Consider the following 57,671-nt stretch of genomic DNA (forward strand, 5'->3'; position numbering starts at 1 on the left):
ACGCCTTGGCGCTACAAGCTGCGACTGCGCCGGCACGACGGCCAGTACCGCTGGTTTATGAGCCAGGGGGTGCCCGAGCCGCTGGAAGATGCGCAGGCCGCCGGCCGCTCGCGGCAGTGGTTCGGCTCCGACCTCGACATTCACGACCTGCACGAAACCCAGCTCCAGCTCCAGGCCAAAGACCAGCAGCTCAGTCAGATTCTGAGCCAAAGCCCGGCCATGATTGCGACCGTGGCCGGCCCCGACCACCGCTTCACCTTTACCAACGCCGCCTACGATGCGCTGATGGGGCACCGGCCGCGCGTGGGCGCGCCCGCCGCCAGCTGCCTGCCCGAAGTGTCCGAACAGGGCTTTGTGAAGCTGCTCGACACGGTGTACCAGTCCGGCAAAACGTTTGAGGGCCGGGCCATGCCCCTGCAGGTGCTGGACACAGCCAGCGGCGAGCTCCGGCAGGTATACCTCGATTTCACGTACCAGCTTCTGCGCGATGGGCGCGGCGAGGCCACCGGCATCCTGGCCTTTGGGGTCGACGTGACCGAGCAGGTGCTGGCCCGCCAGGAGGCTGAGCGGCTGCAGGCCGACCTGCGCGCCGCCGACCGCCGCCTGCGCCGCCAGGCCGAAGTGCTGCCCATCATCACCTTCACCACCGACGCCACCGGCCGCACCACCTACATGAGCCCGCAGTGGTACGCCTTCACGGGCCAGAAGCCCGGCGGCGAATGGGACGAGGTGGACATGGTGTGGGCCGAACGCCTGCACCCCGACGACCAGGAAAAAACCCGGTTTGAGATTCGGCAGAGCATCAATTTTGCCCGGCTGGGCCGGATAGAAGTGCGCCTGCGCGGGGCCAACGGCCAGTACCGCTGGTTTATGACGGAGGCCGTGCCAGAGCTGGACGCCGCGGGCCGCCTCCGGCAGCGCTACGGCTACCTGCTCGACGTGCACGAGCTGCGCGACACCCAGCGCCGCCTAGAAGACAAAGACCGGCAATTGAGCCAGATTCTGGACCAGGCGCCCGCCATGCTGGCCACCACGGAAGGCCCCGAGCATCGCTTCACCTTCTTTAATTCAAGCTATGGCCAGCTGTTGGGCCACCGCATTCAGCTGGGCCTGCCCATGGCCGAGCTCCTTCCGGAACTGGCGACGCAGGGCTTCGTTGAGCTGCTCGACCGCGTGTACCGCACCGGCGAAACCTTCGTGGGCAAAGAGGTGCCGGTTTGGCTCCAGGCGGATAATACGCCGGGGGATTCGGCGCAGTATTTTGACTTCAGCTACATTGCCCTTCGCGATGGGCAAGGCCACATCACCGGCATTTTGACCTTTGCGCTGAACGTGACCGAACGGGTACGTACCCGCCAACAGGCCGAGGAGCTGGCCGCCGAAATAAACCGCCGCGACGAGCAGGTGCGCACCATCACGGCATCGGTGCCGGTGTTTATCTTCAACTTCAGCCCCGACGGCCAAATCACGTACACCAACCCGTATTTCTTCGAATACACGGGCCTGGACCCGGCCGCCTCGTCCGATGAGATATGGGGCGTGCTGCCCCCCGACGACCGGGCCACCGTAAGCGCCCTGGCCCAAACGGCCATGGCCGCGGGCGAGCCCTGGCAAGCCACCTTCCGGTGCCGGCGCAAGGACGGCGAGCTGCGCTGGTTTCAGACCAAGGCCCAGCCCTACACCGATGCCAACGGCCGGGTAGCGGGGTTTAGCGCCGCCACCGTAAAAATTCACGAGCTGCACGAGCGCACCGAGGAGCTGGCCCGCAGCCGCGCCGATTTTGCGGCACTGGCCGACAACATTGCCCAGCTGGCCTGGATGGCCGATGCGCAGGGCGCCATTTTCTGGTACAACCAGCAGTGGTACGACTACACCGGCACTACCTTCGACAGCATGCAGGGCTGGGGCTGGCAACAGGTGCACGACCCGGCGCTGGTAGACGGCATTCGGGACCGCTACGTCGCGAGCATTCAGGCCGGCGAGCCGTGGGAAGACACGTTCCCGCTGCGCCGGCACGACGGCGAGCACCGCTGGTTTCTGAGCCGGGCCCGGCCCATCCGCGACCCCGCCACCGGGGAGGTGGTGCGCTGGTTTGGCACCAACACCGACGTGACGGAGCTGCGCCAGCTCCAGGACCAGCTCAGCGACAGCGAGGAGGAATTGCGCATTCAGGCTGAGAGCATTCCGCAGCAGGTGTGGACGGCTCAGCCGGACGGTACCGTGGATTTTTTCAACCACCGCACGGCCGCGTACGTGGGCGAGTCGATGGAGCGCAGCGGGGCCGCCCACTGGCTCAACTTTGTGCACCCCGACGACCGCGCCCCCATGCAAAGCCGCTGGGACCAGGCCATTGCCAGCCAACGCTACTTCGAAGCTGAGTTCCGCCTGCGCCGCTACGATGGCCAGTACCGCTGGTTCTTGGGCCAGGCCCAGGCCCGCCGCGCCCCCGGCGGCCAGGTGCTGAAATGGTACGGCACCAACACCGACGTGCACCAACAGCGCGTGCTGCAGGAAGAGCTGGTGCGGCGCGAGGAGCAGTTCCGCTTCCTGGCCGAAAGCGTACCCCAGATTGTGTGGACCAGCACCGGCGTGGGCGGCAACGACTACATCAACCAGCGCTGGTACGACTACACGGGGGTGGAGCCGGCCGAAAGCGGCGACCGCGCCAACTGGCCTGCCGTGATTCATCCCGACGACCTGAACATGACCAACCTGCGCTGGAAGCGCTGCGTGGAAACCGGCGAGTTCTTCGAGATAGAGTACCGGTTCCGGCGCCACGACGGCGTTTATCGCTGGTTTTTGGGCCAGGGCCGGGCCCAGCGCGGCGCCGATGGCAGCATCATCAAGTGGTTTGGCACCTGCACCGACATCGACGACCAAAAGCAGGTGCAGCAGCAGCTCGAAGCCCAGAACGCCCGCCTGGTGCGCACCAACGAGGACCTGGACAACTTCGTGTACACCGCCTCCCACGACCTCAAGCAGCCCATCAACAACATGGCGGGCATCTTTGAGGAGCTGACCCGCACGGCGTATTTCCGCGACCCCGACGCCATCAAGCTCATCGCCTATTTTGAGCGGGCCCTGGCTCAGATTTTTGGCACCATCGACGACCTGAGCGCCATTGTTCGGGGCCAGCGCCAGCAGCAGGAAGTGCCCCCCGAACCGGTAATGCTGGCGCCGCTGGTCGATGAAGTCATCGGCAGCCTGCAAGACCTGGTGCGGCAGACCGGCGCCACGTTTGCCCTCGATTTTGCCACCTTCCCGGTGGTCACCTTCGTGCGGCCCAACCTGCAAAGCCTGCTCTTCAACCTCATCAGCAACTCGCTCAAGTACTCCGCGCCCGGCCGGCCGCCCCTCATCCGCCTTAGCAGCACCCCCGATGCCGTGACCGGCCGCCCCATCCTCACGGTGCAGGACAACGGCATCGGCATTGATATGGAGCGTTTTGGCCCGCAGCTCTTTCAGCTTTTCCGCCGCTTTCATACCCACATCGAAGGCACCGGCATGGGCCTGTACCTGGTCAACCGCATCGTGCAAAACCACGGCGGCCAGCTGGAAGTCACCAGCGCCGTTGACGAAGGCACGACGTTCCATATTTATTTGTAATTCAGCTCAATAATCAGACACAAATAATAAACTCCCCTCCTTTTTATAAGGAAGGGAGTTTTTGTTCTTTCGCCTTTTCATCTCACCCCTTCCCCGTGCTCCAATCCAAACTTCCGGACGTCGGCGTCAGCATTTTCACCCAAATGACTCTGCTGGCCCAGGAAACCGGTGCCATTAACCTTGCCCAGGGATTTCCGGACTACGACCCGCCCCAGGAGCTAATGGAAGCCCTGGCGCGCCATGCCCGCACGCCGGGCCACCACCAGTATGCCCCCATGCCGGGGCTGCTCCGGCTGCGCGAAGCCATTGCCGCCCAGGTAGCCCGCCTGCAGGCCGATGCGCCCGCGCCCGACCCGGCCACGGAAATCACCGTTACGGCCGGCGCCACGGAGGCCCTGTATGCGGTGCTGGCGGCCGTGGTGCGGCCCGGCGATGAGGTGCTGGTGTTTGAGCCGGCCTACGACCTCTACGGGCCGGCCATCCGGCTGCAGGGCGGAGTGCCGCGCTACGTGCGCCTGCCCGCTCCGCACTTCCGCCCCGATTGGGAGGCTGTGCGCCGGGTGGTGTCGCCGCGCACCCGGCTGGTGATGGTAAACACACCCCACAACCCCAGCGGCGCCATTTTCACGGCCGACGACTGGCACGAAATGGCCCGCCTGCTGGCCGGGACCGACGCCCTCGTGCTAAGCGACGAGGTGTACGAGCACCTCGTGTTCGACCGGGCCCCGCGCATGAGCGCCCGCCAGCACCCGGAGCTGCGCGAGCGCAGCTTTGTGCTCTCGTCTTTTGGCAAGACCTACCACGCCACCGGCTGGAAAGTGGGCTACTGCATTGCCCCGCCCGCCCTCACCGCCGAGGTGCGCCGGGTGCACCAGTTCGTCACGTTTGCCGTGAACACGCCCACCCAGCACGCCCTGGCCGACGTGCTCGCCGCCGATACCACGGACGCGCATGCCCGCGGCCTGGCCCATTTTTACCAGCAGAAGCGCGATGAGTTCCGCGCCCTGCTGGTGGGTGCCGGCTGGGACTTGCTGCCCGTGCCCGGCGGCTACTTCCAGCTGGCCCGCTACGGGGCGTTTTCTTCGGACAACGACCTGGCTTTTGCGCAGCACTTGGCCCGCGACAAAGGCGTGGCGGTGGTGCCGGTGTCCGCATTTTACCACGATGGCTTTGACAACGGGCTGATTCGCTTTTGCTTTGCCAAAGAGCGAAACACGCTGGATGCCGCGGCCACGCGCCTGCAACGCGACTAGCGCCCCAATCGGTTACCTGTTAATTGCCTGCCATGTCAGACCTCACCGTTTCCTTCGTCCAAACGAAGCTGCACTGGCACGATGCCATCGCCAACCGCGCCACGCTGGACATTGCCCTGGCCCGGCTGGCGGCGCCCACCGACCTCATCGTGCTGCCCGAGATGTTCACCACCGGCTTCAGCATGGAGGCCCCGGACCTGGCCGAGCCCATGGACGGCCCCACCGTGGCGTGGATGCGCGCCCACGCCGCCGCCCACAACACGGTAGTCACCGGCAGCGTCATCATCCAGGAAGACGGTGCTTACTTCAACCGCCTGCTTTGGGTGCGCCCCGACGGCAGCCTGAGCACCTACGACAAGCGCCACCTGTTTACGCTGGCCGGCGAGCAGCACGTGTACACCCCCGGCCGCGCCCGCCTGGTAGAGGAATGGCGCGGCTGGCGCATCTGCCCGCTCGTGTGCTACGACCTGCGCTTTCCGGTGTGGAGCCGCAACCAGCCCACCGAGCCCTACGACCTGCTGCTGTACGTGGCCAACTGGCCCGCCGTGCGCCGCATGGCCTGGATGACGCTGCTACGGGCCCGCGCCATCGAGAACGTGGCCTGCGCGCTGGGCGTGAATCGCATCGGGCACGATGGCCTGAACCACGAGTACGCCGGCGATTCGGCCCTAATCGATGCGCGCGGCAATTACCTAGTAGAAGCCAACGAGCAGGCCGGCGTTTTCACCCACACGCTACGCCGCGACGAGTTGGAAGATTTCCGCACCAAGTTCGCCGCCCTGAACGACGGCGATGCCTTTGAGCTGTGCGGCGAGTAGCGTGCTCAGCCCGCCAACGGGGTGAATGGCTTCTTACACGTTTTAATGGTCGTCGTTGTAGCATGTAAAGTGGTTTGCAATCTTACGTAAATCACCGTTTGGCTAAACTAGCGAACGTCAGTTGCCTTTAAACCGCTGGCGCTGGAAGGGACGCGTGCAACCCTGCAGCGGGGTTGCCGGTCATCGTTTCGCTGGGACCTGCACAGCACGCACGCGGCTCCCTATTCTTTTCCTTTACCTTGGCTGGATGAAACACAGTTACTTTTTCGCGGCCTTGCTCGGCTTGTGCATGGGCGAATCTATTTCAGCCGCTGGGCAAACCAGTGCCCCGGTACCGCTGCGGTCCCACGTGCTTACCGTCGGCTTTCGCGGAGGCAACTGCGGCGTCGGCCAGCCAGCGGAGTACACGCTTGGGTTCGAAACGGCGCTCTCGACGCGGTTTCGACTGCACACGGGGGTGGGATACAACCAGCAAACCATCCGAAGCCATGACCAATACATTGTCTACCATCCGGACAGCACCCCTCTGGAAGAGGCCTCTTACAACGACCATTCCAGGACGCGGCGGCGACACGTCTCCTTGACCACGCAAGTGCGCTACGTGTTGGAGCGCGGAAAGGCGCCGGGCGTGGGCCTCTACGTGGGCGGCGGGGTCGTCGGCACCTACGAAACCCGTAGCATGACGCACACCGACGTTAAACTGGGCAACGAGAACTTTCAAGCGTGGCGCGCGCAAGCCGCGTTGCACATCGGGCGGCAGTGGGCGCTGGGTTCCCGGTTGGCCCTCGACACGTTCATAGGCGGGGAGGCCATCGTTTTAGGGCTGCGCGACCGGGGCCAGTCCAGGTCAGTGGGCCATTTGCCCTTTGACACCTTGCTCACACCAACGGCGGGGGCTGCAGTCGGGTACAGGTTTTAAGCGCGGGGCTCGCGGTGCGGGAAAGAAACGCTCGTTTTGCTAGTCGGACACTTTCACTGAACCCCTCGTTACGTCCCGCTGCTGAGCCAGTCGACCAGCCACAAGCCGCCCGCTACGATGGCCGCGCCCACGGCGACCACCACGCTCGTCACCACGCCGATGGCCACCACCCAGACTACGCCCGGCACCTTTTCCATGCCATCACCAGCTTCAAACAAACGCATGGAGCAAAGCTAGCACACCCCGCCGCCTGGCAAGGGGTGGCGGAAGAGTTCCACCGTTTTCCTGAACGCAGCTCGTTCAGTATTATAATTTGTCATCAAAGCGGCCCTGCGTCACTTTAATCGTGTCACAGCCGGGCTTGGCGAGGGTATAATCGAAGGTGCCCGAAATGATGCCGGTCTGCAAGTTGAGTCGCGTGATGGTGAGCGTGCCCTTGCTGAAAGTGCCCGACCGACTGGCTTCAAATTCATTGCACGGGAGGGCCCGGTTGTCGTCGTCGAACGAGCCTTTGGCTTCCCCTTGTCTTGGCCCAAACGGATAGGAACCAGGGCTTGTAATGTTTATAGCATTGAACGCAAGTGCTTTCTTTTCACCAGCCAGGACCCGGTATGTTCGCACTACTAAGTCGCCGCCGTTGAATCCCGGGTCGTAACTCACGTCAAAATTAGGGCCTAGTCCCACCCGCCCTTGTGGGGTGTAGGGCTGACCGTTGACGAGGCAGCCGAAGGTGCCTGCTCCGGTCTGGGTAGCCGGCGGTAGCTGCGCGGCTGGGTCGAGAGGCCGAGGGTCGTTCTTGCACTTACTGCATTGAGTCAACAGCAACAAGGACAGGTAAAGGGGCAAGGAGCGGCGCATGGCGGAAAGGTAGCACGGGCGGGCTCGTCTTAGGTTGGATTTATTAGCTCCTTTGCGTGAACCACTGCCCATCGGCGTTTACCGGACTGGCAAAGTAGCCCTAAGGTTCAGATTGAGTTTAAGAAACTCGTTCACTAATCAAAGTTCACGAAACTCAAAATGAAGATGAGTTTCGTGAACTGCTATAACCGGGCGTTCGCAACCTCCCATAAATCAAAACGAGGGAATTTATCATAATCACCCCGCGCTAAATTCCATCGGGTTGATTGTTCTGACTGTTAGGACTCAATACCACTGTGAAGTAGCTGTGCGGGCTGCCCTTACTGCACCAGCAGCCGCTGCACGGCAGCCGCCCCGTCGGCTCCTTCGGCCCGCACCAGGTACACGCCCGCAGCCAGCCCAACCAGGCACAACGTGTGGCGGCGCTGGGCGGCGCCCACGGTTTGCACTACGCGGCCGGTGAGGTCGAGCAGCGTAATGCGGGTGGCAGTTGCCGTCTCGACGGTGGCCGAGGCCGTGGCGGGGTTTGGGTAAATGCTCAGGGCCAGGGCCTGCGCTGCGGCGGGCTTCGTAGCCGTGACCGTGCGGTTGCGGGTGCCGTAGCTGAGGATGCCGCCGGCTTCGGTGCCCACCAAGAGCTCGGGGGCGCCGTCGCCGTTCAGGTCGGCCGCTGCCAAGCCGTAGTGCGCGTAGATTTCCTGGCCCAGCCGGGTGGGCTCGTATTGGCTGGTGAGGGGGTTGTAGAGCACGTCGGTGCGCTCGGAGAAAAGGCCAGCCTGGGCGCGGTAGTTGGAGAAGAAGCGCAGCAGGCCCGTAGCATCGGCCGTGAGCAGGTCGGGCTGGCCGTCGCCGTCGAAGTCGGCTACCGTGGGGCTTAGGTTGAACGGCCGCGCGCCGGTGGCGTCACGAATGCGACCGAAGTCGTTGTCCACCAGCACAAAGGCATTTTCTAACGAGCCCTGGCCGCGGTTCCGGAAGTAGCGAAGGGCCATGCCCGGCTCCCGCACTTCGTTGGTACCGATGAGCAGGTCAACGAAGCCGTCGTTATCCACATCGGTGAAGCAGGGCATGTCGCCTTTGGAGTAGGGCAGCACACCAGTAGTAGCCGCGCCCTGGGGCTTTAAGCTGACGGCATTGGCCGCGCTGAAGGCCACCGGCTGGCCCGCCCGGGCGGTGTTCAGGATATAATAAATGAGGTTGGTGCCCCGGTCCCAGGCGCTGTAGGCCAGGTCGAGGGCGCCGTCGCGGTTCAGGTCCACCAGCACCGGCTTGAGGCCCTCGAGGTTCAGGGCCGAGAGGCCCAGGTAGTCGCGGCTGACGAGGCTGAACACCGGCTGGGTGCGCGTGCCCACGTTGCGGTAGTACGTGAGCGTGGCGCGGTACAAGTTGTTGACCCGGTCGGCGAGGTTGCCAATGAGCAGGTCGGGCAGCCCGTCGCCGTCGAGGTCGCCGAGGGTGGGCGCGGCGCCTTCGCTCACGTCTATCATCTCGTTTTGCAGGAAGCCGGCGGGGCGGTATGCGAAGGCCGGCGGGCCGCTGGCGGCGGTGTTTTCAAACAGCTGCACCGAGTTGCGAAAGCTTACCAGGTCGGCGAGGTTGTTGAGCATGTTGGGCGCCACCACCAGGTCGGGGCGGCCATCGAAGTTGGCATCGAAGGAATAGCCGGCCGGAAAAACCGGCACGTGCACCGGCGTGGCCGCCGAGGGAAAACTCGCGCTGATGCCGGCCTGTGTGAGCACGGGCGCCAGGGCCGTGCCCTGGTTGAGCAGCCGCACCAGCTCGGGGCAGTTGTCGCGGCCGTCGAGCAGGTCCTGGTCGCCGTCGCCGTCGAGGTCGAGCAGCAGCAGGCTGTGGCCGCCGGTGTGGTTGGGCCGCGCCAGGAAGCACTGCTGCCCGTTAAACATGTAGCTAGCGCAGCCCCCGCAGGCCTGGATGCCGCCCCAGTTGTCGGTTTGCAGGTTGAAGGTGAGGGCGCTGCCGCAGCTGCCCGGGCTGGTGTTGAGGTACAGCTCAATAAAGGAGGCGCTGATAAAATCGTAGCTCATGATGTCGAGCTTGCCATCGCCGTTCACGTCCTGGATGGCGGGCAGGTTGTAGCCGCCAATGGTGAGGTTGGCCGTGCCCGAAAACGTGCCCGAAAACCGAATCTGGTTGGTGGTGAGCTGAAAGCTGGGACGGCCGTTGGCCAGCACGTTGCGAAACACTCGGATTTCGCCGCCGTTGATGTAGGTAAACAGGTCGGGGCGGCCGTCGCAGTCGTAGTCGCGTAGCAGGGCCCAGCTTTGCAGGTCGGCGGGAAAGAGTGATTCGTATTCAGGAGCATAAAGCCAGCGGCGGCCGGCCGTGGTGCCAGGCGCGGCCACGCTCAAAAACGTGTAGCAGCGGTTGGTTTCGTGGTCGAAGGCAAACAGGTCGGGCTGGCCGTCGTTGTTCAGGTCGATGGTGCTGAACTGGGGGGTGTTGAAGCCGCCGGCCCAGGCATTGCGGAGGGTATCCGTTCCCTCTACCACCTTGGCCGCGGGCCGGTATTCAAACCCAAATCCGGCGCTGGCCTGTGCTTTTGCGGCGAAGGAAAACGCCAGCAGCGCCAGCAAAAAAACGGTAGAGCGAAGCATGGGCGCTGGTTGGCGTGACAGTTGAGGCGGCCGGATGGCATTGGGTACAAAAATCACGCCCACCTTTGCAGCAATTTACACCCGGTTTGCCCTTACAGTCCGCTCCCATGCTGCTTTACTCCCATTACCTGGCCGCCAGCGGCCACGTCAGCACCGATTCGCGTCAGCCTCAGCCCGGCACCTTGTTTTTTGCCCTGAACGGCCCCAGCTTCCGGGGCGCCGCGTTTGCGCCGCAAGCCCTGGAAAAGGGCGCCTGCCACGCCGTCGTCGACGATGCCGAACTGGCCGCCACCGACCCTTCCCGCTACACCTACGCGCCCGACCCGCTGGTGGCCCTACAGGAGCTGGCCCGGCACCACCGCCAGCAGTTCGATATTCCGGTGCTGGCCATCACGGGCTCCAACGGCAAAACCACCACCAAAGAACTCCTCACGGCCGTCTTGGCCCAGAAATTCCAGGTCCTTGCCACCATTGGCAACCTCAACAACCACATTGGAGTGCCGCTCACACTGCTGCGCCTGCGCTCCGGCGAGCACAACTTCGCCGTGATTGAGATGGGCGCCAACCACCGGGGCGAAATCGCCGAACTGTGCGAGCTGGCCCTCCCCACGTACGGCCTCATCACCAACATCGGAAAGGCCCACCTCGAAGGCTTTGGCGGGGCCGAAGGCGTGGCGCTGGGCAAAGGCGAATTGTTTGACTACCTGGCCCGCACCGGCGGCACAGCGTTCGTCAACACACTCGACGCCCGCCTTCCTTCCCTGGCCGCTGCCGTGCCCACACGCCTCACCTACCCCGGCCCCGCCGACACCTACCCCGCCACGCTGCTTTCGGCCGACCCCGCCGTGGCCCTGCGCCTGGCTGACGGCACCGACATAGCCGCCCAGCTCACCGGCGACTATAACTTCCCGAACTTGGCCGCCGCCGCCGCCGTGGGCCTGCATTTTGGCATCGCTCCAGAGAAAGTAGCTACCGCCCTGGCGCACTACAATCCGCAGAACAACCGTTCGCAGCTCCTGCGCACCGCCGCCGGCAACGACCTGATTCTGGATGCCTACAATGCGAACCCCAGCAGCATGGCAGCGGCGCTGCGCAGCTTCGCAGCGCGCCCGGCAGCGGCTGGGCAAACTAAGCTGGCGGTATTGGGCGACATGTTCGAACTAGGCGACGACAGTGCCGCTGAGCATCGCCAGCTCGGCCAGCTGCTCGCTGAGCTAAACCTACCCGCCGTGCTGTTGATTGGGCCAGAAATGAGCGCCGCGGCCACCGTGGCAGCCCAGACTCAGCATTTTGCAAACAAGGCCGATGCCGCCGAGTGGCTCAAGCAGCACCCGGTACGCGGCCAACAGGTGCTGGTGAAAGGCAGCCGCGGCATGGCCCTGGAGACCCTAGTGGAACTGCTTTGATTTCAATTAACAGTTAAATGACTAAAACGGGCTTTCCAGTTCAGCAAAAGTGGGCAGCACCGCGTCCTTCGGCGACACCAGGGCGTCGGCAATGCCCCACTCGATGCCCAGGTCTGGGTCATTCCAGTGCAAACCACCTTCAGCGGGCGGCGCGTAGTAGTCGGAGCATTTGTAGAGAAAAAGTGTGTCCTCTTCCAACGCCACAAAGCCGTGGGCAAACCCTACGGGCACGAAGAGGATGTTGCCTTTGGCTTCGCTTAGCTCAACTTTGGCGTGCTGACCGAAGGTGGGCGAGTCGCGGCGAATATCCACCACTACGTCGAGGGCGCGGCCCTTGGCCACGCGCACCAGCTTGGCCTGGGCGTGAGGAGGGCGCTGGAAGTGCAGGCCGCGCACCACGCCCGGCTGCGACTTGGACTGGTTGTCCTGCACCCAATTGAGGTCAGCGGGCAGGCCCATTTCCTGCATGAGGCGGGCGCTGAATGTTTCGTAGAACACGCCCCGGGGGTCGCCAAATAGGCGAGGAACGAATTCGATGAGGCCCGGCAGGGCGTGGGTTATTGCTTGCATCAGGACAAAGGTAGGACCGGACTTTTACTAGGGACGAGGTGAATGGCGGCTTTATTTTTCACCTCCGCGACGGCAGTGAGGTACTTGTCCAGCACCAGCTTCTCGTCGAATTTGGTTTCGGCGAGGTGGCGGCTGGCCTGGCCCATGCGCTGCAAATCGGCTTCTGGAAGCTGCAGTACCTGGAGCATTTTGGCGGCTAAGCTTTGGCCGTCGCGCACCTGGCAGAGGTAGCCGTTGAGGCCGTCGACCACGGTTTCGCGGCAGCCAGGCACGTCGGTGGTGACGAGGGGCTTGCCCACGGCCGCGGCTTCGAGCAGGGTTTTGGGGGTGCCTTCGCGGTAGCTGGGCAGCACCACACAGTCGGCCCGGTGCAGGTGGGCGGCCACGTCGTCGGACCGGCCCAGGTATTCGATGTCGCCGGTTTTCAGCCATTCTTCGAACGTGGCGCGGGGCACGCCCACACCACCGGCCTCGTCGAGGCCGCCGAGCAGTTGAATGCGGGTGCCGGGCACGGCCGCCCGAATGATTTTGGCGGCTTCAAAGTATTCTACCACGCCTTTTTCGTATAGCACCCGCGCGACCATCAGGAACACAAACGGGGTTTGGCGCTGGAACTGCGACGCGGGCCGGAACCGGTCGGTATCGACGCCGGAGCCAGGCAGCAGACCGGTGATTTCGGGGCGAATGAGGCCGTTGTCGAGGAATAGCTGCCGGTCGTCGCCGTTCTGGAAAAACACCTTGTGCGGGAAGCGGAACGCGAAGCGGTAGAGGCCCAGCGCCACCTTGCTCACGAAGTTCTTGATGATGAACACCGTGCCCAGCCCGCTCACGTTGTTGATGCTGGGCACGCCGGCCAGCTTGGCCGCGATGCTGCCGTAAATATTGGGCTTGATGGTGTAGTGAAGCACCACATCGGGTTTTTCGCGCTTGTAAATCTGGTAGAAGCGGCGGGTGAGGGCGGCGTCCTGCAGCGGGTTGGTGCCCTTGTTTTCCATGAGAATGGGCACAAAGCGGCAGCCCAACTCGGTTTCTAGCCGCTGCGAATAATCATCGGGCGGGGCAATGGCCAGCACCTCGTGGCCGGCGGCCTGCAAAGCCCGCACGAGGCTGGCCCGGAAATTCCAAATATTCCAGCTGGTATTGATAACGATAGCGACGCGCACGAACGATGACTTGGTAAGGGAGTGACGAGTTAATTGAAGGGCAAAGGTCGGGCCTACGGGGCTTTAGTTGCTTGGTTGTCTACGCTACCCCGTCGCGCTGCCACTCATTCGCTCGCTAAGCCGGTACTTTGTTGCCCATTTGTGTGTTGTGCTTGTTATGAACCTTCGTTTTGCGGCTTTGCTGATGTTGCCCCTGCTCCCCATCCGCCCGGTTCTGGCCACGCCGCCGACGCTGCCGGGCCAGCTTATTTTTCAAAAGAACTGCGTGCGCTGCCACGGGGCCAACGGCAAGAAGGGCGCCAACGGTGCCCACGACCTCACCAAAAGCAACCTCAACGCCTTTGGGCGCACGTATCTGGTGAGCAATGGCATGGGCAAGATGCCGGCCTTTGGCAAGGTGCTCACGCCGGCGCAGGTGCAGCAGGTGGTGGCCTACTCGCTTACCTTGCGCTAAGGCCGGCGCGATACCTGTTTCCTCCCCATTTGCGTAGGGGAATTGATTAGACAACCTCAACATGGCAAATAAATCTTCTGGCGGCCGCAAGCCCGCTGCCAGCACCCGGCATTTCACCACCGACAACGCCAAGACCGGCTACGTGGCCACCAAAACCGGCGGCGCCTACGACACGGCCAAAGAGCAGGAAACCGCCGTGCTGGTGAGCGTGCCCCCACGCCGCCAGTCCGAAGCCCAGACCAGCGAATACCTGGACGAGCTGGCGTTTCTCATCGAAACGGCCGGCGCCACCGCCACCAAGCGCTTTGTGCAGCGCCTCGAAAAGCCCGACATCCGGACCTATGTGGGCGAGGGCAAGCTGGCCGAAATCAAGGCCTGGGTGCAGCACGAAGGCACGAGCATGGTCGTGTTCGACGACGACCTCTCGCCCTCGCAGCTGCGCAACCTGGAAGCCGAGCTGCTGGTGAAAATCGTGGACCGCTCGCTGCTGATTCTGGACATTTTTGCCCTGCGGGCGAAATCGGCCACGTCGCGCACGCAGGTGGAGCTGGCTCAATACCAGTACCTCCTTCCCCGCCTCACCGGCCTCTGGACCCACTTGGACAAGCAGCGCGGCGGCGTGGGCATGAAAGGACCGGGTGAAACCGAAATTGAAACCGACCGCCGCATCGTGCGTGACCGGATTGCCTTTCTGAAGGAAAAGCTCGAAGACCTCGACAAGCAGAGCCACACCCAGCGCAAGGCCCGCGGCGGCCTGGTGCGCGTGGCCCTGGTGGGCTACACCAACGTAGGTAAAAGCACCCTGATGAACGTGTTGGGCAAAGCCGACGTGTTTGCCGAAAACAAGCTGTTTGCCACCGTGGACGCCACCACGCGCAAAATTGTGCTCGACCAAACGCCGTTTTTGCTTTCCGACACCGTTGGGTTTATCCGAAAGCTTCCCACCAAGCTGATTGAGAGTTTCAAGAGCACGCTTGATGAGATTCGCGAAGCCGACCTGCTGCTGCACGTGGTGGACATTTCGCACCCCGGCTTTGAGGAACAGATTCAGGTGGTGAACGACACGCTGTCGGACATTGGCGCGGCCGACAAACCGGTCTTACTGGTGTTCAACAAGATAGACCAGTACAAGCAGGACGACGCCCAGCACGACCCCTTCGGCGAAGTGCTGGATGCCGAGGACGACGGCACCGCCCCGCGCCCGCCGCTGGCACAGCTGCAAGCCACGTACATGGCCAAGCTGCACGACCCGGTGGTGTTCATCTCGGCCCAGGAGCGCACCAACCTGGAGGAGCTGCGCGAGCTGCTGGCCAAGCGCGTAGCCGCCCTACACCAGCAGCGGTACCCGTACCAGGCCGCGAATTACTAACGGCGCATCGGAGTATGAAAAACGGCGGGGCTGGCAGCCCCGCCGTTTTTCATGTATGCCCGGTCGGTTGTTACCCTATTGTTGCCGCAGCAGCCGTTGCGTAGCCATTAGATGAAGATTTGCGTAAGGGCATTAGTCGGACTAACAGGTGCGGCCCTCTTGCCTGATGCGTGATTTCTCCTTACTTCGTTTTGCGGTGTGTGCGTTATTGCTGGGCCTGACCCGGACTGCCGTGGCGCAGGACGCGCCCGTGTATCCGCCCCCCGCTCCGCTCGATACCACGGGGATGGGCGGCACCCCCGATTCCCAAGCGTTTGCCAATTCCCAAGTGGTGGGCATGGGCCCCAGCAAGGGCCTTATCGTGAAGTACGAGCGGATACCGGGCAGCTTTAGCCTGCGCAGCACCGGCGTAAACGGCGCACCCGACTACCGCACGGACGTGACCAAAAACGCCAACCTGGTGGTGAAGGCCTACGCCCCACTGCTCAACCACCCCCACCTAAAACTGGTGCTGGGCCTCAACTACGACCGGCAAGAGTTTCAATTCAGCGAGCCGGCGGCCAGCGACCTGTACGGGCTTTATGGCAACATCCAGAACAAGGGCCTCACCACCATTGGCACCCAGCTGGCCGTGATTCGGCCCGTCGATGCGGTGCACTGGTACCTGTTCCGGACCAAGGGCGAGCTCAACGGCGACTACAATTCCGACGAGCTCAGCATCAGCGACTACCTGAAGGTCACCACCGAGTTTATCTACGGCTGGAAGCGCAGCCCCACGTTTGCCTGGGGCGTTGGCGTGCAGTTGGGCTACACGCTAGGCCGGCAGAGCATCTACCCCGTGGTGGTGTACAACCGCACGTTCAACTCGCACTGGGGCATTGAGGCACTGGCCCCGGCCCGGGTGCTGGTGCGCCGCAACCTCTCGCCGCAGTCGCTGCTGTTTGCCGGCTACGAAGTGGCCAGCGCCAACTACAACCTGAAGCTGCGCAACGCCTTCGCCTCGCCCAACAACCCCGCGGTCACGTCGCTGGAACTGCGCAAGATTGACTTGAAATTCCGCCTGCGCTACGAGCACGAGCTGCTGTCTTTCCTCTGGGCGGGGGCGGAGGCGGGCTACCGTTACAATTACCAGCTCAACTCCTACGACCACAGCAACAACGGCCGCGACCAAATCATCGATAGCCAGCTTGGCAGCGCGCCCTACGTCAGCCTGGACTTGTTTATTGTGCCGCCCCGCAAGCTGCTGCAAAAAGCGCAGCGCCCTCGTAAGTAGCTATCTAGCAGCAAGTATCAGGTTAGCTCAATTTCTGACTGCGTTCAGGGCAGTAGGCGGATAATAAAGTTTTTGAGTGGGTTCTTTTTGATGATGGTGACCAGCTGGCCATTGGCGTACTGGTACTCGTCTTCGCGGCCGTCGCGCTGCGCCCGGCACGTGTGGGCAGCGGGGCTGCTCAGACTGAAATAGTCGCCAAAGTATTCCGCAAAGGCTTTGCGGTTCCCACCGGGCTCACCGAAGAAGAGGTTGGTCACAGCGTAGGTAATCGGCTGGGTTTCGGTGGCGCGGTAGTGGTGCTTGTATTGGTCGGCCACGATGTCGTAATGGTCGCCCTTCCACTCGGTGCGGGAGGAAAAATCCCCCTGATTAGTGTGAGCCTCCACCGTCGAGAGCAGGAGCTGCCCGTTGCGGAAGCGGTTGCTCACCTGGTAATAGATTTTCAGATGGTAGAGCAGGAAGTTGACCTTCACGTCGCTCACCAGGGTGTACAGCACGTCGGTACCCGCCTGGGGCCGGCGGGTGGCCGTCATGGTGCCCACCCGGAGCCCGGCTACTTCAATGGCGTACCGGCGGGTTTCCACCAGCGGCGCCGATTTCAGCGCCTGGGCCTGCCCGACCGAGGGCAACAAACACAGGCCGCCAAAAGCTAGCAGGCGCCGCAGGACAGCCGGCCGAGTATAGCGCAGCACGGGGCTTCCGTCCAGCTCAATTTGGCGTTTGGCTTCCGGTCCGGCGGCCTTACTGCTCATTCAGGCTCCAGTTGTAGTCCAGGTACGTGACCTTGGTGCCGTTGCTGATTTTGGCGGTGGAATACTTGTTCACCCAGCTCACCACCGACTGGCTGTTATTGCTCCAGTCGCCCTTGTACCAGTCGAAGTACTTGGAAAGTTGGGCGGCGTCTTTGCTGATTTTGTTTTTGGCCGGGTTGTTCAGGAAGTCGTGGCCCTGGTCGTCGAGCTGGCGCTCGAGCTTGTCGGCGGTGTAGGCCTCGTTGCGCAGCCGGGGGCAGGAAATGGACGCGCACACCAGCGCGAAGTGAATGCGGGGGTCGTTGTATTTCTTGCGCAGCGTGCCGTGCTCAATATTATCCAGGCTCATCTTAGTGCCGCCGATGCTGAAAAACTTGGCTGCCCAGGGCGTGGTCACAAAGGGAATCTTGATTTTTGAGCCAATGTCCTTGATGCTCTGCACCGGGTAGTGGTCCAGCACCAGGCGCATGGTGTAGGCATTGTAGGCGTTAATCCAGTAAGCCATCTGCTCGTGCTTGCTCCAGCTGGCCGCCGGCGGATTCTTGCTCAGCAGGTCGAGGTACTGGTTGAATTCCTTCTGGTCGGCCTTCAGGCCCTTGTAGTTGACCAGGCCCTTCTCGTTCACATACTTTTTCAGCAGCCGGTCGTAGGCGCTGTGGTCTACTGCGGTAGCGGCATTGCCGGCCAGCGCCTTGTGCTCAGGCAAATGCGAAGCGACAGCCGGCGTGCGGAAGGCGGTGAGCGCCGTCAGGCCGAGGGCCAGCAGGGCTACGGCCGGTAAGCAGGTTATTTTCATGGAATTGGTCATCAGGCCCATATACGTGCCGCCGGCCCAATAAAGATTTCTGCTGCTCCAAACTGCCCGGGCCTGCCATTGCGTAAGCTTCCTAAACACCTCTTTTCCGATGCTCTTTACCGCTGCGTTGCCGGCCTTGCGGTAGCTGCTATGCCTCCCCTTTCAGCGGTTCTACGCCTACAACGCCTACTAGCGAAGTCTTTTAGCCAGTGAAGCTCGTAAGTATGGCAAAATGTGAGGAATTTGCGCCTCCTACCAACTCAACCGTTATGGCTCTTAGCGTTATCATTCCCACCTACAATGAAGCCGCTAACATAGCCCAACTCGTAGCCGACCTGCGCCGGCATGCCCCAGCCCACCAGGTCGAAATACTGGTGGTGGACGCGCACAGCCCCGACGGCACCGCCGAAGCCGCCCGCCAGGCCGGGGCCACCGTGCTGCTGGCCCCCAAGCCCGGCCGCGCGGCCCAGATGAACTTCGGGGCCCAGCACGCCACCGGCGACATCCTCTACTTCGTGCACGCCGACGTGGGCATTCACCCCGACTACGTGGCCACCATTGAGGCAGCCGTGGCCGCGGGGCACGAGGCGGGCTGCTACCGGTTTCGGTTCGACTCCAAGCACCCGTTGCTGCGCATCAACAGCTACGGCACCCGCTTTCCGGGCATCATGAGCCGCGGCGGCGACCAGACCTTGTTCGTCACGCAGGACCTGTTTCAGCGGCTGGGCGGGTTCAACGAGCGGTTTGTCATCATGGAGGATTTTGAAATCATCCTCCGCATCCGCAAGGTGGCCTCCTTTTTTATCATCCCCCAAGACGTACGCGTGTCGGCCCGCAAGTACGAAACCAACAGCTGGCTGCGCGTGCAAATAGCCAACCTGACGGCGTTTTCGCTGTTTTTCCTGAAGGTGCCGCCAACCCGCATCGCGCGCACCTACAAAGCCATGCTCAACTACCGCTGATGCCGCCCACCGTTCTCGTTACCGGCGCCAACGGCTTCCTGGGGCGCCACATCGTAGCCGAACTACTGCGGCGCAACTACAACGTGCGGGCCCTGGTACGGCCCCAAAACCGCACGACCTCTTCGGCCCTGCCGCCGCTGCATAGCCTAGGCATCGAGTGCCGCGAGGGCGACATCAGCCAGCCCAACACGGTGGCGGGCGCGGCCGATGGCTGCATGGCCATTATCCACGCCGCCGCCCTGGCCCAGGTGAACCCGGCCCGCAACCCAGCCGTGTGGGCCACGAACGACACGGGCACCGAAACCGTGCTGCGGTTAGCTCAAGAAGCTAAAGTTGAACGATTTGTGTACGTGGGCACAGCCAACGTCTTTGGTTTTGGCACCCTCTCACAGCCCGGCGACGAAACCCGGCCATTCTCCGGCGCCCGCTACGGCCTAGACTACATGGACAGCAAGCGCGCCGCCACCGTCCGCGTGCAACGCGCCGTAGCCGAATGGAACCTGCCCGCCGTGCTGGTGCACCCCACCTTCATGCTGGGTCCTGGCGATGCAAAACCCACCTCCAATGCCCTGCTGCTGGAGCTGCACCGGGGCCGACTATTGGGCTACCCGCCCGGCGGCAAAAACTACGTGCACGTGCGGGACGTGGCCGTGGCCACCGTCAACGCCCTGAGCCAAGGCCGGATTGGGGAATCCTACATCTTGGGCAACCAGAACTTCAGCTACCGGGAAGCCTTCCGGTTGATGGCCCGCATCATGGGCGTGCCGCCACCCCGGTGGCCCATCCCGGCGGCCGTCGCCAGAGCTTACGGGGCGGCTTGCGACTTGAAAGCCCGCTGGAGCGGGCAGCCGGCTCAGCTCAATTCGGCTATGGTGGCAGTGGCCAACGATGGCCACTATTTCAGCGCCCAGAAAGCTATTGTCGAACTTAGCATGCCCCAAACCGCTTTAGAGCAAGCCGTTCAGGAAGCCTTCGACTGGTTTAAAACCAACCATTATGTTTGATACGAACCCCCTGGCGGGCACCCTGCGCACGGCCAGCCCCACGTTGTCGCGGCCACCCAAAGTGGTACGCACGGGGCCGTTTGCGGGCCAGGTGGCCATCGTCACCGGTTCCGAATCGGGCATTGGCCGCGAAACGGCCCGCGCACTCTGCGAAAACGGAGCCGCCGTGGTGCTCAACGGCCGCAACGCCGAGCGCCTGGAGCAGACCCGGCTGGCCTTTGCACAGGCCGGGCTGGCGGTGGCCAGCTGCCAAGCCGACGTGACGGACTATGCCGACTGTGAGCGCCTGGTCGATACTGCCATCCAGGAGTTTGGCCAGCTCAATATCCTCATCACCAACGCCAGCATTTCGATGCGGGCCTACTTTGCCGACATGCAGCCCGAGGTATTCCGGCAAGTGCTCGACAGCAACGTGTACGGCACCGTGTACCCGCTCAAGGCCGCGCTCCCGTACCTGACCAAAACGCGGGGCAGCGTCACGTTTATCTCCTCCATCTCGGCGCTGAACGGCATGCCCAGCGGGTCGGCGTACTGCGCCGGCAAAGCGGCCGTGGCCAACCTGGCGCACACGCTCCGGCTCGAGCTCGACCACACCGGCATTCACTTCGGCGTGGTGCACATCGGCTTCACCCAGAACGACCAAGACAAGCGTGTGCTGGACGCAGCCGGACTGCCCGTGCCCATTGCGCACCGCCCGCCGCGCTGGCAAAAATCGCAGGTGCAGGTGGCCGGCATTATCCTGAATCACATTCGGCGGCGGCGCCAACGCACCGTAATTTCGGCACTAGGCCGCCTGATTGTGTTGATTCATACGTACCTGCCCCGCCTGGGCGATTGGGTGGTGCTCACAACAATTCGGCGCCTGCGGCATTTCTACGAATAACCGCGGCCGTAAACCCAGACCCTCACTCTTTTTCGTACGTTCTCAACAACCCACCCAATGGATACTTACTACAACCCCGGAGACCTCAAGAAATTCGGCAACATCTCCGAATTCCAGCCGGAATTTGCCGAGAAGTTTTTCTCCTACTACGGCTCCGTATTCGCCGAAGGCGCCCTCACGGCCCGCGAGAAGTCGCTCATTGCCCTGGCCGTAGCGCACGCCGTGCAGTGCCCCTACTGCATCGACGCCTACACCTCGGACACCCTGGAAAAGGGCTGCACCGAGCCCGAAATGATGGAAGCCGTGCACGTAGCCGCCGCCATTCGGGGCGGGGCCACGCTGGTGCACAGCGTGCAGATGATGAACAAAGCCAAAGACTTGTCTATGTAATAGCCCTGGGCTGCGGCCCCGGTCGTTGTTTACTCCCTTGCAATCGATGAAATCCCTCAAGGCCACGGGCCACCAACTGGCTGACTCAGCGTTTCAGCTCACGGTGCTGCGCACCGAAGTAGCCGAAACGCTGCACCTGCCGCTGTTCCACGAAAAGATGCGCGGGGCAGACCTGTTCCCGCTGCAGTCGTTTGCGCCGGCCATTCTGCAAATCAACGTGGGCAAAATGTGCAACCAGGTGTGCAAGCACTGCCACGTGGACGCCGGTCCCGACCGCAAGGAAATCATGACCCGCGAGACCATGCAGCAGTGCCTGGACGCGCTGGCCCAAAGCGACATCCAGACCGTGGACTTGACCGGGGGCGCTCCCGAGATGAACCCCGACTTTCGCTGGTTTGTGGAGGAAATCAGCAAGCTGGGCCGCAAGGTGCTGGTGCGCTGCAACCTCACCATCATCGTGGCCAACAAGAAGTACTACGACCTGCCCGACTTCTTCAAGCTGCACGGCGTGGAAGTGGTCAGCTCCCTGCCCTTCTACAGCGCCGACAAAACCGACCGGCAGCGCGGCGACGGCGTCTTTGCCGATTCCATCAAGGCCCTGAAAATGCTCAACGCCGTGGGCTACGGCCAGGAAGGCACCGGCCTGGTGCTCAACCTGGTGTATAACCCCAGCGGCGCCTTCCTGCCCGGCTCGCAAAAGGCCCTGCAGGACCAGTTTAAGCGCGCCCTGGCCAAGGACTTCGGCATCGTGTTCAACGAGCTGTTTGCCATCACCAACATCCCGGTGAGCCGCTACCTCGACTACCTGATTGAGTCGAAAAACTACGCCGGCTACATGGAGAAGCTGGTGAATGCCTTCAACCCCGCGGCCGCCGCTGGCGTGATGTGCCGCAACACCATCTCGGTGGGCTGGGATGGCGGCCTATACGACTGCGACTTCAACCAGATGCTGGATTTGTACGTGGCCAGCCCCGGCAAGCACATCCGCGACTTCGATGCGGTAGCATTGGCCAAGCGGAGCATTGTGCTGAACCAGCACTGCTACGGCTGCACGGCCGGCAGCGGGTCGAGCTGCGGCGGGGCGGTGGCGTAGGCAAGAGGAAGCGCCTGAAGCGGTTCTGTCATTGCGAGCGCAGCGAAGCAATCCGTCCTGTCAACACCAGACACTTTCTTAAGCGACAAGCCCCGGCACTGCGCAGTGCCGGGGCTTGTCACATTATTGGGCTGGTCGCTGAGACCAGGACGGATTGCTTCGTCTTGCCTCCTCGCAATGACAGGCGCTGTTAGGCTTCCTTCTTCTTCGGAGCGGGGCCACGCTTGGCTACTGCCGGGGGCTGGGCAGCCACCCAGGCGCGTCGCTTCATTCCTTTCAGCCATGCGTACGTAGCCGTCTGCGCTTGCAACGGCTTCTTTCCTTCCTCGGGTAGCACGAAACAGTTTTCAAAATCCCGGGCCTTGACATTGTCCTGGCGTTGCAAATCGAGCAGGTAGCGCACCTCGGCCCGAAGGCCCGGGTCGAGAATGGGGAAGGCCACTTCCACGCGCCGGTCGAGGTTGCGGGTCATCCAGTCGGCAGAGGAAACGAAGACCTTTTCTTCGCCGCCGTGGGCGAAAACGTATACCCGGCTGTGCTCCAGGAATTGGTCCACGAGGCCGCGCTGGCTGATGTTTTCGCTGTAGCCCGACTGGCCCGGCACTAGGCAGCCAATGCCCCGCACGATTAGCTCAATCCGCACGCCGGCTTCGCTGGCGTGGTAGAGCTTGGCTATCATGCCGCGGTCTTCCAGGGCATTCATTTTGAGAATAATGTACGCCTCCTTGCCTTTTTTGGCTTGCTTGATTTCGTAGTCAATCAGGGCATTGAGGCCGGTGCGCAGGCCAAACGGCGCCACGAGCAGCAGCTCGAGCTGCGGCACGGCCTGCTGGTCGCGCAGGTAGCCGAATACGGCGGCGGCTTCGCGGGTCAGCCCTTCGTGGGCCGTAAACAGGCCGTGGTCGGTGTAGAGCTGGCTAGTGCTTTCGTTGAAGTTGCCGGTGCTGAAATAGGCGTACTGGCGGGTGGTTTCGTCGGCTTCGCGGCGGGCAATCAGCAGTAGCTTGCTGTGCACCTTCAACTCGGGCGGCGTGAAGATGACGTGCGCGCCTGCTCGCTTCAGCTTATCGGCCCAGAACAGGTTGGACTCTTCGTCGAAGCGGGCTTTCAGCTCCACTACCACCGTCACCTGCTTGCCGCGCCGGGCGGCTTTCATCAGGGCTTTTACCACGGCGCTTTTGCTGGCCACGCGGTAGAGCGTGATGCTGATGGCCGACACGCGCGGGTCGGCGGCGGCTTCGCGCAGCAGGCGCGTCACGTAGTCGAACGACTGGTAGGGCGGGTGCAGCAGGTGGTCGCGCGCGCCGATGGCGGCCAGCAGGCTGCCCGTGCGCGGCAGCGTGGGGTGCGGCAGCGCCGGCCGGGCCGGGTAGTGGAAACTGGGCTCGTCGAAGTTCGGAAAGCCAAAGAAGTCGCGGAAGTTGTGGTAGCGGCTGCCTTCTACCAGGGCATCGTCGGTGATGCCGGTTTTCTGCTTGATGGCCCGCAGGGTTTCTTTGGGCATCCGGGGGTCGTAGAGCAGGCGGGCGGGGAAGCCGGTGGCACGCTTGGCCAGGCTGCTGCGGATTTTCTCCATCAGGTCGCCCGATACTTCTTCCTCAATGTCCAGCTCGGCATCGCGCGAGAGCTTAATGGCGTTGACTTCCACCCGCTCGTAGGCCGGAAACAGCGCGGGGGCACCCACGCGAATCACGTCGTCCAGAAACAGCACGTAGCGCTCCTCGCCTTCGTCGGGCAGGCGCACAAAGCGGCCGCCATGGCGCTTGGTGGGCAGCTCCATCACCAGCACCCGCTCGGCGTGGGCGCCGGCCTGGGGCTCGCGGGGGTGGCTGAGAAAGAACGTGAGGTACACGGCCTGGTCCTTAAGAAAAAGATGGTGCAGGGTGTCGTCCAGCACCACCGGCGAGAGCAGGTCGCGCACCTTTTCCTCAAAGTAGCGGGCCGTCCAGGCGCGCTGCTGGTCGGTGAGGTCGGCCTCGTTCAGCAAGTGAATGTGGTGGCGGTTTAGCTCCGGCAGCAGCTGCTCCCGAAACGTGGCCCCGAACTCCTCCTGCTGCCGCGACACCTCGGCCAGCACCTCGCGCAGCTGGCGCTTGGGGCTGTCGCCGAGCTTGGCGCGCGTTTTCTTCTTCAGGTTGGTGAGCCGCCGCAGGGTGGCCACCCGCACCTTAAAAAACTCGTCGAGGTTGCTGCTGAAAATGGCCAGGAACTTGAGCCGCTCCAGCAGCGGCACGGCGGGGCTCTGCGCTTCCTGAAGCACGCGGGCATTGAAGCGAAGCCAGCTCAAGTCGCGGGAGAGGGTTTTCAAAGCAGTCAAAGAATAAGCTGGTAAACGCCCGGCGGTGAAATGCCCACCGGGCGCGGCCCCTTCTACGGCATCCCCGGCCGCATGGCCACGGCCGAGCTTTTTACTGCCTGGCTTTTAACCATTACTTAACATTCCGGGGGTAGTCGTAAAAGTAGAATTCGGCGTTGGCCTTGCTCACGTCGGCCCAATGGTCGCAGTCGAAGCGCAGGCACACCACGGCGGCGGTCGGCATCTCGTTTAGCGAGGAGGGCGACAAGGCGTTGGCGGTTTCGGTGATGGTGGGGTTGTGGCCCACCAGCAGCACCGACCCAGCCGTATCGGGCAGGTTGTGGATAACGTCGAGCAAGCCATCCACATCCGCCCCGTAAATCCCGGGCTCAACCACGATTTTATCGTGCGGGTACTCCATCTCACGGGCCACCAGCACGGCCGTGCTCATGGCACGCACCGCCGGCGAGCTCACCACCAGGTCGGGGCGAATGTGGCGCTTGGCCAGGGCCTTGCCCATGGCGGGGGCGTCGTCGCGGCCGCGGTCGTTGAGGGGGCGTTCCTGGTCGCTGAGTTCATTGAAGCTCCAGCTGGATTTGGCGTGGCGAAGGAGGTACAGGGTTTTCATAGGGCGAAGCTAACGGCGTTTTGCTTACCCCCGGTATTGTGAAAAGGTTATATGATTAAGCCGCTGACCCGGGATGCTAATGGCTCTTGGTGACGAGCGCAGGCAGCATAATGGCGCATATTCAGACCTAACAACTTTACCCAATACTAAAAACAAGAACGCCCTGCCGGAAGGGCAAGGCGTTCTTGTTTGGGCGGGCGCCGCGGGAGGCTATTGCTTCTCGAAGCGCTGGCGGGTGGTTTCGGTACCGTTGGCGATGGTCACGTAGTACAAGCCCTTGGGCAGGTTGCTCAGCTCCACCTGGCCGTGGCCGTCGTAGCGGGCGGCGGTCATTTCGTGGCCACGCATGTCGTACACCCGCACGGCATATTGAGCCGCATCGGCACCAGCGGGCATCGACAGCGTCAGCGACTCCAACGCGGGGTTGGGGTAAACCGATACGCTCGTAGCAGTAGCAGGAGCCTGACGCAAAGCGGCTGGCGAAGTGGTGAGGGAAAAACGCGCCCCACCGGCCGTGAACAAAGCATCCATGCGAGCCGACTGGCCCGCGGTGAACATGTACATGCACTGGTCATAGGTGTAGTCCATGTAGTTCATGCTCATATCGCCTTGGTTGGAGCAGGTAATGTGGGGAAAGGCCGGGCAGCCACCGTTGCTGGTTTGCTGGGTGGGGGTGTCGGCCACCAGGTCGTCGCCACAGGTGGCATCGCCCCAGATGTGGCGCAGGTTGAGCCAGTGGCCCACCTCGTGCGTGGCCGTACGGCCTTTGTTGTAGTTGTTGGCCGTGCCGCCGGTTACCGACGAATACAAACAAACGACGCCATCGGTAGCAGCCGGGCCGCCCGGAAACTGGGCGTAGCCGAGCAGACTCTGGCCCAGGTTGCAGAACCACAGGTTCAGGTATTTGTCACTGGGCCAGGCGTCGTCACCGCCCCTGCTCGTGTACTTCACGGCATCGTTGGAGCTGAAAGCATGGGTTTTGGTCGAGCGGCGAACGATGCCGCTGGTGGGATTGCCGGCCGGGTCTACCGTGGCCAGCACAAACCGCACGTTGGTAGCCGCCGCAACACCGGTAAAGGCACCGGGTACTAGTTTGGTATCCGAGTTCAGCTTGGCGTAATCATCGTTCAGGGTCTTAATCTGCGCCGTAATCAGGGCATTGGATATGTTCTGAGCAGTCGTGTTGTACACCACGTGCACTACCACCGGTATGGTCACCACCGTAGCGGCGGTGCTGCGTTGCATCATCTTGGGCTGGGCCAGGTACTGCCTGGTATGAGCCTCAATGGCTTCCATACTCCGGGCCAGGCCTGGGTTGGCGGCCAGTTGGGCTTCGAGCACCTCCATGGTAGCGCAGGCGCGGCTGTTGGGGGTGATGGCCTCGATGGTGGCCTCGGGGTTGAGGCGGTTTTGCGCTAGCAAAGGAGCAGCGCTGCCCAACAGGGCCAGCGCGGAGAGGTACAGTTTGTTCATGTAGTAGTGTGGAATAAGGTTGGGGAAGGAGGTTGAAAACGCCAGTAAGCGCATGACAATCTAAATAAATATTCACCAAGTTGTACCTACCCATGTCCTAATAATCAAATCATTGGCTCAATTTGCCTCGAATGCATTTGCACCTAAATCATATAATTTTTCACTACCGGGCGGTACCCGGCCGAATGGAATAAATGAGCGCACTTTAGCCCAACTTTCACCAACTGGTAAAAAGCCAAAATATTACACCAATCGCTGCTGCTAAACTAGTTGCGGTGGGTGAGCAAAAGCAGAACGTCCTGCGGGCATTGCCGGACCGGTGGTCGGCAATGCCCGCAGGACGTTCCAGGGGGTTGGCAGCAAATAGGAGCTGCCCTTCGCTTAAAACAGGAAGTCGAACCCGACAAACACCAGCTTCTCCTCCCCTACCGAATAGGTGGCATTGATGACGGCTTGCTTGAGGACATCGACGTAGACGCCGCCGCCAAAGCCGGAGTGAAAGGCCGAGATGCCATTGGTCTTGTCGTAGTCCGAATACACCCGTCCGAAGTCGGCCAGGCCCAGGACGCCGAGCTTGCCGGGAAACAGGTAGGCATTGAACGACAAGAGCTGCAGGCGGGCCTCGAAGTTGGCGTAGAGGCTGCTGCGGCCGGCGTAGCGCGTGCGCCGGTAGCCGCGCAGGTTGGTGGTGCCGCCCAAGGTATTGGCCTGGTAGAAGCGGTAGTCGCCGATGTTGCGCGTGGCGCCGAGGCGGCCGGCGTAGGTAATCTGAAACGGCAGGTTGGGCGTGAGGTAGGCCCGGATTTCGGAGGTGAGGCGCCCAAACTGCAGCTGCTCGCCGTTGAGCTGGAAGTTGTACTGCGCTTCGTTGTACCAGCGGATGCCGATGCGCGGGTTCTTGGGCGAAGAGCTGGCGTCGAGGTTGAGGTAGAGCAGGCCGCCGAGGTACTGGTTGGTCTGGAAGTCCGAGGCGCGAATGCCGAAGCGGCGGTTTTCGTACGTCACGCCCCCGTCTTTGGCGGTGAGGCTGTCCTTGATGATGGTACCGATGGGGTCCTGCTCTACCCGGAACTGCTCGTACTGCGGGCCCACGCCCAGCTTCAGGAAGCTGAACAGGTTGCGCTCGAGCGTGGGCGCCACGTTGAACTTGGTGAAGCGCACGCGGTAGGCCGAGTTCACGGTGCGGGCCGTCACCACGCCGCGGTTGGCGTCTTCGGTGGCCAGGTTGGCGGTGTTGTTGCCGATGCCGAAGAAGTTGTAGAGCAGCTGCGGGCCGTAGTACTGCGAGGCAATGTGCAGGTCGTACTTGCCAATGAGGCGCGTAAACTGCCCGGTGTACTTCAGGTTGAAGGCATCGCGGGCGGGGGCAAAGTTGGCCGCGATGCTTTGCTCGGACGAGAACGGCTCGCGGCGGAAGCCGTACCGGCGGTGCGTGATGCCGCCGCCCAGCAAGATGCCGTCGTCGATGTTATACCCAAAAAACAGGTTCGGGCCGGTGTAGTTGAGCCGGTAGTCCTTCAGGTCGAAGCGCTTGGGGTGGTCGTAGCGGCTCACGTCCACGCCGGGCTCCAGGCGCAGGCGGGCTTCCTTGCCCACGTTGATGACGTTGCCGGTGTCGGCGTCGTACACCTGGGTGTAGTGCTGGAAGCCGGCCACGCGGCTCACGTCGGTGATGGTGTCGCGGTCGGTGCCGCCAATCAGGCGCAGCTTGATGGCCTTTTTCACGTCGCCCTTCACCTCGTACACGTCCTTGCCGCGAATGCCGTAGAGGCGCACCTCGTCGGTGACGCCGTGCTCGAGTACCCGGTCGTAGAGCACCTTGGTCACCTTGCCTTCTTTGGTAATTTTGCGCACCGTGAGGTGGGTGTCGCCGTTGGGCAGGCGGTCAACCACAAACTTCTCGTTCTTCTCGGTGCCGCGCACCTCCACAATCTTGGCCACCACGTTGGCGTACTTGCTGGCCAGGTCGGGCAGCAGGTCGCGCCGGCTCTTGAGCTTGGCCACGATTTCGGCGCCGTGCAGGGCGTAGATTTCCTGGGGCCACTTTTCGCGGAATGCCTTTTCGATGACCTCATCGGTGAGGTGCTCCTTCATGTACTGCGCCTGGGCCACCCACTGCTCGCGCGTCACGCCGCTCAGAAAGGTGCGGTCGTTGCTGAGGGCGGTCTGGTTCAGGCCCTTGTAGTCGGCGTAGTCGTAGCCGAAGTTCTGGAAGTTGCGGATGGCAAACTTGCGGCTGACCAAAAACGGCAGCACCCCGTCGCCCTTGAAGAAGGCAATGTCGCGGTCTTCGGGCACGGCCGTGAAGGTGCGGTTGCCGTCCTTGTCTTTCACTTCGGCCCAGCGCCACTGGTCTTCGTGCCGGTCCCAGTCGCCTATCCACATATCAAACAGGCGCGAGCGGGCGAAGGCCACTTGGTCAATCTTGTTGTCGTTGTCTTCGAGCAGGCGCTCGAGCATCTTGTCGGTGCCCACCAGGTTTTTGGCGTTGCCCAGGCTGGCCACGTTGCTTTGGTCGTCCTTGGCATCCTCTTCCAGCGCCGCGGGCTGGTTCGAGAACGCGCTGTAGTACTGGCCCAGCAAGGGGTCTTGCGGAATGTACACCGGCACGGGGTTGGTGTGCAGGATGCCCGCGGCGGTGCCCAGCGGGGGCAGCACAAACGAGGCATACGGGTGCTGGGCCGAAATCTGGTCCTGCAGAATGTCTTTGGCAAAGCCCGTGCGCAGGGCCTCGGGCAGCACGGCGGCGGGGTCTTTGTCGATGCCGCGGAGCGTGAAGTTGTGGCCTTCTTCGTTGCGCACCTTCAGCGAGGCCGTTTGCTTGCCGCCGCCGGTTTTGTAGGGCACCAGGCCGCCCTTGTCGTGGGCCAGGTCCAGCAGCGGAAACTTCACGGGCGTGGCCCACTCCTTGCGATAGTGCTCGCCCAGCAGCCAGTTGTGCAGCTTGCCGTGCTTGTTGTAGCGCGGGTTCACGGCCACCACCACGCTGCTGTCGCGGAAGTTAGGCCGGGTCGTGGGCAGGGCCGGCACGGTCACGCTGCCTTTTTCCTTGCGGCGCTGCTTTTCCACGGGCGTCACGGGGGCCGCCTCGGTGGTGGCTACGTCGAGGGTGGTCTTGGCGTAGAGCGGGGTGCGAAACACCAGCCGGGCCTTGTCGCCCTTGCCCTCGGGGACGAAGTACTCGGTCCAGACCTGGCCGTCGTCGTAGTAGTTGACGCGGGCCCAGCCCTTTTCCTTGTCCGAAAACAGGGCGCTGCCGCCGTCGCCGGGCTTCACGTGCTGGGTTTTGCAGCCCGAGCCGCTCACGATGCAGTGCGTGGTGCCCTCCTTAAAGTACTGCAGGTTGTGCTCGTGCCCCGCTGCATAAATGATGTTGGGGTACTTGTCAAAAATATCCATCAAACCCTTTTTGTAGGCCTGGTAGGCCGGGTAGGCCACGTCCTGGCTCACCCCGCCGTACTTGCGGGCAAACGGGTAGATGGAGCCGATAATGGGCAAGGGCAGAAACGCGTACTTGTACACGATGCTGATGGGGAAAATGTGGTCACCGAGCGTGAAATAGCCGCCGTGCACCCCGTCGCTGAACAGCGGGTGGTGGCCCACTACCATAATGTTCTTGTCCTTGTTGCGGGCAATGATGTCCTCCAGTTGGGCCATGAAGTCAGTTTCGTCTTCCACGCCGCAGCCTCCATCGGCGCCGTAAGGGCGCTCGTTGCGGTTGGTGAGAAACCACTGCGAGTTGATGGTGATGAGCACCAGGTCGTCCTGCAGGCGGATTTCATAAGGGCCCGGGCAGCCGTTGGCCGGCGTAATAAAATCGCCGGTGTAGGCAAAGGCCGCCGAGTCGCTGGCCATGTAGTTTTCGGCAAAGCGCTGCTCGCGCAGCACCTGCTCCAAACCACCCTTGAGGCCCTGCTTCCAGTCGTGGTTGCCGGGAATCATGTATTTCTCGCCCTTGTAGTTGCGCAGCACGTCTATCTGGTCGCGCAGGCGCTCCTCCGACACTTTGCGGTCGTAGGCGCCTTCCTCGGGCATGCCGAACTCGTACACGTTGTCGCCGAGGAAAATTGTGGTGCTCTTGGCCCCGGCCTCCATAATTTTCTTGCGCAGAAAATTCAACGAGGGCTCGCCCCCGTTGCCCTTGGAAGCGGGCTTGCCCACGTCGCCAATCAAAAACACCGTGTACCGAATGTGGGCGCTGTCGGGCGGCACCTTGCTTTTCCAGTCAAGGCCGCCGCGGCGGTAGTTGGGGCGGGAATTGACGGGGTTCTCGCTGGACTCGCCCTGGGCCAGGCTGCTGAATGGGAACGCCAAAACCGCGCAAAGCGTTAGCAGCGCGGGTCGAAAGCGAAAAAGTAGAGGCATAAATCAAGAAATGGGCGGGGCAATTGCACCCCTTCTCCGGGCACGATAGCAAACGTACAACCGCCGCCAGCGCGGCAGGTTAAGGCCCGTTACGCAAAGCGCGGCGGTGCGGTTAGGTCGCGTTTTTTTAACTTCCGCCCAACGCTTCGCGTTCAAAGCCGGCAAGCCCGCCGGATGAACGGGCCGTAGCTTCGCCTGACATGAAAGAACTTGCCCCTGATACTGTCGAATCTACCCCCGCGGCCGCGGCGGTGGCCCCGATAGAATCCGTCGAAAAAGACGCCCCCGCCACCCCAGCTGCCGAAGCCTCCGACAAGCCGGCCAAAGCCAAAGCCTCGCCGCTGGTGAAAGAAGCCCAGGAGTTCGTGACCGAACTTTTTGCCCGGGAGCTGCCCGCCAAGCTCACCTACCACTCGCTGCGGCACACCGAGGCCGTGGTGAAGGAGTGCCGCATCCTGGCCGCCGCGGCCGGGCTCAGCGCCGACGATACGGAAGCCCTGCTGCTGGCCGCCTGGTTTCACGACACTGGCTACCTCGACGTGTACGACGGCCACGAGTTCCGGAGCATGGAGCGCGCCGGCGCCTGGCTCGCCGAGCACGGCGTGGACGCCGGCCGCGTGCAGCTCATCAAGGAGCTCATCAAGAGCACACACCGCGACACCACCTGCGAAACCGAGCTGCAAAAGCTGCTCGTGGACGCCGACATGAGCAACCTGGCGCGCGAAGACTTCCGCAGCGCCGCCGAGCTGCTGCGCACCGAGTGGGAGCTGGTGCTGGGCAAAAGCTACTCGAACCCCGAGTGGGCCGAGCTGCAGCTCAATTTCATGCTGGAGCACAAGTACCATTCCGACGCCGGCAAGGAGCGGTACCGCAAGTCCTTCAAAAAGAACCTCGACGAGCAGCGCGACCAGCTCAAGAAAACCGAGAAAAAGAACAAGAAGAAAGCCAAGGAGCAGAACGAAACCTTTGCCGAGCCCAAGCGCGGCATTGAAACCATGTTCCGCACCATGTACAGCAACCACATGAAGCTGAGCGACATGGCCGACAAAAAGGCCAGCATGATGATTCAGCTCAATGCCGTGCTCATCTCGGTCATCATCACCTACCTCGGCGCCAAGATGGGCAAGGCCGGCGCCCTGGGCCCGATGATGAGTGGCAACCCCGTACTCGGCATTCCCATTAGCATTCTGCTGGCCACGGCCCTGGGCTCGGTCACCACGGCCATCCTCTCGGCCCAGCCCGATGTTACGGCATTTAAGTGGCTCAAGAAAAGCCCGCAGATTGCCACCAACCGCCGCGTGAACCTGCTGTTTTTCGGCAACTTCACCAAGCTCAGCCTCGACAACTTCCAGGGCGGCATGCGCGAGCTGATGCGCCACAAAGACGCCATCTACACCAACATGATAACCGACGTGTACTACCTGGGCGAGGTGCTGGCCCGCAAGTACGGCCTGCTGCGCACCAGCTACACCATCTTCATGGTGGGGCTGATTCTCACGGCCCTGTCGTTTGCCATCGCGCTGCTGTACAAGTCGTAGCCGCCCGGTCCGGGCGTTTTAGCTCAACTTGGCTCCTGGCAAAAGAAGGCCGCGTTCGCATTAGCGGGCGCGGCCTTCTTCGTCGGCGCTGCCCGTAGGGCTGGCCTTGCGGCTGAAGGTGGATTGGCCGAAGCGGTAGGTGAAGCGCGCCGCCAAGCGCTGCGTGTCGCGGAGCTGCAGGGTCGTCACATCGATGCCGTTGTAGCGGCCATAAAACGACTCGCGGTAGGTATTGAACAGGTCGGAGGCGGTGAGCAGCACGGTGGCCTTGCCGTGCAGCACGGGCTTTTGCAGGCTCAGGCCCACAGTGCCCGAGCTGCGGATGCGGTAAATCTGGGTGGCCCCGGGGGCGCTGTAGCTGTAGGTGCACTCCAGGGTGATTTTGTGGGGCAAGCTGAATACCTGCTGCCCGCTCAGTTGCAGGCTCCAGGCCTGGTTGTCGAAGCGGCTGCCCGCAAACGCCGAGGCGACGCGGAAGTGGTAGACCGAGGCTGTGTTCTGCATTTTCCACCACGCGGTGACCTTCACGGGTGCGGAGGCTTCCAGTGAGAGGTTTTCGGTCAGGTCCTGGTTGGCCCAGGTGTAGCGAATCACGCCGGTGCCAGCGTCCTGCACGGGCAGCTGGGCGGGCACGTCCTGGCTGCGTTCGTAGGCGGCCGTCAGGGCCAAGTCGCGCAGGGTGAGGCGCAGTTCGGTGGCGTTGATAGTGGCCGGCAGCAAAAACGGGTTGCCCTCGTTGTATTGGTACGGGCTCAGGTACAGCCGAAAGGGATTGAGCGAGGAAAAGGACGGGCGCTGCAGCTTGCGCCCGTACGTGAACGCCAAGCTGTGCTGCTCGTCGAACTTGTGCTGCAGCTGCAGGCTGGGCAGCCAGCGGTAGTAGGCGCGCACCGTTTGGCTGCCCAGCGTGAGCGAATTGCCCACGGAGTGCGTGTATTCCAGGCGCAGGGCGGCATCCACGGTATTTTTGCCCCGCGAGGCACTGATTCCGCCGTAGCCGGCCGCGATTTGCTCGTCGTACCGAAACTCGTTGCTGCGCCCGATGTCGCGCACCCGGGCGCCGGGGCCGGCCAGGGTATCATATAGCAAAGCATTGTCGGTGGCCGTGTGCGCCACTTTGCCCCCTACGCTCAGCTTGGCTTCGCCGACGGGGTGGCTGTAGTCCGCCCGCAGCGACCGGATGCGGGTGGACGAAGAGAACTGCCCCAACAGCAAACCCGGGAAGCGCAAGGGGTTTTGGGCGGGCGTGGCAAAGGCGGTGCGCACGTCCTGGGCTTCTTCGTTGGTATAGGCCGCGTAGTCGGCATAGGCGGTTAGCTCGGCGCCGCGCGTCCCGGGCCTGCCCCGGTAGCTCAGGTCGACCGCGACGTTGCCGGGGCGCACCGCCGCCAGCGTGCTGCCCGGCAGCTGGTAGGATTCTACCAGCCGGGCCGCGGCGTCGGTGGTGGCCAGGGTGGTCGTGGCCTCGGTGGTATTGAAGTTGCGGCTGGCCAGCCCGCGCACCAGCAAACCCACGGTTTGCGTAGGGCTAAGCGCGTAGTCGGTAGCAAACTGATACGACAAGGGCTTGCGCTGAAATCGCTGAAAGAGGGCGTTGTCGAAGGTGCGCTCGCTGGCCGCTTCCCGAATAATGCGCTGCCCGCTCCCGATTAAATACTGGTTGCGCTCGAAGTAGCCCAACTGCCCGTAGAGCACCCATTTCCGGGTTTTGAAAGTGGCGCTGGTGCCGGTTTCGTAGCCCCCGTAGCGCCGGTTGAGGGTGCCGCCGACGTAGGCGCTGCCCTGCAGGCCCCGGGCCGTATCGTGCCGGAGCTTGATGTTGATAACTGCCCGGGTTTCGCCGTCGTAGCGCGCCGAGGCATTGGCCTGTATCTCGATTTGGGCAATGTCTTCGGTGGCCAGGTTCTGGAGCTCATCGGCCGAGAGCGGCAGCTGCCGGCCCTCCAGGTACACCACCGGGGCCACGTTGCCCTGCAGCAGAATAGCGCCCTGCGGGTCGACGCGCACGCCGGGCGCGCGGCGCAGCACATCCAAGGCTGTGGGGGCAGTTTTGAAGAAAGAGTTGGTCACGTTTAGGGTGACTTTGCCCAGGCTGCGCTCTACTACAGGCTTCTCGCCCTGCACAACCACTTCGTTTAGAAGCTTGCTTTCGGTGGCCGCTGTGAGTACGCCTACGGCCAACGGTTCGGTGCCCACCGTCAGCACGGGGCTGCTGACGGACCGGTAGCCCAACGCCACTGCCTTAACCCGGTATTGGCCCGGCTTCACGCCGTCAAGGGCAAACCGGCCCTGGGCGTCGGTGACCGCCCCCTGCACGATAACGGTTGAATCGGGACTGCTCACCAGTACTACGGGCGCAAATTCTACAGGGCGCTGCTGCTCATCCATAACTTGGCCCGTGAGGCGTGCCCCGACTTGGGATTGGGCTTTGGCAATAAGAGCGAACAGGCAAAACGCCAACAGGTAGAATTGTCTCATCGGAAGCTTTGCAGAAAAGAGAAGATGTAGTCGTCTCTACTTCGGCTAGCCAATGGCCGCACCTGCGAGCAGATTGAAGGGGGTACCGGCCTTTGAGTCAATCGTTACAAGGGCATCTAATATTTTTTGGAACCGTAGAAAACAGAGTGGTTTTGCTACTCCTCAATCCAAACCTGCCTCGTCTCAGACGCATATGTGCAGACGGGCGCTATCTTTGTAGAGAAGCGCATTCATTACCTGGACCTGTAGCTTAACTGCATAAAGCAAGCCTCTCCTAAGGGCTAGAGTACAGGTTGGATTCCTGTCAGGTCCACTTTTCAACCCCCACATTATTCAGCCCTCAGCAGCTGAATAATGTGGGGGTTGCTGCTAATACGCCATGGTCGTATTCCCAATGGCAATTAGGGCAAAGCACCAGGATATTTTCCGGCCCGGAGACCATCTGAACCGTTACAGAATCAGGGAAAGAGCTAATTGGCCGCCTGTGGCAATACTCCACGTGCTTGTCGTAGCCGCAGGCCTGGCAAATGCGCGGCCGATGCGCATTCAGCAGTCGCGTAATGCTGTTGAGGTAGCCACGGTAGTAGCTGGGGTGCTTAATGGCGTCCTTGGTTTTAAACTGCGCTACGGTTAGCAGCCGATAGTCGGCCTTACGCTTGCCATGTACCGCGCAACACTGCCGGTTTGCCGGAATGAGCGTGTCGCATTCCTGGCATTTGCGAGTCAACTGCCGCTTGGGAGCCTGCTGGTTGGTATGAATGGCCGCGTGCGAACGGGAACAGTATTTTGCATTCGCGGTTTCAGCGCCGCAGTGCAGGCAGTTATTCATGGCTCAATTTACTGGATATTGCCAGTCAATTCGCCCCGCTGCATGAAGAAACTCTTGCCTCTGCTGCTCATCGTCGCAGTTTCTGCCTCCGCCCAAAAGCGCCCCGCTCAACCCGAAAACCTGGTCCAATACGCGCACCCCATGGTGGGCACGCAGAAGATGGGCCACACCTACCCCGGCGCTACGGTCCCCTTCGGCATGGTGCAGCTCTCGCCCGATACCGATACGCTGAGCTACGAGCTGAATGGCAAGTACAACCCCGACATCTACAAGTACTGCGCGGGCTACAACTACGACGACCGCACCATCGTCGGCTTCAGCCACACGCACTTCAGCGGCACGGGGCACTCCGATTTGGGCGACTTCCTGCTCATGCCCACCACCGGCCCGCTCCAGCTCAACCCCGGCACCGCTGACCGGCCCCGGAGCGGCTACCGCTCCGCCTTCTCGCATAAGAATGAAGTGGCCGAGCCCGCCTATTACAAAGTGAAGCTCGACGACCACAACATCCTCGCCGAGCTCACGGCCACCACCCGCGTGGGCTTCCATCAGTACACGTTTCCGGGCACCGAGCCGGCCCACATCATCCTGGATATGATGGCCGGCATCTACAACTACCCCGACAAAAACGTGTGGAGCTACGTGCGCATCGAGAACGACTCACTCGTGACCGGCTACCGCCAAACCACCGGCTGGGGCCGCACCCGCACCGAGTACTTCGCCATGCAGTTCTCGAAGCCCTTCAAATCCTACGGCGCCCGCAAGTACGACCCCAAGGAAATCTATCGGGGCTTCTGGGGCCGCTTTGACCAGACCAAAAACTGGCCCGAGCAGGCCGGCCGCCAGCTGCGCCTGTACTTCGATTTCAGCACCGTGGCCGGCGAGAAAATCAAGGTCAAGTTTGCCCTCTCGCCCGTGAGCACGGCCGGGGCCCTGGCCAACATGCGCGCCGAGCTACCCGGCTGGAATTTCGACCAGACCCGCCGCGCCGGCCAGCAGTTCTGGCAGCAGGAGCTGAGCAAAATCACCATCCAAACGCCCAACCGGGCCGATAACGAGAACTTCTACACGGCCCTCTACCACGCCTATCTTAGCCCAACTGTGTACCAGGACGCCGACGGCCAGTACCGCGGCCTCGACCAGCAAACCCACCGCGCCGAGGGTTTCGTCAACTACACCACCTTCTCGCTCTGGGATACCTTCCGGGCCCTGCACCCGCTTTTCAACCTTATCCAGCCCCGGCGCAACGCCGATATGGTGCAGAGTATGCTGGCCCACTACGACCAGAGCGCCGAGCACATGCTGCCCGTCTGGAGCCACCACGCCAACGAAAACTGGTGCATGAGCGGCTACCACAGCGTGTCGGTAGTGGCCGATGCCGTGCTCAACGGCGCCGTGCCGCCCGCCCTGGCCGAGCGCGCCCTGGCTGCCTGCGTGGCCACCGCCCGCCACGGCTGGTACGACGGCCTCGGCGACTACATGGCCCGCGGCTACGTGCCCAACGAGCGCAGCGGCACCTCCGTGTCCACCACCCTAGAGTTTGCCTACGACGACTGGTGCATCGCCCAGCTCGCCCAGAAACTTGGCCACCCCGACCTCTACCAGGAGTTCAGCAAGCGCGCCACCAACTGGCAAAACGTGTTCGACCCGCGTGCCAACGCCATGCGCCCGCGCCTGGCCGACGGCAGCTTCCGCCCCAAGTTCGACGTGCTGAGCACCAACGGCCAGGGCTTCATCGAGGGCAACGCCTGGAACTACACCCTCGCCGTGCCCCACGACCCCGCCGGCCTAATCTCGAAAATGGGCGGCAACCGCCGCTTCGTGCCCCACCTCGATTCGCTCTTCACCATGCACCTGCCCGACTCGTTCTTCGCCGAAACCGAGGACATCACCCGCGAGGGCATCATCGGGGGCTACGTGCACGGCAACGAGCCCGCCCACCACGCCGCCTACCTCTACAACTACACGGACAAGCCCTGGAAAACCCAGGCCCAGGTCCGCAACATCCTCGCCCGCCAGTACCACCCCACCCCCGACGGCCTCGGCGGCAACGACGACTGCGGCCAGATGAGCGCCTGGTACCTCTTCTCGGCCCTCGGCTTCTACCCCGTCGCCCCGGCCTCGGGCCAGTACGCCCTCGGCAGCCCTCTCGTACACGGCGCCGTGCTGCACCTCGAAAACGGCCAGCAATTCACCATCCAGGTCAAAAACCAAAGCGCCAAAAACGTCTACGTACAGCAAGTCACCCTCAACGGGCAAAAGCTGACGCAGCCATTTCTGGCGCAGCAGGATGTGGCGAAAGGCGGCGTGGTGGTGTTTGTGATGGGGGCGCGGCCAGCGAGGAAATGAACTAGCTTTTAGTTGAGTAATGGCGTGTGGTTGCGTCAGTGCCAACACCTGCCAACTGTGCTACCTTCTTACTTCGACCCAGCCCTTTATTTTTTCACCGCGCCCATTCGCCAGCAAATAATAATAAATGCCGTCCGCGAGCCCTTGCGCTTGCCAATCCTGCTGGTAATATGGAGCGTGAAACACTTGTGTTCCCCAACGATTATACACCGTGCAACTCCATTGCCCTAACGTCAACCCCGGGGTTTTAAACTGGTCGTTTGCGCCGTCCATGTTGGGTGTAATAATATTTGGGATAAACATCGCATTGTTAGAAACAATGGGCGGTGTGTTGCTTTTCAACTTTGCCACAACGCTCTCTCTTTTGAAAGCTCCAGGCGATGAATATGGCACTGCATGAGCACCTAGCCGAAAAGCATTATAAAACACGCCAGCCACGTACACATCGCCTGTTGGGCTGACCGCTACATCGTGCATTTCGAGTTCGCCCCCATCCTGGGTTAGCCCCCACACGGCATTACCCTGAGGGTCGTACTTAACCAAGGCATTATTCTGGTAGGTAGAGTTGCCCGTGAGAGCGATGCCGCCGTAGCTGGCTTGGCCCTTGTTAAAACCTCCCAGGGCGTAAATATTATCTGCGCCATCGGTTGCCACATTGATAATCGTATCGAAATCGGTGCTACCTTCCAGATGACCCCACATGAGTTGCCCCTGAGCATTGTATTTGATTAGGTACCCATCGGACACGCCGAATCCGCCACGAGGGGGCAATGACAAGCTCCCCAACACCACGGTTCCCGCATCAGCATATCCTGCGATGATGGCATTGCCGGCCCCGTCGACTGCCAGGCCTGTGACTGCGATGCCAGCCAGCCCAAATCCCGTGAAAGCAGCTCCCGGCGCATACCCTGTGCGCACCCAGTCGAGCGTTCCGCCAGCCGTGTAGCGAGCCAAAAAAACGCCGCTCATCACGCTTGGCAATGGCGTGCGGGCCTGCCCGGGGAGGGCGTCTAAAGCTACATTGCCCCGGTATGCACAAGTGAGATATACCTCCCGGTTGGGCCCTATGGCAACCCGCGCGTATGCCCCGCCTACCGAAGTCGTAGCGGCGCTCCAGGCTCCGCGGGACCAGCTTATGTTTCCCTGCGCATCTAACTTCGACACCAGCACCCCGTCGACATACCCATTGGCATTAACTGGGGAACAATGCGTAATGTACAATGAGCCTTCATCGTCCGTTACGACGTCGCCGGGCCAACTAAAGTCATACTTCCTTACCCACATGATGTTTCCCTGCGGGGAATACTTGGCTAGGTACGTCGCTTCTTCGCGTGAGCTGGGTATCTCGACGTTATCGAATACCGTGCGCTCTTTGGATGTACCGAGTACGTACATGTGGCCACTTACGTCGACTGTGAGGCCATACACATAAGTGCGTGGCCCAAAATAGACGGGGTTGGCCACTGCTGGCCCCGCCTGACGGGCCCACAGGCACTGGCCTTGGGCATTATACTTTGCCACCACCATGTCGTTCCATCCCCGGCTGTTCAGCACAGTAGCTCCAAAGGTCGCCTGGCCATTGAGCCAGCCTGCGACATAAGAATTACCAGCCCCATCGAGTGCAATCCCTTTTAAATCCAGGTCATAACTGGCTCTTATCGGGGTAACCCACTCCCACGTGGGGGCCGATTGTGCCGGGCATAAAAAGCGGAAAAACATAAGGCACAGCGAAAGCGCAATGTGCCGGAAAGGCAATGGATAGAACCGCATTAGTTGGTAAGAGAAGAAGTGTGGTGACCGAAAACGCCTAAATGCTGATTATCTGTCCGATTGATTAAGGTCAAATATCATATATACTCCGTTCGCTATTAACAAAAGCAGGCAGCTTCATTTCCAATCCTGCCGAAACTTACGCCGCGGCCCGTTTCTACTTGCCGCCCCCGCCGCCGGAGTTGATAATCTTGCGGGCCAGCGGGTAGCCAGCGTAAAGCGGGCGGTCGAGCAGCCTGAAAGCTACTTACTGCTAACAAGGCATTTTTGCGACATAATGCCTCTGCTAGCTTTGCTTTCCCAAAAAGCACTGTCACCTTAGCTCCCCGCAGAAACCGCCGATGAAAACGTATATCGTGGATTCCTTCACGAAAGAACCCTTCAAGGGCAACCCGGCCGGCGTGTGCTTGCTTGAGCAGGAAATAAGCGAGGAAGCCATGCTGAAAATAGCCCAGGAATTTGGGCTTTCGGAGACGGCTTTCGTCCGGGAAACCGGCACCGAGGGCCTATATGCCATCCGCTACTTCTCGCCGAAGCAGGAAATCCCCCTGTGCGGCCACGCCACGCTGGCATCGGCCAAGGTGCTGTTCAAGCACACTCAACACACGGAAATTCACTTTCTCACCCACGAGCAGGTGGACTTGCTGGTGACCTGCCGGGGTGAGGAAATAACCATGGAATTTCCGGTTTATGATACCGTAGCGGCCACGGTTCCGGCGGCCATGCTGCAGGCCTTGGGGCTGCCGAGCGTAGTAAACACGGCGTTTAGCCCGAAGAATAAGATTATCATTCTGGAAATAGCGGACACTCAGCTGCTAGCCGCGCTCCGCCCCGATTTCAATGCGCTGCTGCTATCCTACACCGGCATCAACGGCGTGCTGGTTACGGCCGCCAGCCCGGCGCCGTACGACTACCACTACCGGTATTTCTGGCCCTGGGCCGGCACCAACGAAGACCCCGTGACCGGTGGGGTCCAAACGTTTCTGGCCAAGTATTGGGCCACCCGGCTCCACAAGCGGACGATGCAGGCGTTTCAATCATCGAGCCGCACCGGCTACATGCAGGTTGAGCTGCAAGCCGACAAAGTATTGCTCACCAGTCAGGCTAACATCGTCTTGGAAGGCACGCTGGTGGCCTTCAATAAATAGCTCAACCCCCTACCCACGCCCGCCATGCTAGTAGCCGTCCTCAAAACCCTCTTCGACCGCGACCTGAACAAGCTGAGCCAGGAAATCGAAGCGTATCAAGACGAAAATGCCCTGTGGCGCACCGAGCCGGGCATCAGCAACTCGGGCGGCAACCTTTGCCTGCACCTGCTCGGCAACCTCAACACATACATCGGCGCGGAACTGGGCCACAGCGGCTACGTCCGGCACCGCGACCTGGAGTTTTCGGCCCGGGACATTCCCCGCACCGAATTGCTCGCTGGCATCGCCGCCACCCGGCGCGTGGTGGAGGCCGCGCTTACGCCGCTGGCCGACGAGCAGCTCGCCGCTGAGTACCCCGTGCTGGTGTTCGAAGCACGCACTTCCGTGGGCTATATGCTGATGCACCTCGCCACCCACCTCACCTATCACCTCGGCCAAATAAACTACCACCGCCGCTTGCTGGATAAGAACCTCCCCGGATGCTAAACTAAATGTCGGCTGTAGCGCCATCTGTGCATCTCCACAGGCTCCCAATGCTTCTGCTGCCTTTGCAGCAGAAGCATTGGGAGCCTTCTTATTTGCCTGCATTTAATATTCTTCGACTTATGCCTTTACAGGACTAAAAGACTATAAACTTAAACTACCTTTGGCAGGCTCATATTATAATATTTAACATTTCAATTGTTATAGTATTTGCAAAACTCCATCCAGAAGCATCCCTGGCAAAAGCCTTGCTTCTGCCGGCCCTATCTCCCCATGACGGCGTGCTGCAGCCGCTGAAGACATTACCGCCTGCCTTTCCCAAGCCCAGCCCCGCCAGCCAGTGAAGCACGACGTATGAAAATAAACCACTACTCACTTTTTACGCTCCTGCTACTTGGGCTGGTTTTGGGCGCCGTCCAACGCGCCGCAGCCCAACGAACTCAAATCAGGGGGTTTGTGGACGCGCTGGCCTACTATCAAAACGGCAAAGTCAACTTTGGCCTGGGCGAGCAGGATTTGTTCATCACGTCCGAAATAACGGAGCGGCTGTCCTTTCTCGGGGAAACCGTTTTCAAGTTTTCGCCCGCTTCACCCACCGATTTCGATATCAGCGTCGAGCGCATTATCCTGAAATACAACTACGCCGGCAACCACAGCATATTGCTGGGCAAGCACCACACGCCCATCAACTACTGGAACGATACCTACCACCACGGCCGGGTATTCTTCCCCACCATCGACCGGCCCCTGCTGTTTGCGCAGGGCATTATCCCGCTCCACACCACGGGCGTGAGTTTGCAAGGCCAAAACCTGGGCAGCCTCCGCTTCGGCTACGACGCCATGGTGGGCAACGGCATTGGGTCGGGCGATGTGGCCGACAACAACCCGCTCAAGTCCGCGACGCTGGCCGTGCACATCAAGCCCACCGATGGCATGCGGCTGGGCGCCTCCCTCTACCACGATGACATCTCGAAAGGCAGCACCGTGCACAACCACTCGGGCGGGGTAATGCCGGTGGCCCTCACCCGCATCAACCAGGATATTGTGACCGGCTCCATTTCTTACAATGACTCGGTGTTCTCCAAGAAGTTCGAGCTGCTGGCCGAGAGCAGCGTGGTCAACAGCCGCTCCGATAGCCTCGGCACGCAGCGCGCGGTGGCCACCTACGTGTACGCCGGCCTGCGCCTCACCGACAAGTTCATCCCCTACGTGCGCTTCGATGACATTCGGTTCACCACCAACCGGGAAGTGTACTTCATGTCGAACAACACCCGGTCCTTCGTCGGGGGGCTGCGCTATGAGATAAATTACCTGGCCGTCGTGAAGCTCGAATACCAGCACGCCAACAGCCCCTTGTACCCTACCCCCGACAAGGTCACCTTCCAGATTGCCGTTGGCTTTTAATTCGTTATGTATATGGCTTCGGTTTATCGAATTACGTTCTGCTTGCTTGTCCTCATCGGGTGCTGCCACGCCCCGGCGCGGGCGCAGGACCAGAACCTTGCGGTGATTGGCAATGGCAAAGGGGTGCCACCCGAGATGAAACTGGCGCAGCTGAAATCTACCCTGAAAGGAGAAAAATTGCGCTGGCCCGACGGCAGCAAAGTGGTAATTGCTCTGCTGAAAACCACCACGCCCATCGGCCAGAACACCAGCAAAAAAATCTACAACATGAGCGCCAACGAGCTCAATAAGTACTGGCTGGCGCTGGTGTTCCAGGGCAAAGCCGACGCGCCCAACTTCTTCAACTCGGAAGCCGAGCTGGCCGAATTTGTGGCGCAAACCACCGGCGCCATCGGCGTGGTCAACCAGCCCGGACCGAGCAGCAAAACCATCACCATCGACGGGAAGAAATATTTATAAGACTCGCCCCCATATGCCCTGCTACTCCAAGGCCTGCCTGGTATGGTAAAAAGCTCCCGTCGCACGTCCTTCCTGCAAATCATCAGCCACTTGCGCCTCACGGTTAAGACCAAAATCTGGTTGGCCGTGACGAGCATTGTTGTGTTGTTCTCCTTCTTCGTCCTGTTCTACCTGCCCGTCATTCAGGAGCGCAGCCTGCTGAACAACTTCAACAAGGACGTGCAAAACCAGGCCAACACGGTGGCGCTAGGAGTGAAAATTGCCATGACCGAACAGAATTTCCAGGGGGTGCAAACCGCCATGGACTTTGTGAAGAAAGACCCCCTGCTGCAATTCGTGAGCCTGCTCCAGACCGATACCACCTGGAACGCCACCCACACCCAGTACCGCATCAAGCGAACGGTTTTCAGGACCTTCCCCGAACGGAAAAAGATAGACGTCAACGCCATGTCCAACGACTCCACGGTGGTTCAGCGGGCCAGCTTCAGCACGCCGATGATGACCGGCGAAGTCATGCTGGCGTTCTCGACCCGGGAAATTGTGCAAAGCAAACGGCAGATTCGCGTCACCTCCCTGTTTTTCAGTTTCCTGGTGTTCAGCATCGGCATTGGGATTGGCTTTGGCCTGGCTAAAAACATATCCGTGCCGGTCCTGAAGCTGCGGGACGCCGCCACCAAAGTGGGCCGCGGCGACCTCACCCAGCGCGTGCAGAGCAATTCGCGGGATGAGATTGGGGAACTGGGCACGGCGTTCAACAAAATGGTGACCGACCTCTCCACCACGCGCCACGAGCTCGAAGCCCGCACCAGCGAGCTGCTGGTCGAGCAGCGGAAGTCGGACGACCTCTTGGAAGGACTCAAGCGCACGCTGGCCGACCTGCGCGAAACCCAGGAGCAGCTCATCCGGCAGGAGAAGCTGGCCTCCATTGGCCAGCTCACCAAAGGGCTGGTAGACCGGCTGCTCAACCCCCTGAGCTACGTCAGCAATTTTGCCGATGTATCGACCGAGCTGCTGGCGGAATGCCAGGAGCTGCTTGCCGCGGGAGCCTACGCCCACGACGAACACCTGCAGGCGGAACTGGTGTCGTTGCTCGGCATGATTGAAACCAACACCGGCAAAATCAAAGAGCACGGCTCCAGCCTCACCCGAATAGTCCGCAGCATGGACAAACTCCTGCAAGTCAAATCAGCTCAATTTGTCGAAGTCGACCTCAACTCGTTCATCAACGAGCAGCTGGTGGCGTATCGCAACGAGTTGGACGAAGCCTACCGGGAGGTTACGCTGGAGCTGATTGAAGGCCACAACCCGGAAAATATTGGCGTCCGAATAGTGCCCACGGAGATGAGCACGGTCCTGTTCAGCCTGCTCAATAATGCCATGTATGCGGTGTATGAGAAGTCCTTGCGGGACCCGGAGTTCCAGCCCATGCTCACCGTTGCCACGGTCTTTCAGGAGGCCGGCGTAGAAATCCAGGTGCACGACAATGGCGCGGGCATCTCCCCCGTCGAAAAAGAACAGCTGTTTTCTCCCTTTTTCACTACCAAGCCTACCTCCAAAGGCACCGGGCTGGGGCTATTCATCAGCCAGGATATCGTTAGGACGCACAAAGGGCACATCACTGTTAAGACCCAGCAAGACGTGTGTACCACCTTTACCATCAATTTGCCCACCGCAGCCGCCGTGCCCGTGAGTTGATAGCTTGGGCGTTGGCAGAAGGGCCCACATACTCATCCGCATCGTCATGTAGCCATCGTTCAGCAGGCGCCCGATAGCTCAATTCCCTTTCGCGCCCCTTGGCCCACCAAACCTCCTTGCGTTCTAACTTACGACTTCCATCAACGTAAACGCACATATTTTCAGCGCACTATGGCTCAGCGCATCCTCTACGACGTTCCCACCCTCACCATCACCTACGACTACACCGACGACTGGCTGTACCTCGACTGGCATGGCAACCTCGACGACGAGACGGTGATGAGCGGGGCCCTCAAGCTGCTTGAGCTGCTGAAGCAAGAACGCTGCACCAAAGTATTGAACGACAATACCCTTACCACCGGCCTGTGGGACGATGCCGCCATGTGGGGCGGCGAAATATTTTTCCCACAGCTCTACGAAGCCGGCTGCCGCCACTTCGCCTGGGTATTCTCGCGCGAGCGGTTCAGCCGGCTCTCGGCCGAGCTGGCCGTGCAGCGCACACTGTCCGGCATCGGCATCATGACGTTCCACGACCTGCCCACCGCGGCCGAATGGCTGCGGCACGTGTAGGCCGCGCCACTGCTGTCTTTGGCGTTGCCTTCGCCCCTTACCGCTGCCGCTTAAGCACCGCTTTCGCGCGCGCCTTCCCCACACCCGTCCCGCTTAGGGGATGCCCGCTGAGCAGCTCCCGATTGCCATTTCCCCGCTGCCGCCTCCTTCTTAAAAAGAAGGAGGCGGTTTTCTTTTTTTCAATGGATGAAGGGTAAAAAAAGTGGCGCCGGAATTGCTAAATTATATATAAAGTGGCACGCTTGAGCTGATTTCCCCTATTCATAACGTGCAAGCTGCTGTGTACTGAGCCCTTCCAACTGCACTGCGATTTTTTCCTAATCTGTAAGCATACACTCGTGTTTTCTAGGTAAAATCAAATTATAACCAACCTGACTACCTCAGCGGCCATCAGTATGGCCCGAAATCTGCTCTCAGTATTTATCAACCAGCAATCATCCAAACATAGTTAATAATGGTTGTTTGTTAGGCTTTAGGAAAGCGAATAATCCGTATTTATCCCCGCGTCTTTCACCAAGTGCGAGCATTCGTTGGTCGGTTACTTTTGGGCATTCATCCGAAATAATCATACTTCATCTTCCGGAATCGATTCCGATTATGTACCTTGGTAGTGTGGTAAGCTGAACCGCTTTAGGATTGGCCTATCTTTCTAAACTCCTTGCACCTCCCACCGTGTCAATCGAACTAGAATCGGCGGCCTACCTGGCCCCCCACGCCTTGGGCTTTTCGCCAGAAATCGCCCCGGCCGTCACCCGTCGTTCCTACGACCACGTGGTGCTCCCCGGCGACTTCCCCGACCCCACCGTCACCAAGATTGGCGATACCTACTGGGCCAGCGCCACCTCGGCCGAGTGGGGCGCCGTGTTCCCCTTGTTCACGTCCCAAAACTTGATTGACTGGGAGTTGGTCGGCCACGTGTTTCCCGACAAGCTGCCCGATTGGGCGGGCTCGAATTTCTGGGCGCCCGAATTCCACTGCGAAAACGGCCGCACTTATATGTATTACACGGCCCGCAAAAAAGGCGGCATGCTGTGCGTGGCCGTGGCCAGCGCCGACCACCCAGCCGGCCCCTACACCGACCACGGCCCGCTGGTGGGCCAGGAAGCTGGCTCCATCGACGGCTTTGCCATGCCCGACGAAAACGGCGACCTCTACCTTATCTGGAAGGAAGACGGCAACTCCTGCTACCAGGACACGCCCATCTGGGCCCAGCGCCTCAACGACGAACGCACCGCCCTCATCGGCGAAGCCACCGAGCTGTTTGGCAACGACGTAACTTGGGAAGGTCCGCTTGTGGAAGGCTCGGCCCTGGTGCACCACAACGGCTACTTCTACATGTTCTACGCCGGCAACAGCTGCTGCGGCAAGGGCTGCAACTACGCCACCGGCGTGGCCCGCTCCCGGGCCCTGCTCGGCCCCTGGGAGAAGTACGACCAGAACCCCATCCTCGACCGCAACACCACCTGGAAATGCCCCGGCCACGGCACCGTGACCCAGATGGACGGCCGCTGGTTTTTGCTGCACCACGCCTACCTCGCCGACAGCCACGAGTTTGTGGGCCGGCAGGGCATCCTCAGCGAGTTCACCTGGAACGACGAGGGCTGGCCCGAGTTTGAGCGCCGCAGCCCCCAGGCCGCGCCCATCAAGGACCTGGCCCGGCTCAACATCGCCGACGAGTTCGTAGGCGACCGACTTGGGCTGGAATGGCAGTGGCCCATTGGCCAGCAGCCGGTTACGGCCGTGCGCAACGGGCAGCTGCACCTGCAGGCCGATGCCTCGCGCCTCGGGGCCGTGGTGGCCCGGCGCTCGCACGTGGCCACCTACAAAGCCGCCACCACGCTCGACCTAGCCAAGCTGCCCGCCGACACCTACGCCGGCCTGGCCGCCGTGGGCGACCCTTACAATGCGCTGGCCCTGGTTGCCGGCAATGGCCAGGTTCAAATCTGGCACCTGAAGAGCGGCCTGCACCAGTGCCTCGTGCAGGCCTTCGTGGAGCCCTGCGAAACCATCACGCTGCGCCTGGAAGTGTGGGGCGGCCAGCGCTACCGCTTTGCCTACAGCACCGACGGCGCCACCTGGCAGCCCCTGCCCACCGACAGCTTCAGCCTCAACGGCACCTACCTGCCGCCCTGGGACCGGGGCGTGCGCGTGGCATTGGTGGCCCAGGGCGAAGAAGGCAACTCGGCCATTTTCAACAACTTCATCATCCTCAACAAGCGCTAAGCCGCCGAAGCAGATAGTAGAAAGGCCAGGCTACCCCAACGGGTGGCCTGGCCTTTCTGATGGATGGACAGATGCATCCGTCGGGCAAGCAGCCCAACTCTTCCCGCTTATAACGCAACAGCGCACGGCACTTACGTGCCGGGCGCTGCCGGTTTGGTTCGCGTCACGCGGCTGGCTTAGCGGCGGTGATGCTTGGTTTTGCTTTTCGACTTCGATTTTGAAGGGGTGCTCTTCTTCGAGGACTTGTGCTCGCGCGAGCTGCTTTTCTTGGCGCTGCTCTTTTTGGAGTCGCTTTTCTTGCTGCTGTGGGTGTCGTGCTTCTTGCTTTTGGATTTGCTGCTCTTGCTTTTCTCGCTTTTCGAAGCGCTTTTCTTCTTGGAGCTTTTGCTGGCTTTGGCGTGGGTGCCCGACTTGCTTTTGGATTTCGACTTGCTGCTGCGCGACTCGGCTTTGCTGTGCGATTTGGACTTGTGGCTGCGCGAGGAGGAGTGGTGGCGGGCAGCGCGGCGTGCTTCGGCGCGAGCCTCGGCTTTGGCTTCGGCGCGGGCTTCTTCGCGGCGGGCGGCGCGGCGTGCGGCTAAGGCTTCGGTGTGGCGGGCCTCGTAGCTGCGGGTGGTGTGGGCCGGTACGGCGGCACTGTTGGCTTCTTCGGCGCTTTCGCTGTAGTGGGCAGTGGCGTCGGATTCGGGGGCGGCGGTGTTCTCTTCGGCATTGGCTTTGGGCGCCTCAACTACGATTTTCTTCCGACGCACCGGCATCAGGAAATCCCGTTCGGCGCGTTCGCGCAGGCTGAGATTTTCCTCACCGGGCAGCTTCGATACTATGGTCTGCTTCTCGGTTTGAGCTTGTGCGCTGCTGAAAGTCAGGAGCAGCGAAAAGAGAACAAATAGGTGCTTCATAGATGATTAATATAAATCCGACAGAAGACAAAGCTACAGAGCACCCCGGTTAAATGCAAGGCCAAAGTCGTTTTAAACGTCGGGAAGGGCCTTTGCTTAGCCCAATGGCCTATTTCACCCGTTCAGCCTATTTATGGCGTCAGCCGGAGCCGAATCCCCGCCGAATGGGCCCGAAACTCCGGCGCGTACAGGCACTGCACTTCGCTAAGGCCCCCGGAAAAATCGCCCGCCTGCGCCGCCCGCAGCCGGTATTCGAACACGTGTGTGCCGCGCGGCACTTCACTTAAAAAGAAATTGGTGGCGGCATCGCGCGGCGACTCATAATAGCCCAACCCGTTTTGGTAGCGGTAGCCGCTGGTTTGGGCAATGGGCTCGAGGCCGGCGGCGCGCTGGTCTTTCAGGTGCACGTATTCGAGGGTGCGGTCGGTGCGCAGCACGAGGCGCACCACCAGGGCCTCGCCTACTTTGAGCGGCGTGGTTGCGCTGATTTTTTCGAGCACCGGCCCACCAGCGGTGCGGGTTTCGCGGTAGAGCTGGCGCTCCAGGCTGAGCGGCGTGGCGGCGGGTGTGGCCTTATCTATGTCTTCGAAGTACTGCCAGTAGAGGGCGCCCCAGGCCACGCCCGCATCGGGCTTCGCCACGGTCACCTTACCCTGGGTGGGCTGCACCTCGGCGGCAGCCCAACTGGTTTTGAAGTAGCCGGTGCCGGCCTGGGCCAGCTGCGGCTTGAGGGCCTCCCCACCCACGGTGATTTGTAGCGGCTGGGTGGGCGCCATCCAGTCGGAGCCGCGCAGCAGCAGGGCGTAGCAGGCATCGGCGGTGGCGCGGGTGCTGGGCCAGTGGTGGGTCTGCTTCTGCGTGAGCAGCCAGAGCTTCATTTCGTCCACGGATTTCGCGTCGTTCCTAATTTCATCGAACGCCTCGATGAGCGTGGCCTGGGTTTCGGTGGGGGCTTCGCGCCAGTAGTAGCCGCCACGCACTTCTTTCCAGTACATGCCCAGCTCAGGCAAGTGCAACGCGTTTTCGGCAAGGCCACGCAGAATGTCCTGCACGGCTGGGGCCGCTTTATTGTCGCGAAATAGCGCCAGCGCGGCCTGCGCCTGCAGGTAGCGCGTCTGGCTGGGCCAGTAACGGGCGGCCTGCTGCCGGTAGTACACCGCGGCGGTGTGGCCCTCGCCGGGCCCGGCCAAGTTGGGCCAGTAGCTGCGGGCGTACAGCGCCTGAATCTGCAAGTCGCCCAGGTGGTTATCGGCCAGCTTCACGCCCTTCTGGCGGCGCAGGTCGGCGTAGTCGCGAGCCAGGCCGGCATCCACAGCGCGTAGGGCATTTTGCAAAATCTGGCTGCCCAGGGGGTCGGTGCTGGCATCGAACGCGCCGAGCTTGTGCAGCTTGCCCAGCCCCGCCACAATCAGCTGGGTGATGTAGCGGTCATCGGGCATCTTTTCGAACCAGGGAAAAGCGCCGCTGGGCAGTTGCATGCGCTGCAGTTTCTGCAGGGCGCGGGTGGTTTCGCCCTGCAGCCGGGCGCCGTCAAACAGCTCGGTGAGGCGGGCCAGGCGCTCGGTCTCGCCCTGGGCGTCGCGCACCCAGGGGGTTTCCTGCAGCAGCAGGCTTTTGAGGTCCTGGTTTTGGGCCAGCTTGCTGGCCAGGGCATTTTTCTGGGCTGTGGTGCCGCTTTGGGCCTGGCGCGTCCACTCCGCCAGCATGGTTTTGAAGCGCGGGTTGGAGCGCAGAATCTGGGCGGCTATGAGGTTGGCGTAGAGGCGGCTGAACACCTGTTCGGAGCACTCGTAGGGGTACTCCATCAGGTAGGGCAGGCTTTGCACGGCGTACCAGGCGGGGTTGGCCGTCATTTCCAGCGTGAGCCCGTAGTTGCGGCGCGTGGGGCTGCTGGTACTAGTCAGCTTCTGCAGCTCAAACGTGCGGGTACCGGGCCCCACGATGGGTAGCGGCAGGCTTTCGGTGAAGAGCAGGCGGTTGGGCAGCACCGGCAGGGTGTTTTCCTCGCCGTCAGAAAAGGTATTTGTCTGTTGTTGATTGTCAGTTGTTCGCTGCTTTTTGCCCTTGCCTTTTTTGCCGTCTTTATCACTAGCAACTGACAACGCAGAACTGACAACTACCCGGTACGTCACGGCTGCCGGGGCAAAGTCGGCGGGCAGGCTGATTTCCCAGCCCAACGCGGCGCTCTGGTGCGCGGCAGCCGATACGGCTTGCTGGGCCGCGCCCTTCAGCAATTGGCTGCTGAGGTCCTGGCCGGTGGCCGCGTCGAGCAGGAACAGCTGGGCGGTGCCGCTGGTGGCTTGGTCGGTCAGGTTCGAGAACTTGGCGGGAAAGGTGAACGTGTCGCCCTGTCGGAAAAAGCGCGGGGCGTTGGGCGTAATCTGAACCTGCTTTTGGGTGACGAGTTGCCGAGCCAGCTGGCCGCTGTGCAGATTCCGGTCGTGGGCCAGGGCCAGCAGCTGCCAGCGCGTCACCGCCTCGGGCATCTGAAATTCAAGCACGATGTCGCCGTTTTTATCGGTGCGCAGCGCCGGCTGCCAGAAGGCTGTTTCGCGGAAATCGGTGCGGGTGGGCACCGTGGAAAGGTCGGGTGCGGGCCGGGCGGTGGCCGTTGAGATGCCGGTTGCGTCGGCCGCCTGCTGCTGGGCGCCGTAGCCCACCACCACTTCGTTCAGCTGCTGGCCCTCCCCTGCCATGTCGGCCATGGCGGGCGCCGCAGCGGCCTTTCCGCGCATCATCATTTCGGGGGCGACCCTGCTAGCGGCCCCGCGTATCCTCACTCCAGACACTCTTCCCGCCAGTGCGTTCCCCGGGGCCACATTCCAGGTGTTCAGCCGGGGATAGTTCACGTCGGATAGGGCCGGTATTCGGGCGGCGGGCGGTGGCAGGACCGTGGGGTTTAGCGGCCGGCCCAAGGCATACTGCAGCCACTGAAACCGCGGCAGAAGGTACCCGCCCCCCACGCTCAGCTCCATAAACCCGTGGGGCCGGAACACGTCCAGGCTTTGGTCGTAGAGCGTGGCCAGCAGCTCGGCATTGGCGGCTTTGCCGTTGGCCTGGCGAATGGTGACGCGCCAGGTTTCCTGCTGGCCCGGCTGCAGCTTATCGCGAAAAGTGCTGATGCTGAGCTGCAGCGGCTGTGGCTTTTCGGCTACCTGCACGGTGGCATCGTGACGGTACAGATGGTTGTCGCGCACTTGCGTGGTGTGAATGTAGAGCGGGCCGCCGGCCTTGGCAGGCCCGCTGTCCAGGGTCAGGCGGCGCTGCTCGTGGGCGTTCAGCGTCAGCCACTCCTGCCGCAGCAACTGGCCGTCGCGCTCGACTTCGAGCAGCAGCCGCGCGCCGGCTTCGCTGCTGCCCAGCAGCACGGTGGCGGGCTGGCCGGGCGCCACGGTGTCGGCCAGCGCCACAAACCAGTCGGGCGTGGCGAAGGGCAGTTCGCGGGCCTGCGAATCGTAGAGCGTGAAATCCAGCTGCGACCGCGCGGAGTCGGCGCCGGCGGCCAGGGCTTCGAGGCGGTAGCGGCCGGGGGACACGGCGCCGAGCAAGGCAGCTACGTCTAACCGGGAGCTGGCTTTGGTATCAAAGGGCTGGGTTTTGACCAACGTGGCCGGCGCTTCGTTGTCCGGGGTTTCGGGCACCGGGCCGGGCACGCCGGGCGGGTTGGGGCGGAAGCGGCGGGCCAGCAGGCGCAGGGTGCCCGTGGCCGGCAGGGGCTCGCCGGTGGCGTTGGTGCTCAGCAACGTGAAGGAAGGAAGCTGCTGCTTGTCGGCCAGCGCGGGGCCGGTCATGCGGAGGTTGAGCGGGTTGTGGCCGATAACCACGCTGCGGGTGCCGGTGCGGGTTTCGCCCGCGGCGTCGGTCACGTCGGCCGTGATTTCGAAGAGGTAGCCCGGCTCCCACCCTTTCCAGCCCCGCGCCCGGGGCAGCAGCGGCGGCGTAAACTGGATACTAAAGCGGCCCTCGGCATCGGTAGTGGTGGTGCCGTGGGCTATTTCCTGGGTGCTGCCACGGCCGGGCAGAAAGCTACCGCGTGGACCGCCAAAGGCGAACATCGGCCACAGCTCCCGCCGCGTCACGCGGTAGCTCACTGCGGCGCCGTCGGTGGGCTGGCCGGCGTAGGCCTGGGCCCGGCCGCCAACGGCGAGTGGCTGGCCCAACTGCGGCTGGCCGGCCACCGGGTCGAGGGTGACCAGGAAGGTGGGGCGCTTGTAGTCTTCCACCGCAAAGCCCAAGCGGCCATCGTCGGCACTCAAGCTGAACTCCCCGTTCATCAGCCCGGTGGGCAACACAAACGAGCCGTGAAATGAGCCGAACTCATTCGTGACAAAGGACAGGCTTTGCACGGTTTGGCTGTTCACATCCATCAGGTCCACTTTCTGCTTTTCCTGAGTTAGCAGCCGGGCCTTGCCGCCCAGGCGCTCCACCAAGATGCCCTTGAAATAGACCGTCTGCCCCGGCCGGTAAATGGCGCGGTCGGTGAAGAGAAAGCAGGTGGCTTCGGCCTCCGCATCGCCGTCGGGCTGTTGGTAATACCCGGCCAGGTTGAGCAGGGCCAGCGTATCGGCGCCTCGCCAGATGGTGGCTTCGGTGAGCTGCTCGGCGGGCTCGTTGTGGGCTACTTCGGCTGGGGCCGGTAGCTCGGCAATGCCTGCGGCATTCGTCTGCTGCGGGGCGCCTTGGCGGGTCACCCACTGGCGGCGGACGGAGTCGTAGCGGCGGTAGGTGGCCCGGGCCGAAATGCCGGCCAGGGGCGCCCCGCTCTGGCGCTGCAGCACAAGCAGCTGCAGCTTTCTGGAGCTGGGCAGGTGGCGGCTCACTGCGCTCAGCTCGCTGGCACCCAGCAGGGCATAGCTGGTGGCTGTGCCGGCGCCTTCGGCCAGGGGGTTCTTCGCTTGGTTGCTCACGATGAGCAGGTACTGGCCCACGGGCAGGGCGGGCCCCGCTACGGCCACCTTCTGCTCTTTGTAGGCCAGCGGGTGCGCGGGCAGGGCGGCCGTCCACGAGGCAGCCGGCGTTGTTTTCAGCACCTGCGCGTAGCGCTGGGCGGCCGGCCGGTTTCGCGCATCGTATTGCTCAAATTCCCGCTTTTGCTTCGGCGTAATGCGGTAGGCCCAGGCGTGCAGCTCCGTCACGTTGCGCGCGGCCACGTCCAGCCGCCAGGGCTGGTTGGGCACTACCGTTACATCGGCGGCCGAAAACGTCAGCTCCGGGCGCTCAATCTGCTCGCGCAGCTGCCGCGCACGGGCCGCGCCGCGCGATTTCGGAAACCGCGCCTCCGCCTCCCGCGCCAGCTTCACGGCGGCCACGGCATCGGTTTCGCGGCGCAGCTCGGCCCGGCGGGCCATAAACTCGGTGCTGATGGGCAGGCTTCGATACGTTTCGGCCAGCCGCACCAAGGCCGGCTCGTACTCCCGGGCCAGGTCGGTGTTTTGGGTGATGCTGCGCAGGTAGTCGATGCGCGTCAGGTCCACATCGGCCAGTGCGGCCAGGTTTGTCGGGTTTGGGCCCGGTTGAGCTAACTGCAGGCGCGAAGCCGTGAGACGCTGCAGCAGGTGCAGCGCGTGCAGCTGCCCGTTCAGCGAGTCGGCATCGGGAGCCAGCAGGCGCAGGGCCGCAAACTCGGCCGCCGAGCCGAACAGCTTGGGCTCGGTGGGCTGAAACTGCTGCTCGGGCCGGGTGATGTACAGCTCCTGGTTCTTGAGCCCCTCGATGGCGCGCTGGGCCAGCAAATCGTACAGCGTGGGGCGCAGGGCCCGGCCTTCGGCGTCGCCGCCCACCGCCAGGTCGCCCAGGGCCGCCAGCGTAGTATTGAGCTGTTTTTGCGGCTCGTCTTCCACCGACTGGTAGTAGTGGCGCACGATGGCGGCGCCCAGTTTGCCCATGTCACAGGTAGCCAGCCCGGTGCCGCCGTCGGTGGCGGCGCCTGGGCCGCGGGTGGCGGCAGCCCCGGCCGTGCGCTGGTAGAGGCGGTAGCGGTTCTGGTTTAAGTAGTTGGTATACAGCTCGGCCAGCAGCGAGTGCAGAATGGGGCGGGCGGGGAAAGTGGCCGTGCTCAGCTCCTGCTCCAGCAGCGCGATGGCCTTCTCGGTGTCGTCTTCCTCCTTGGCCTGCAACAGACGGGTTTTGTAGAGCAGGGCCCGCACGTAGGCCGGGGTGTTCTGCTCCTTCCGGGCCTGCTGGTAGATGGCCTCCACGAGCGGCGCGGCCGTGGCGATTTGGTTTTTGGCCAGCAGGGCGTCAATCTTCCGCCAGCGGGCCGCGTACGGGTCGGGAGGGCGGGGCGTGGCCGAGTCGGTGCTGAAAACCATGGTCATCAACAGGCAGGCAAAGAGAAACAGGCGCATGGGCGGGGGCACGGTGCTAGGTTGGCGACTTAAAGATGCCAGCCCAGCTTTTATTGCACACCTACCTTTCGTATTGTTGCGCTTAGTGGCTCGCTTAAATCGTAGCCAGCTCAATTTCAGCCACTCATTTGCCCAAAAACGCGCTATTAAAAAAACAGCTCAACGGGCAATGCAAGCCCGACTACAAAGTCTGCCGGCGCGTTTTTATCTAGCCCAACCCTAGCCTGTAATTAAGCCGCTGAAAACTTGGAGCTAACCGTATTGCCGGTGAGTACCTCTTCGGCCTGGGCCACGTGCCGCTGAATGTGCACCACCAGAAACTCCAGTTGGTCGGCCAGGCGCAGCAGCAAGGGAGGAAACACGGCGTTGGGGATGAGCACGGCGTTGGCGTTGACCTGCCGGGCCAGCAGCACCAAGCGCAGCAATTCATCGATTTGGCGGCTGAACACCTCCGCTACCGTGCGGGGCAGGCGGGTGCCGGTGGGGGCGTAGCGCTGGGGCGTGGTGTAGGATTTTTCGCTGGCCGGCGTGCGCATGGCGTTGATAAACCGCCCGCCAAAAAAACCTTGCTTCACCGTGGCCGTGGGCTTCGAGCCCCGGGCCTGGGCCTTGGCAATGCGGCGCGCAATGCTGGGCAGGTAGTAGCCGCCCACAATGTTGAGGTGCTCAAGGCACTGCCCGGCACTCCAGCGACTTGGGCCCGGCCTACGGTTCAGCTCTTCGGCGCTCAGTGGGCGGAAACGCTGCTGCGCCACCACCCGCAACACCAGCAGGTCGTTGGTCAGTTGGTCGAAGAATTCAGCGGTGGCACGGACGACAGCAGGCATGGTCGCGGGGATTAACAAGCCGTAAACATACAATTTAGCAAATGATTCCGAATTCCTAAACCCTTCACGATGGGCATCTGAGCTCGTCATTTGGCCCCGGTGCGGTCCCGGGCTGCGTGGTAAAACAATAATTTTCGGATTGTAGTGCACTGGCAGCCTTGCTAAAACCGGCCTTTTACACTGCTTGGGCTGAAGCCATGCTCAACCGTAGGGAGCAGCTGAAAGTGGGGTGCCTATTTTTTGAATTATTTTCGCGGTAGCGATGCACGGCGGGCCATATGGCGGGCCGATTTTTCTGGCGGCGCTATTTACCTCCTCCCTTATGGCTATTTTTAGCTCACTGCTCTCCGCACTCCCCAAGCGCCGTTTGGTGGCCCTGCTGGGGCTCGGATTGCTGCCTTCGGCAGCCTCCTGGGCCCAGACCACGAACTCGGGCACCGACAAATTTGCGCAGCTCGAAACCGTGCTGCCCACGCCCAACTCCTACCGCACGGCCAGCGGCGCGCCCGGCAAGGATTATTGGCAGCAGCGCGCCGACTACGACATCAAGGTGTCGCTCGACGATGCCAAGCAGGCCATCACCGGCCGCGAAACCATTACCTACACCAACCGTTCGCCCGACACGTTGCCCTACCTGTGGGTACAGCTCGACCAGAACGTGCTGGCCAAAAACTCCATCACGGCGACCACGGAAGTAAGCCAGCTGCAGGATAAAATGTCGTTCGCTGCCTTGGATGCCTTGTTGTCGGACTTCGACGGCGGCTTCAAAATCGAAAGCGTGACGGGCAAAGACGGCAAAGCCCTCAAAACGGTGACAAACTACACCATGATGCGCGTGGACCTGCCCTCGCCCTTGCGGCCCGGCCAGTCCTTCGCCTTCAACGTGAAGTGGCACTACAATGTCAACGGCAAGCAGCCCCGCCGGAATGGCTACGAGTATTTCCCCGAGGATAAGAACTACCTCTACGAAATCGCCCAATGGTACCCGCGCATGGCCGTCTACTCCGACAACCAAGGCTGGCAGCACAAGCAATTCCTCGGCAGTGGCGAGTTCACCCTGCCCTTCGGCGACTACAAAGTGAGCATCACCGCCCCGGCCGACCATATTGTGGGCGCCACGGGCACGCTCCAGAATGCCTCGCAGGTGCTGACAACTACCCAGCAGAAACGCTTTGAGCAAGCCAAAACGGCCAAGAAGCCGGTGCTCATCGTCAGCCAGGAGGAAGCCGTGAAGGCCGAAGGCAAACGCGCCACTGGCACCAAAACCTGGACTTTTGCAGCCAAAAACGTGCGCGACTTTGCCTGGGTTAGCTCGCGCAAATTCATCTGGGACGCCATGCAAATCAAGCAGGAAGGCAAGCCCGTAATGTGCATGTCGTACTACCCCAAAGAGGGCAACCCCTTGTGGGGCAAGTACTCGACGGAAGTGGTAGCCCACACCATCAAGACGTATTCTAAGCATACCATCCCGTACGAGTACCCCGTCGCCATCTCGGTGCACGGCCCCATCTTCGGCATGGAGTACCCGATGATTTGCTTCAACGGCGGGCGGCCCGAGAAGGACGGGACCTACTCGGCCCAGACCAAGTATGCCATGATTGGGGTGATTATCCACGAGGTCGGCCACAACTTCTTCCCGATGATTGTGAACTCCGACGAGCGGCAATGGTCGTGGATGGACGAAGGCCTGAATAGCTTTATGCAGT

General features: G+C 61.9%; 40 protein-coding genes and 1 tRNA gene (2 of these 41 cut by a window edge). 24 read left to right on the forward strand and 17 right to left on the reverse strand.

Going from position 1 to position 57,671, the window contains the following annotated elements; genetic code table 11:
• The 4 genes from LJ738_RS09210 to LJ738_RS09225 form a co-directional block, all read left to right on the forward strand.
• Nucleotides 1-3,606 carry the 3' portion of a PAS domain-containing protein gene (locus LJ738_RS09210; RefSeq protein WP_227786040.1) on the forward strand. It extends 1,083 nt beyond the left edge of the window, so 3,606 of the gene's 4,689 nt are visible here — the last part of the coding sequence; the start codon falls outside the window, past its left edge; its stop codon occupies nt 3,604-3,606.
• A gap of 95 nt (nt 3,607-3,701) precedes the next feature.
• Nucleotides 3,702-4,859 carry a methionine aminotransferase gene (locus tag LJ738_RS09215; protein WP_227786041.1) on the forward strand — a complete coding sequence of 386 codons (1,158 nt, stop codon included), beginning with the start codon at nt 3,702-3,704 and terminating at the stop codon, nt 4,857-4,859.
• Nucleotides 4,860-4,891: 32 nt separating this feature from the next.
• The gene (locus tag LJ738_RS09220) at nt 4,892-5,677 is read left to right on the forward strand and encodes an amidohydrolase (protein ID WP_227786042.1); all 786 of its coding nucleotides are present in this window, start codon (nt 4,892-4,894) and stop codon (nt 5,675-5,677) included.
• A 289-nt stretch (nt 5,678-5,966) separates the two neighbouring features.
• Entirely contained in the window at nt 5,967-6,596 is a 630-nt protein-coding gene (locus LJ738_RS09225; protein ID WP_227786114.1) for a DUF3575 domain-containing protein, read from the forward strand.
• 68 nt (nt 6,597-6,664) lie between these two features.
• On the opposite strand, the gene LJ738_RS09230 is transcribed toward LJ738_RS09225, so the two are convergent.
• From LJ738_RS09230 to LJ738_RS09240, 3 genes are all read right to left on the reverse strand, one after another.
• A complete protein-coding gene (locus tag LJ738_RS09230) occupies nt 6,665-6,820 on the reverse strand; it encodes a hypothetical protein (RefSeq protein ID WP_227786043.1) in 156 nt (51 codons plus the stop codon).
• Between the two features lie 82 nt (nt 6,821-6,902).
• The gene (locus tag LJ738_RS09235; protein WP_227786044.1) at nt 6,903-7,454 is read right to left on the reverse strand and encodes a Riean_0653 family protein; all 552 of its coding nucleotides are present in this window, start codon (nt 7,452-7,454) and stop codon (nt 6,903-6,905) included.
• 320 nt (nt 7,455-7,774) lie between these two features.
• Nucleotides 7,775-10,069, reverse strand: a complete 2,295-nt coding sequence (locus tag LJ738_RS09240; protein ID WP_227786045.1) for a T9SS type A sorting domain-containing protein — start codon at nt 10,067-10,069, stop codon at nt 7,775-7,777.
• 107 nt (nt 10,070-10,176) lie between these two features.
• On the opposite strand from LJ738_RS09240, the gene LJ738_RS09245 reads away from it, so the two are divergent.
• A complete protein-coding gene (locus tag LJ738_RS09245) occupies nt 10,177-11,475 on the forward strand; it encodes a UDP-N-acetylmuramoyl-tripeptide--D-alanyl-D-alanine ligase (protein WP_227786046.1) in 1,299 nt (432 codons plus the stop codon).
• Nucleotides 11,476-11,496: 21 nt separating this feature from the next.
• Here LJ738_RS09245 and rfbC read toward each other — a convergent pair whose 3' ends face one another.
• Nucleotides 11,497-12,045 (reverse strand): dTDP-4-dehydrorhamnose 3,5-epimerase, encoded by a 549-nt coding sequence (gene rfbC / locus LJ738_RS09250; RefSeq protein ID WP_227786047.1) that lies wholly within the window; start codon nt 12,043-12,045, stop codon nt 11,497-11,499.
• Nucleotides 12,045-13,208: a glycosyltransferase family 4 protein gene (locus LJ738_RS21485; protein ID WP_227786048.1), complete on the reverse strand. Its 1,164-nt coding sequence runs from the start codon at nt 13,206-13,208 to the stop codon at nt 12,045-12,047. The genes rfbC and LJ738_RS21485 overlap by 1 nt, the downstream gene beginning before the upstream one ends.
• Nucleotides 13,209-13,365: 157 nt before the next feature.
• Here LJ738_RS21485 and LJ738_RS09260 point away from each other — a divergent pair, with 157 nt between their 5' ends.
• From LJ738_RS09260 to LJ738_RS09270, 3 genes are all read left to right on the forward strand, one after another.
• On the forward strand, nt 13,366-13,662 hold the full coding sequence (locus LJ738_RS09260) for a c-type cytochrome (RefSeq protein WP_227786049.1): 297 nt from the start codon (nt 13,366-13,368) through the stop codon (nt 13,660-13,662).
• A 61-nt stretch (nt 13,663-13,723) separates the two neighbouring features.
• Nucleotides 13,724-15,031 (forward strand): GTPase HflX, encoded by a 1,308-nt coding sequence (gene hflX, locus LJ738_RS09265; protein ID WP_227786050.1) that lies wholly within the window; start codon nt 13,724-13,726, stop codon nt 15,029-15,031.
• A gap of 166 nt (nt 15,032-15,197) precedes the next feature.
• A complete protein-coding gene (locus LJ738_RS09270) occupies nt 15,198-16,304 on the forward strand; it encodes a hypothetical protein (RefSeq protein WP_227786051.1) in 1,107 nt (368 codons plus the stop codon).
• Between the two features lie 44 nt (nt 16,305-16,348).
• On the opposite strand, the gene LJ738_RS09275 is transcribed toward LJ738_RS09270, so the two are convergent.
• Entirely contained in the window at nt 16,349-17,056 is a 708-nt protein-coding gene (locus LJ738_RS09275; RefSeq protein ID WP_227786052.1) for a DUF6134 family protein, read from the reverse strand.
• On the reverse strand, nt 17,046-17,852 hold the full coding sequence (locus LJ738_RS09280) for a DUF547 domain-containing protein (protein ID WP_227786053.1): 807 nt from the start codon (nt 17,850-17,852) through the stop codon (nt 17,046-17,048). The genes LJ738_RS09275 and LJ738_RS09280 overlap by 11 nt, the downstream gene beginning before the upstream one ends.
• Before the next feature lie 269 nt (nt 17,853-18,121).
• On the opposite strand from LJ738_RS09280, the gene LJ738_RS09285 reads away from it, so the two are divergent.
• The 5 genes from LJ738_RS09285 to arsS are packed head-to-tail and all read left to right on the forward strand — an operon-like array spanning nt 18,122 to nt 22,184.
• Nucleotides 18,122-18,814: a TIGR04283 family arsenosugar biosynthesis glycosyltransferase gene (locus LJ738_RS09285; RefSeq protein ID WP_227786054.1), complete on the forward strand. Its 693-nt coding sequence runs from the start codon at nt 18,122-18,124 to the stop codon at nt 18,812-18,814.
• Nucleotides 18,814-19,818, forward strand: a complete 1,005-nt coding sequence (locus tag LJ738_RS09290; protein WP_227786055.1) for an NAD-dependent epimerase/dehydratase family protein — start codon at nt 18,814-18,816, stop codon at nt 19,816-19,818. The genes LJ738_RS09285 and LJ738_RS09290 overlap by 1 nt, the downstream gene beginning before the upstream one ends.
• Nucleotides 19,811-20,701 (forward strand): SDR family oxidoreductase, encoded by an 891-nt coding sequence (locus LJ738_RS09295; RefSeq protein ID WP_227786056.1) that lies wholly within the window; start codon nt 19,811-19,813, stop codon nt 20,699-20,701. Before LJ738_RS09290 ends, LJ738_RS09295 begins: the two co-directional genes overlap by 8 nt.
• Before the next feature lie 57 nt (nt 20,702-20,758).
• A complete protein-coding gene (locus tag LJ738_RS09300) occupies nt 20,759-21,091 on the forward strand; it encodes an arsenosugar biosynthesis-associated peroxidase-like protein (RefSeq protein WP_068189631.1) in 333 nt (110 codons plus the stop codon).
• A 46-nt stretch (nt 21,092-21,137) separates the two neighbouring features.
• The gene (gene arsS / locus LJ738_RS09305) at nt 21,138-22,184 is read left to right on the forward strand and encodes an arsenosugar biosynthesis radical SAM (seleno)protein ArsS (protein WP_227786057.1); all 1,047 of its coding nucleotides are present in this window, start codon (nt 21,138-21,140) and stop codon (nt 22,182-22,184) included.
• Nucleotides 22,185-22,374: 190 nt separating this feature from the next.
• Here arsS and ppk1 read toward each other — a convergent pair whose 3' ends face one another.
• The 4 genes from ppk1 to LJ738_RS09325 all read right to left on the reverse strand — a co-directional run bounded on the left by ppk1 (nt 22,375) and on the right by LJ738_RS09325 (nt 30,946).
• Nucleotides 22,375-24,492 (reverse strand): polyphosphate kinase 1, encoded by a 2,118-nt coding sequence (gene ppk1, locus LJ738_RS09310; RefSeq protein WP_227786058.1) that lies wholly within the window; start codon nt 24,490-24,492, stop codon nt 22,375-22,377.
• Between the two features lie 121 nt (nt 24,493-24,613).
• Entirely contained in the window at nt 24,614-25,108 is a 495-nt protein-coding gene (locus LJ738_RS09315) for a SixA phosphatase family protein (RefSeq protein ID WP_227786059.1), read from the reverse strand.
• 210 nt (nt 25,109-25,318) lie between these two features.
• Entirely contained in the window at nt 25,319-26,581 is a 1,263-nt protein-coding gene (locus tag LJ738_RS09320) for a M43 family zinc metalloprotease (protein ID WP_227786060.1), read from the reverse strand.
• 381 nt (nt 26,582-26,962) lie between these two features.
• Nucleotides 26,963-30,946: a metallophosphoesterase gene (locus LJ738_RS09325; RefSeq protein WP_227786061.1), complete on the reverse strand. Its 3,984-nt coding sequence runs from the start codon at nt 30,944-30,946 to the stop codon at nt 26,963-26,965.
• A gap of 200 nt (nt 30,947-31,146) precedes the next feature.
• Here LJ738_RS09325 and LJ738_RS09330 point away from each other — a divergent pair, with 200 nt between their 5' ends.
• Entirely contained in the window at nt 31,147-32,484 is a 1,338-nt protein-coding gene (locus LJ738_RS09330; RefSeq protein WP_227786062.1) for a Pycsar system effector family protein, read from the forward strand.
• 60 nt (nt 32,485-32,544) lie between these two features.
• On the opposite strand, the gene LJ738_RS09335 is transcribed toward LJ738_RS09330, so the two are convergent.
• Entirely contained in the window at nt 32,545-34,962 is a 2,418-nt protein-coding gene (locus LJ738_RS09335; RefSeq protein ID WP_227786063.1) for an outer membrane beta-barrel protein, read from the reverse strand.
• A gap of 239 nt (nt 34,963-35,201) precedes the next feature.
• On the opposite strand from LJ738_RS09335, the gene LJ738_RS09340 reads away from it, so the two are divergent.
• A tRNA-Arg gene (locus LJ738_RS09340) sits at nt 35,202-35,275 on the forward strand.
• Nucleotides 35,276-35,302: 27 nt separating this feature from the next.
• On the opposite strand, the gene LJ738_RS09345 is transcribed toward LJ738_RS09340, so the two are convergent.
• A complete protein-coding gene (locus LJ738_RS09345; protein WP_227786064.1) occupies nt 35,303-35,791 on the reverse strand; it encodes an HNH endonuclease in 489 nt (162 codons plus the stop codon).
• Between the two features lie 42 nt (nt 35,792-35,833).
• Here LJ738_RS09345 and LJ738_RS09350 point away from each other — a divergent pair, with 42 nt between their 5' ends.
• Complete coding sequence (locus tag LJ738_RS09350) at nt 35,834-38,140, forward strand: GH92 family glycosyl hydrolase (protein ID WP_227786065.1); 2,307 nt, start codon at nt 35,834-35,836, stop codon at nt 38,138-38,140.
• Between the two features lie 60 nt (nt 38,141-38,200).
• Here the strand turns inward: LJ738_RS09350 and LJ738_RS09355 are convergent, their stop codons facing one another.
• Nucleotides 38,201-39,859 carry a T9SS type B sorting domain-containing protein gene (locus LJ738_RS09355; protein WP_227786066.1) on the reverse strand — a complete coding sequence of 553 codons (1,659 nt, stop codon included), beginning with the start codon at nt 39,857-39,859 and terminating at the stop codon, nt 38,201-38,203.
• 392 nt (nt 39,860-40,251) lie between these two features.
• Here LJ738_RS09355 and LJ738_RS09360 point away from each other — a divergent pair, with 392 nt between their 5' ends.
• From LJ738_RS09360 to LJ738_RS09390, 7 genes are all read left to right on the forward strand, one after another.
• Entirely contained in the window at nt 40,252-41,058 is an 807-nt protein-coding gene (locus tag LJ738_RS09360; RefSeq protein ID WP_227786067.1) for a PhzF family phenazine biosynthesis protein, read from the forward strand.
• Nucleotides 41,059-41,082: 24 nt separating this feature from the next.
• Nucleotides 41,083-41,544 (forward strand): DinB family protein, encoded by a 462-nt coding sequence (locus tag LJ738_RS09365; protein WP_227786068.1) that lies wholly within the window; start codon nt 41,083-41,085, stop codon nt 41,542-41,544.
• Between the two features lie 351 nt (nt 41,545-41,895).
• Nucleotides 41,896-42,945, forward strand: coding sequence for a hypothetical protein (locus tag LJ738_RS09370; RefSeq protein ID WP_227786069.1), 1,050 nt, complete (start codon nt 41,896-41,898; stop codon nt 42,943-42,945).
• Between the two features lie 12 nt (nt 42,946-42,957).
• Nucleotides 42,958-43,404, forward strand: coding sequence for a hypothetical protein (locus LJ738_RS09375; protein ID WP_227786070.1), 447 nt, complete (start codon nt 42,958-42,960; stop codon nt 43,402-43,404).
• A 42-nt stretch (nt 43,405-43,446) separates the two neighbouring features.
• A complete protein-coding gene (locus LJ738_RS09380) occupies nt 43,447-45,099 on the forward strand; it encodes a sensor histidine kinase (RefSeq protein ID WP_227786071.1) in 1,653 nt (550 codons plus the stop codon).
• 171 nt (nt 45,100-45,270) lie between these two features.
• Complete coding sequence (locus LJ738_RS09385; protein ID WP_227786072.1) at nt 45,271-45,669, forward strand: hypothetical protein; 399 nt, start codon at nt 45,271-45,273, stop codon at nt 45,667-45,669.
• A 672-nt stretch (nt 45,670-46,341) separates the two neighbouring features.
• On the forward strand, nt 46,342-47,892 hold the full coding sequence (locus tag LJ738_RS09390; protein WP_227786073.1) for a family 43 glycosylhydrolase: 1,551 nt from the start codon (nt 46,342-46,344) through the stop codon (nt 47,890-47,892).
• 176 nt (nt 47,893-48,068) lie between these two features.
• On the opposite strand, the gene LJ738_RS09395 is transcribed toward LJ738_RS09390, so the two are convergent.
• The 3 genes from LJ738_RS09395 to LJ738_RS09405 all read right to left on the reverse strand — a co-directional run bounded on the left by LJ738_RS09395 (nt 48,069) and on the right by LJ738_RS09405 (nt 55,965).
• The gene (locus LJ738_RS09395; protein WP_227786074.1) at nt 48,069-48,791 is read right to left on the reverse strand and encodes a hypothetical protein; all 723 of its coding nucleotides are present in this window, start codon (nt 48,789-48,791) and stop codon (nt 48,069-48,071) included.
• Between the two features lie 131 nt (nt 48,792-48,922).
• A complete protein-coding gene (locus LJ738_RS09400) occupies nt 48,923-55,150 on the reverse strand; it encodes an alpha-2-macroglobulin family protein (protein WP_227786075.1) in 6,228 nt (2,075 codons plus the stop codon).
• Nucleotides 55,151-55,368: 218 nt separating this feature from the next.
• Nucleotides 55,369-55,965, reverse strand: coding sequence for a DinB family protein (locus tag LJ738_RS09405; protein WP_227786076.1), 597 nt, complete (start codon nt 55,963-55,965; stop codon nt 55,369-55,371).
• Nucleotides 55,966-56,287: 322 nt separating this feature from the next.
• Here LJ738_RS09405 and LJ738_RS09410 point away from each other — a divergent pair, with 322 nt between their 5' ends.
• Nucleotides 56,288-57,671, forward strand: the 5' portion of a protein-coding gene (locus LJ738_RS09410) for a M1 family metallopeptidase (protein WP_227786077.1). Its footprint extends 992 nt past the window's final position; 1,384 of the gene's 2,376 nt are visible here — the first part of the coding sequence; it begins with the start codon at nt 56,288-56,290; its stop codon lies off the right edge, out of view.

Origin of the sequence: Hymenobacter plasmatis, assembly GCF_020711255.1 — a bacterium.
Classification (GTDB): Bacteria; Bacteroidota; Bacteroidia; order Cytophagales; family Hymenobacteraceae; genus Hymenobacter.

What these genes read in the sequence shown, in the direction of transcription:
- LJ738_RS09290 (WP_227786055.1), top strand. Translation starts at nt 18,814, where the DNA reads ATGCCGCCCACCGTTCTCGTTACCGGCGCCAACGGCTTCCTGGGGCGC.
- LJ738_RS09365 (WP_227786068.1), top strand. Translation starts at nt 41,083, where the DNA reads ATGCTAGTAGCCGTCCTCAAAACCCTCTTCGACCGCGACCTGAACAAG.
- LJ738_RS09330 (WP_227786062.1), top strand. Translation starts at nt 31,147, where the DNA reads ATGAAAGAACTTGCCCCTGATACTGTCGAATCTACCCCCGCGGCCGCG.
- LJ738_RS09295 (WP_227786056.1), top strand. Translation starts at nt 19,811, where the DNA reads ATGTTTGATACGAACCCCCTGGCGGGCACCCTGCGCACGGCCAGCCCC.
- LJ738_RS09270 (WP_227786051.1), top strand. Translation starts at nt 15,198, where the DNA reads ATGCGTGATTTCTCCTTACTTCGTTTTGCGGTGTGTGCGTTATTGCTG.
- LJ738_RS09325 (WP_227786061.1), bottom strand. Translation starts at nt 30,946, where the DNA reads ATGCCTCTACTTTTTCGCTTTCGACCCGCGCTGCTAACGCTTTGCGCG.
- LJ738_RS09405 (WP_227786076.1), bottom strand. Translation starts at nt 55,965, where the DNA reads ATGCCTGCTGTCGTCCGTGCCACCGCTGAATTCTTCGACCAACTGACC.
- LJ738_RS09370 (WP_227786069.1), top strand. Translation starts at nt 41,896, where the DNA reads ATGAAAATAAACCACTACTCACTTTTTACGCTCCTGCTACTTGGGCTG.
- LJ738_RS09275 (WP_227786052.1), bottom strand. Translation starts at nt 17,056, where the DNA reads ATGAGCAGTAAGGCCGCCGGACCGGAAGCCAAACGCCAAATTGAGCTG.
- LJ738_RS09230 (WP_227786043.1), bottom strand. Translation starts at nt 6,820, where the DNA reads ATGCGTTTGTTTGAAGCTGGTGATGGCATGGAAAAGGTGCCGGGCGTA.
- LJ738_RS09315 (WP_227786059.1), bottom strand. Translation starts at nt 25,108, where the DNA reads ATGAAAACCCTGTACCTCCTTCGCCACGCCAAATCCAGCTGGAGCTTC.
- LJ738_RS09380 (WP_227786071.1), top strand. Translation starts at nt 43,447, where the DNA reads ATGGTAAAAAGCTCCCGTCGCACGTCCTTCCTGCAAATCATCAGCCAC.
- LJ738_RS09385 (WP_227786072.1), top strand. Translation starts at nt 45,271, where the DNA reads ATGGCTCAGCGCATCCTCTACGACGTTCCCACCCTCACCATCACCTAC.
- LJ738_RS09245 (WP_227786046.1), top strand. Translation starts at nt 10,177, where the DNA reads ATGCTGCTTTACTCCCATTACCTGGCCGCCAGCGGCCACGTCAGCACC.
- LJ738_RS09235 (WP_227786044.1), bottom strand. Translation starts at nt 7,454, where the DNA reads ATGCGCCGCTCCTTGCCCCTTTACCTGTCCTTGTTGCTGTTGACTCAA.
- LJ738_RS09225 (WP_227786114.1), top strand. Translation starts at nt 5,967, where the DNA reads ATGGGCGAATCTATTTCAGCCGCTGGGCAAACCAGTGCCCCGGTACCG.
- LJ738_RS09240 (WP_227786045.1), bottom strand. Translation starts at nt 10,069, where the DNA reads ATGCTTCGCTCTACCGTTTTTTTGCTGGCGCTGCTGGCGTTTTCCTTC.
- LJ738_RS09395 (WP_227786074.1), bottom strand. Translation starts at nt 48,791, where the DNA reads ATGAAGCACCTATTTGTTCTCTTTTCGCTGCTCCTGACTTTCAGCAGC.
- LJ738_RS09285 (WP_227786054.1), top strand. Translation starts at nt 18,122, where the DNA reads ATGGCTCTTAGCGTTATCATTCCCACCTACAATGAAGCCGCTAACATA.
- LJ738_RS09280 (WP_227786053.1), bottom strand. Translation starts at nt 17,852, where the DNA reads ATGAAAATAACCTGCTTACCGGCCGTAGCCCTGCTGGCCCTCGGCCTG.
- arsS (WP_227786057.1), top strand. Translation starts at nt 21,138, where the DNA reads ATGAAATCCCTCAAGGCCACGGGCCACCAACTGGCTGACTCAGCGTTT.
- LJ738_RS09345 (WP_227786064.1), bottom strand. Translation starts at nt 35,791, where the DNA reads ATGAATAACTGCCTGCACTGCGGCGCTGAAACCGCGAATGCAAAATAC.
- LJ738_RS09355 (WP_227786066.1), bottom strand. Translation starts at nt 39,859, where the DNA reads ATGTTTTTCCGCTTTTTATGCCCGGCACAATCGGCCCCCACGTGGGAG.
- LJ738_RS09360 (WP_227786067.1), top strand. Translation starts at nt 40,252, where the DNA reads ATGAAAACGTATATCGTGGATTCCTTCACGAAAGAACCCTTCAAGGGC.
- LJ738_RS09335 (WP_227786063.1), bottom strand. Translation starts at nt 34,962, where the DNA reads ATGAGACAATTCTACCTGTTGGCGTTTTGCCTGTTCGCTCTTATTGCC.
- rfbC (WP_227786047.1), bottom strand. Translation starts at nt 12,045, where the DNA reads ATGCAAGCAATAACCCACGCCCTGCCGGGCCTCATCGAATTCGTTCCT.
- LJ738_RS09320 (WP_227786060.1), bottom strand. Translation starts at nt 26,581, where the DNA reads ATGAACAAACTGTACCTCTCCGCGCTGGCCCTGTTGGGCAGCGCTGCT.
- LJ738_RS09375 (WP_227786070.1), top strand. Translation starts at nt 42,958, where the DNA reads ATGGCTTCGGTTTATCGAATTACGTTCTGCTTGCTTGTCCTCATCGGG.
- LJ738_RS09260 (WP_227786049.1), top strand. Translation starts at nt 13,366, where the DNA reads ATGAACCTTCGTTTTGCGGCTTTGCTGATGTTGCCCCTGCTCCCCATC.
- LJ738_RS09350 (WP_227786065.1), top strand. Translation starts at nt 35,834, where the DNA reads ATGAAGAAACTCTTGCCTCTGCTGCTCATCGTCGCAGTTTCTGCCTCC.
- LJ738_RS09220 (WP_227786042.1), top strand. Translation starts at nt 4,892, where the DNA reads ATGTCAGACCTCACCGTTTCCTTCGTCCAAACGAAGCTGCACTGGCAC.
- hflX (WP_227786050.1), top strand. Translation starts at nt 13,724, where the DNA reads ATGGCAAATAAATCTTCTGGCGGCCGCAAGCCCGCTGCCAGCACCCGG.
- LJ738_RS09300 (WP_068189631.1), top strand. Translation starts at nt 20,759, where the DNA reads ATGGATACTTACTACAACCCCGGAGACCTCAAGAAATTCGGCAACATC.